The organism is Longimicrobium sp., assembly GCA_036387335.1.
GTDB lineage: Bacteria > Gemmatimonadota > Gemmatimonadetes > Longimicrobiales > Longimicrobiaceae > Longimicrobium.
Map to the genome: position 1 here is coordinate 1 of DASVTZ010000073.1, position 56,205 is coordinate 56,205.

52 protein-coding genes and 1 tRNA gene (1 of these 53 only partly in view) are annotated in these 56,205 nt (G+C 73.0%); 21 read left to right on the plus strand and 32 right to left on the minus strand.

All coding sequences use genetic code 11. From position 1 onward, the window contains the following. From VF647_06030 to VF647_06050, 5 genes are all read right to left on the minus strand, one after another. Positions 1-273: dockerin type I repeat-containing protein (locus VF647_06030; protein ID HEX8451633.1), on the minus strand; the 273-nt coding region annotated here is incomplete at its 3' end. 37 nt (positions 274-310) lie between these two features. Continuing rightward, positions 311-841: a hypothetical protein gene (locus VF647_06035; GenBank protein HEX8451634.1), complete on the minus strand. Its 531-nt coding sequence runs from the start codon at positions 839-841 to the stop codon at positions 311-313. 466 nt (positions 842-1,307) lie between these two features. After that, positions 1,308-2,540 (minus strand): aminotransferase class I/II-fold pyridoxal phosphate-dependent enzyme, encoded by a 1,233-nt coding sequence (locus VF647_06040; GenBank protein HEX8451635.1) that lies wholly within the window; start codon positions 2,538-2,540, stop codon positions 1,308-1,310. Positions 2,541-2,787: 247 nt separating this feature from the next. Beyond that, positions 2,788-4,218, minus strand: a complete 1,431-nt coding sequence (locus VF647_06045) for a pitrilysin family protein (protein ID HEX8451636.1) — start codon at positions 4,216-4,218, stop codon at positions 2,788-2,790. Then, entirely contained in the window at positions 4,218-5,561 is a 1,344-nt protein-coding gene (locus VF647_06050; protein ID HEX8451637.1) for a pitrilysin family protein, read from the minus strand. The genes VF647_06045 and VF647_06050 overlap by 1 nt, the downstream gene beginning before the upstream one ends. Before the next feature lie 373 nt (positions 5,562-5,934). On the opposite strand from VF647_06050, the gene VF647_06055 reads away from it, so the two are divergent. Beyond that, positions 5,935-6,111: a hypothetical protein gene (locus VF647_06055; GenBank protein HEX8451638.1), complete on the plus strand. Its 177-nt coding sequence runs from the start codon at positions 5,935-5,937 to the stop codon at positions 6,109-6,111. A gap of 101 nt (positions 6,112-6,212) precedes the next feature. On the opposite strand, the gene VF647_06060 is transcribed toward VF647_06055, so the two are convergent. Both VF647_06060 and VF647_06065 read right to left on the minus strand, forming a co-directional pair. After that, a complete protein-coding gene (locus VF647_06060) occupies positions 6,213-7,304 on the minus strand; it encodes an NAD(P)/FAD-dependent oxidoreductase (GenBank protein ID HEX8451639.1) in 1,092 nt (363 codons plus the stop codon). Continuing rightward, on the minus strand, positions 7,301-10,345 hold the full coding sequence (locus tag VF647_06065) for a LodA/GoxA family CTQ-dependent oxidase (protein HEX8451640.1): 3,045 nt from the start codon (positions 10,343-10,345) through the stop codon (positions 7,301-7,303). The genes VF647_06060 and VF647_06065 overlap by 4 nt, the downstream gene beginning before the upstream one ends. Before the next feature lie 325 nt (positions 10,346-10,670). Between VF647_06065 and VF647_06070 the strand changes: the two genes are divergently transcribed. Beyond that, complete coding sequence (locus VF647_06070) at positions 10,671-10,928, plus strand: hypothetical protein (GenBank protein HEX8451641.1); 258 nt, start codon at positions 10,671-10,673, stop codon at positions 10,926-10,928. A gap of 72 nt (positions 10,929-11,000) precedes the next feature. Then, positions 11,001-12,299 carry a tetratricopeptide repeat protein gene (locus VF647_06075; protein ID HEX8451642.1) on the plus strand — a complete coding sequence of 433 codons (1,299 nt, stop codon included), beginning with the start codon at positions 11,001-11,003 and terminating at the stop codon, positions 12,297-12,299. 420 nt (positions 12,300-12,719) lie between these two features. On the opposite strand, the gene VF647_06080 is transcribed toward VF647_06075, so the two are convergent. Continuing rightward, positions 12,720-13,304 carry a GNAT family N-acetyltransferase gene (locus tag VF647_06080; GenBank protein ID HEX8451643.1) on the minus strand — a complete coding sequence of 195 codons (585 nt, stop codon included), beginning with the start codon at positions 13,302-13,304 and terminating at the stop codon, positions 12,720-12,722. A 359-nt stretch (positions 13,305-13,663) separates the two neighbouring features. On the opposite strand from VF647_06080, the gene VF647_06085 reads away from it, so the two are divergent. From VF647_06085 to VF647_06155, 15 genes are all read left to right on the plus strand, one after another. Beyond that, positions 13,664-14,674 carry a sigma-54 dependent transcriptional regulator gene (locus tag VF647_06085; GenBank protein ID HEX8451644.1) on the plus strand — a complete coding sequence of 337 codons (1,011 nt, stop codon included), beginning with the start codon at positions 13,664-13,666 and terminating at the stop codon, positions 14,672-14,674. Between the two features lie 349 nt (positions 14,675-15,023). Next, entirely contained in the window at positions 15,024-15,521 is a 498-nt protein-coding gene (locus tag VF647_06090; GenBank protein HEX8451645.1) for a nuclear transport factor 2 family protein, read from the plus strand. Positions 15,522-15,531: 10 nt separating this feature from the next. Next, entirely contained in the window at positions 15,532-17,436 is a 1,905-nt protein-coding gene (locus VF647_06095) for an alkaline phosphatase family protein (protein HEX8451646.1), read from the plus strand. Next, entirely contained in the window at positions 17,433-18,824 is a 1,392-nt protein-coding gene (locus tag VF647_06100; GenBank protein ID HEX8451647.1) for a DegT/DnrJ/EryC1/StrS family aminotransferase, read from the plus strand. The genes VF647_06095 and VF647_06100 overlap by 4 nt, the downstream gene beginning before the upstream one ends. Continuing rightward, positions 18,824-19,663, plus strand: coding sequence for a 1-deoxy-D-xylulose-5-phosphate synthase N-terminal domain-containing protein (locus VF647_06105; protein HEX8451648.1), 840 nt, complete (start codon positions 18,824-18,826; stop codon positions 19,661-19,663). Before VF647_06100 ends, VF647_06105 begins: the two co-directional genes overlap by 1 nt. Further along, positions 19,656-20,612, plus strand: a complete 957-nt coding sequence (locus VF647_06110; protein HEX8451649.1) for a transketolase C-terminal domain-containing protein — start codon at positions 19,656-19,658, stop codon at positions 20,610-20,612. Before VF647_06105 ends, VF647_06110 begins: the two co-directional genes overlap by 8 nt. Continuing rightward, entirely contained in the window at positions 20,605-21,945 is a 1,341-nt protein-coding gene (locus tag VF647_06115; GenBank protein ID HEX8451650.1) for a radical SAM protein, read from the plus strand. Before VF647_06110 ends, VF647_06115 begins: the two co-directional genes overlap by 8 nt. A gap of 7 nt (positions 21,946-21,952) precedes the next feature. Next, positions 21,953-23,950 (plus strand): radical SAM protein, encoded by a 1,998-nt coding sequence (locus VF647_06120; protein ID HEX8451651.1) that lies wholly within the window; start codon positions 21,953-21,955, stop codon positions 23,948-23,950. Continuing rightward, positions 23,947-25,170, plus strand: coding sequence for an alanine racemase (locus VF647_06125; GenBank protein HEX8451652.1), 1,224 nt, complete (start codon positions 23,947-23,949; stop codon positions 25,168-25,170). Before VF647_06120 ends, VF647_06125 begins: the two co-directional genes overlap by 4 nt. Before the next feature lie 2 nt (positions 25,171-25,172). Next, entirely contained in the window at positions 25,173-26,360 is a 1,188-nt protein-coding gene (locus VF647_06130; protein HEX8451653.1) for a metallopeptidase TldD-related protein, read from the plus strand. Continuing rightward, positions 26,357-27,295 (plus strand): hypothetical protein, encoded by a 939-nt coding sequence (locus tag VF647_06135; GenBank protein ID HEX8451654.1) that lies wholly within the window; start codon positions 26,357-26,359, stop codon positions 27,293-27,295. Before VF647_06130 ends, VF647_06135 begins: the two co-directional genes overlap by 4 nt. Then, positions 27,292-27,885, plus strand: a complete 594-nt coding sequence (locus VF647_06140) for a hypothetical protein (GenBank protein HEX8451655.1) — start codon at positions 27,292-27,294, stop codon at positions 27,883-27,885. The genes VF647_06135 and VF647_06140 overlap by 4 nt, the downstream gene beginning before the upstream one ends. Beyond that, entirely contained in the window at positions 27,866-28,855 is a 990-nt protein-coding gene (locus VF647_06145) for a hypothetical protein (GenBank protein HEX8451656.1), read from the plus strand. The genes VF647_06140 and VF647_06145 overlap by 20 nt, the downstream gene beginning before the upstream one ends. 29 nt (positions 28,856-28,884) lie before the next feature. Then, positions 28,885-30,150 carry a cytochrome P450 gene (locus VF647_06150; GenBank protein ID HEX8451657.1) on the plus strand — a complete coding sequence of 422 codons (1,266 nt, stop codon included), beginning with the start codon at positions 28,885-28,887 and terminating at the stop codon, positions 30,148-30,150. Between the two features lie 4 nt (positions 30,151-30,154). Next, a complete protein-coding gene (locus tag VF647_06155; protein HEX8451658.1) occupies positions 30,155-30,751 on the plus strand; it encodes a hypothetical protein in 597 nt (198 codons plus the stop codon). Here VF647_06155 and VF647_06160 read toward each other — a convergent pair. After that, positions 30,742-31,068, minus strand: coding sequence for a hypothetical protein (locus tag VF647_06160; protein ID HEX8451659.1), 327 nt, complete (start codon positions 31,066-31,068; stop codon positions 30,742-30,744). The two genes, VF647_06155 and VF647_06160, sit on opposite strands and share 10 nt — an antisense overlap. Between VF647_06160 and VF647_06165 the strand changes: the two genes are divergently transcribed. Continuing rightward, the gene (locus VF647_06165; GenBank protein HEX8451660.1) at positions 31,067-32,527 is read left to right on the plus strand and encodes an APC family permease; all 1,461 of its coding nucleotides are present in this window, start codon (positions 31,067-31,069) and stop codon (positions 32,525-32,527) included. The genes VF647_06160 and VF647_06165 overlap by 2 nt on opposite strands. A 47-nt stretch (positions 32,528-32,574) precedes the next feature. Here VF647_06165 and VF647_06170 read toward each other — a convergent pair. From VF647_06170 to VF647_06220, 11 genes are all read right to left on the minus strand, one after another. Next, positions 32,575-32,645: transfer RNA gene (locus VF647_06170), tRNA-Gln, on the minus strand. 124 nt (positions 32,646-32,769) lie between these two features. Next, entirely contained in the window at positions 32,770-33,504 is a 735-nt protein-coding gene (locus VF647_06175) for an ABC transporter permease (protein HEX8451661.1), read from the minus strand. After that, positions 33,501-34,433, minus strand: coding sequence for an ABC transporter ATP-binding protein (locus VF647_06180; GenBank protein HEX8451662.1), 933 nt, complete (start codon positions 34,431-34,433; stop codon positions 33,501-33,503). Before VF647_06180 ends, VF647_06175 begins: the two co-directional genes overlap by 4 nt. A gap of 34 nt (positions 34,434-34,467) precedes the next feature. Beyond that, positions 34,468-35,289: a tetratricopeptide repeat protein gene (locus VF647_06185; GenBank protein ID HEX8451663.1), complete on the minus strand. Its 822-nt coding sequence runs from the start codon at positions 35,287-35,289 to the stop codon at positions 34,468-34,470. Between the two features lie 14 nt (positions 35,290-35,303). Further along, positions 35,304-37,511, minus strand: coding sequence for a carboxypeptidase-like regulatory domain-containing protein (locus VF647_06190; protein HEX8451664.1), 2,208 nt, complete (start codon positions 37,509-37,511; stop codon positions 35,304-35,306). After that, entirely contained in the window at positions 37,508-38,206 is a 699-nt protein-coding gene (locus tag VF647_06195; GenBank protein ID HEX8451665.1) for a hypothetical protein, read from the minus strand. The genes VF647_06190 and VF647_06195 overlap by 4 nt, the downstream gene beginning before the upstream one ends. 2 nt (positions 38,207-38,208) lie before the next feature. Continuing rightward, entirely contained in the window at positions 38,209-38,958 is a 750-nt protein-coding gene (locus VF647_06200) for a CPBP family intramembrane glutamic endopeptidase (GenBank protein ID HEX8451666.1), read from the minus strand. Continuing rightward, positions 38,955-39,974 carry a SagB/ThcOx family dehydrogenase gene (locus tag VF647_06205; protein HEX8451667.1) on the minus strand — a complete coding sequence of 340 codons (1,020 nt, stop codon included), beginning with the start codon at positions 39,972-39,974 and terminating at the stop codon, positions 38,955-38,957. The genes VF647_06200 and VF647_06205 overlap by 4 nt, the downstream gene beginning before the upstream one ends. A 12-nt stretch (positions 39,975-39,986) precedes the next feature. Then, positions 39,987-41,336: a YcaO-like family protein gene (locus VF647_06210; GenBank protein HEX8451668.1), complete on the minus strand. Its 1,350-nt coding sequence runs from the start codon at positions 41,334-41,336 to the stop codon at positions 39,987-39,989. Then, positions 41,305-42,369, minus strand: coding sequence for a TOMM precursor leader peptide-binding protein (locus tag VF647_06215; GenBank protein HEX8451669.1), 1,065 nt, complete (start codon positions 42,367-42,369; stop codon positions 41,305-41,307). The genes VF647_06210 and VF647_06215 overlap by 32 nt, the downstream gene beginning before the upstream one ends. Before the next feature lie 162 nt (positions 42,370-42,531). Then, positions 42,532-42,747 (minus strand): hypothetical protein, encoded by a 216-nt coding sequence (locus tag VF647_06220; protein HEX8451670.1) that lies wholly within the window; start codon positions 42,745-42,747, stop codon positions 42,532-42,534. Positions 42,748-43,188: 441 nt separating this feature from the next. Here VF647_06220 and VF647_06225 point away from each other — a divergent pair, with 441 nt between their 5' ends. Beyond that, the gene (locus VF647_06225; protein ID HEX8451671.1) at positions 43,189-45,114 is read left to right on the plus strand and encodes a primary-amine oxidase; all 1,926 of its coding nucleotides are present in this window, start codon (positions 43,189-43,191) and stop codon (positions 45,112-45,114) included. Positions 45,115-45,189: 75 nt separating this feature from the next. On the opposite strand, the gene ispE is transcribed toward VF647_06225, so the two are convergent. The 8 genes from ispE to VF647_06265 all read right to left on the minus strand — a co-directional run bounded on the left by ispE (position 45,190) and on the right by VF647_06265 (position 52,120). Next, the gene (gene ispE, locus VF647_06230; protein HEX8451672.1) at positions 45,190-46,083 is read right to left on the minus strand and encodes a 4-(cytidine 5'-diphospho)-2-C-methyl-D-erythritol kinase; all 894 of its coding nucleotides are present in this window, start codon (positions 46,081-46,083) and stop codon (positions 45,190-45,192) included. Next, positions 46,076-47,146: a lysylphosphatidylglycerol synthase transmembrane domain-containing protein gene (locus VF647_06235; GenBank protein HEX8451673.1), complete on the minus strand. Its 1,071-nt coding sequence runs from the start codon at positions 47,144-47,146 to the stop codon at positions 46,076-46,078. The genes ispE and VF647_06235 overlap by 8 nt, the downstream gene beginning before the upstream one ends. A gap of 117 nt (positions 47,147-47,263) precedes the next feature. Next, the gene (locus tag VF647_06240; protein ID HEX8451674.1) at positions 47,264-48,625 is read right to left on the minus strand and encodes an Hpt domain-containing protein; all 1,362 of its coding nucleotides are present in this window, start codon (positions 48,623-48,625) and stop codon (positions 47,264-47,266) included. 28 nt (positions 48,626-48,653) lie between these two features. Continuing rightward, positions 48,654-49,379: a pyridoxine 5'-phosphate synthase gene (locus VF647_06245; GenBank protein HEX8451675.1), complete on the minus strand. Its 726-nt coding sequence runs from the start codon at positions 49,377-49,379 to the stop codon at positions 48,654-48,656. A gap of 73 nt (positions 49,380-49,452) precedes the next feature. Further along, a complete protein-coding gene (locus VF647_06250) occupies positions 49,453-50,340 on the minus strand; it encodes a Rossmann-like and DUF2520 domain-containing protein (protein HEX8451676.1) in 888 nt (295 codons plus the stop codon). After that, a complete protein-coding gene (gene hflX / locus VF647_06255; protein ID HEX8451677.1) occupies positions 50,337-51,584 on the minus strand; it encodes a GTPase HflX in 1,248 nt (415 codons plus the stop codon). The genes VF647_06250 and hflX overlap by 4 nt, the downstream gene beginning before the upstream one ends. 125 nt (positions 51,585-51,709) lie before the next feature. After that, entirely contained in the window at positions 51,710-51,889 is a 180-nt protein-coding gene (locus tag VF647_06260) for a type II toxin-antitoxin system HicB family antitoxin (protein ID HEX8451678.1), read from the minus strand. Between the two features lie 15 nt (positions 51,890-51,904). Beyond that, entirely contained in the window at positions 51,905-52,120 is a 216-nt protein-coding gene (locus VF647_06265; protein ID HEX8451679.1) for a type II toxin-antitoxin system HicB family antitoxin, read from the minus strand. A 17-nt stretch (positions 52,121-52,137) separates the two neighbouring features. On the opposite strand from VF647_06265, the gene VF647_06270 reads away from it, so the two are divergent. Beyond that, entirely contained in the window at positions 52,138-52,332 is a 195-nt protein-coding gene (locus tag VF647_06270) for a hypothetical protein (protein HEX8451680.1), read from the plus strand. Positions 52,333-52,377: 45 nt separating this feature from the next. Here the strand turns inward: VF647_06270 and VF647_06275 are convergent, their stop codons facing one another. The 4 genes from VF647_06275 to VF647_06290 form a co-directional block, all read right to left on the minus strand. Then, a complete protein-coding gene (locus tag VF647_06275; protein ID HEX8451681.1) occupies positions 52,378-54,300 on the minus strand; it encodes an ABC-F family ATP-binding cassette domain-containing protein in 1,923 nt (640 codons plus the stop codon). Further along, complete coding sequence (locus tag VF647_06280) at positions 54,297-54,788, minus strand: LEA type 2 family protein (GenBank protein ID HEX8451682.1); 492 nt, start codon at positions 54,786-54,788, stop codon at positions 54,297-54,299. Before VF647_06280 ends, VF647_06275 begins: the two co-directional genes overlap by 4 nt. Positions 54,789-54,800: 12 nt before the next feature. Further along, positions 54,801-55,523, minus strand: a complete 723-nt coding sequence (locus tag VF647_06285; GenBank protein ID HEX8451683.1) for an ATP-binding cassette domain-containing protein — start codon at positions 55,521-55,523, stop codon at positions 54,801-54,803. 416 nt (positions 55,524-55,939) lie between these two features. Then, a protein-coding gene (locus tag VF647_06290) for a hypothetical protein (GenBank protein HEX8451684.1) crosses the window boundary here: on the minus strand, positions 55,940-56,205 show its 3' end. It continues 961 nt past the right edge of the window; 266 of the gene's 1,227 nt are visible here — the last part of the coding sequence; the start codon falls outside the window, past its right edge — the gene reads right to left on this strand; it ends in the stop codon at positions 55,940-55,942.

The window sequence follows — 56,205 nt, forward strand, 5'->3', positions numbered from 1 at the left end:
CACCGCCACGCGCATGATCAGCTCCGCGTCCGCGCGGGTGATCTGCCCGTCGCCGTCCGCGTCGCCGCGGCCCGGAACGTCGAAGCTGGCCGGGATCGGCCGCCCCGCCAGGTAGGCATAAACGGCAAGGGCGTCGGCCGATGTGATTCGGCCGTCGCCATTGACGTCACCCACCAGGCCGGGGTCACGCTGCTGGGCCAGTGCGGGGATCAGGGCGCCCAGCAGCAGCACCCCGGCCAGCACGGCCGCCTTGAGTGAAAAGCGACGCATCATCGTTCTATATCCTGTCGAAAGAAACCGGCGGAGGGATTTACCGGGCGGGGTAGGCGGAAACGATCAGCGGCGCACCGGCCGCGACCATGGGAGCGAGGTCGCTGAAGTCGTTGGCGCCCACCAGCTCCTGGAAGTCCAGGCTGAAGGTGCGCTGCCCCGCCGGCTTCCTGGACGCGAAGCGGAGCGTGGCCATCGTCACGTCGTCCAGCCCGCCCGCGGCGGCGCCGGCGAAGCGCACCTGCCCGGGCGAAACCTCGTGCCAGGCGCCGTCCACCCCGGCGGGGAAGTCGGCCCCGAGCACGGAGAGCTGCGCCGTGTCGTAGGCGAGCTGGGCCTGGAAGCTGGCGATGGAGGCGCTGGTCTGCACGCGGCGGAGGCGGACCTCCGCGTACGTGGTGACGGGGCCGGCCTCGGTCACCACCAGCACCGGGTGCAGCCCCGCCTTGAGCCCCGCGAACGGATCGCCGGGATTTGCCTGCTTGGGCTGCACCACGTCCTGGCAAGCGGCCACCAGGGCGAGCGCGGCCAGGGCGAATGCCGGACGGATGCGGAAGAGGTTCAGCTTCATGGGGGTACTCCGGTGGGGGTCGCGCGACGGGAACGGGATAATTCCACGGAGGGGACCACGACGGCCGCGAAGGGGCAGCCGGGGCGCGTGGTTCCGGGGAAACGAGAGTTTTGGAGAATACTGTGCTGGAGCCCGGCGCTTGGTGGGACTGGGCGCGCCCGGGGGTCGGCGCTCTAGTGTAGTGGCTGCACCACGTTTGCGCAACTGTGCAGGCGGCAAAAGTACGGATTTGCCGGATGCACGCAAACGTTGCCGCCGTACACGTTTGCCGGTTTCCGCTCCGCAGCGGTCATAGCGCGCGGAGGGGGCTCACTTCCGGGGCTTCCCGCGGTACGAACGCGCTCCGGCTCCTGGCTCAGAGGAGGACGACAGCAACTGCAGGGCTCACGCGGAGGCGCGGAGGACGCAGAGGTGAGGCGCGGAGTTCTCTTCCGCGTCTCTGCGTCTCCGCGTGAGATTATGGGGATTATGGTCCCTTCTGGAGCGCGCGGCCAACGCGCTCGCCGGCTTCGCGCAGGCGGTCCTCGTCGGCGATCAGGGCGAAGCGGACGTGGCCCTCGCCCTCCGCGCCGAAGCCGAGGCCGGGGGAGACGACGACGCCTGCCTCGCGCAGGAGGAAGCGCGCGAACTCGATGGAGCCCATCGCCACGAACGGGCCGGGGATCGGCGCCCACACGAACATGGTGGCCTGCGGGGGCGGCACGGGCCAGCCGCCGGCGTTCAGCGCCCCGGTCAGCGCCTCCGCGCGGCGGCGGTAGGTGTCGCGGAGCTCGGACACACACTCCTGCTGCGAGCGGAGCGCGTGCGCCGCGGCGATCTGGATCGGCTGAAAGATCCCGTAGTCCAGGTAGCTCTTGATCTTGGTGAGCGCGCCCACCATCGCACGGTTCCCCACGCAGAAGCCGACGCGCCACCCCGCCATGCCGTACGACTTCGACATCGAAAAGAACTCCACCGCGATCTCCTTTGCGCCCGGCACCTGCAGGATGCTCGGCGGGCTGCCGGTGAAGGAGAAGTCGGCGTAGGCGAAGTCGTGGATCAGCAGGAGCCGCTCGCGCCGGCACACCTCCACCGCGCGCTCGAAGAACGCGGGGTCCGCGGAGAGCGTGGTGGGGTTGTTGGGAAACGAGAGGAGGAGCGCCTTGGGCCGGGGCCAGGTGGATGCGCACGCCTGCTCCACGGCGGCCAGGAGCGCGCCGCCCTCCACCTTCCCCTCGTCGTCGCCCACCAGCGGGATGCTGTGCACGCGGCCGCCCGCGAAGACGACGGAGTAGCTGTGGATGGGGTACGCCGGCGAGGGGACGATCACCGTGTCGCCCGCCTCCAGGATGGCGAGCATCAGGTGCGCGATCCCCTCCTTGGCGCCGATGGTGACCACCACCTCGCTCTCCGAGTCCAACTCCACGTCGTAGCGGCGGGCGTAGTGTTCGGCCATGGCGTCGCGCAGTCCGTAGATGCCGCGCGAGGCGCTGTATCGGTGGTGCTTGTGGTCGGCGGCGTGCGCCACCATCTCGTCCACGATGTGCCGCGGCGTGCCGATGTCGGGGTTCCCCATCCCCAGGTCGATCACGTCCTCGCCGGCGGCGATGCGCTCCATCTTCTCCGCGTTGATCTGCGCGAAGACGTACGCGGGAAGGCTGGCGAGGCGCGGGAACTCCGCCGCGCTTCGCGGGGGCCAGGCGGGTGCGTCTGTGCTCATCGATGCTCCGTGAGGGTCTCGTGCGTGGAGCGTCGCTGGGATGCAGGAGCCGGGCCCCGAACAGCGGCCTCACGCGGAGACGCGGAGACGCAGAGAGGAAAACAGAAAAGGGGCGCTCGTGTGCCTCTCTTTTCTCCGTTGTTCTCTTCCGCGTCTCCGCGCCTCCGCGTGAGGACATTACGATGCAAGTAGAGAGGGGCCCGGGCTTGCCGGGCCCCTCCATGTCACTCCACCGGAAAGAGCGAGCTTACTTCGTGAACTCCGTCACGTCGCGGATCTCGATGGGCGCGACGTTGACGGCGCGGAGGCCGGCCTCCACCACCGACCGGTCGCCGACGACGACGATCACGGCGTTGCCCGGCCGCACGTACTGGTTGGCCACGCGGCGCACGTCATCGGCCGTGACGGCCATCATGCGCTGCACGTAGGTGCTCAGGAACGACGGCTCGATGCCGTACGTCACCAGGTTGGCGAGCTGCCCGGCCACCTGCGGGTTCGTCTCCACCGTCTGCGGGAAGCCGAGCGCCAGGTAGCGCTTCGCCTTGTCCAGCTCCTCGGCGCTCACCGCCTCGGTGCGGATGCGGCCCAGCTCGCGCATGAACTCCACCACCGCGCTGTCCGTCTTGGCCGTCACCACCGCCGCCTGCGCGGTGAAGGGGCCCGCCGCCTGGCGCATCTGGTAGCCGGACCGAGCGCCGTACGACCAGCCGTGCGTCTCGCGCAGGTTCTGGTTGAGGCGGCTGGTGAAGGCGCCGCCCACGATGGTGTTCAGCACCTGCAGCGCGTAGTAGTCCGGGCTGTTGCGCGACACGCCCGGGTGGCCGATGCGGATCTCGGACTGCGCGGCGCCCGGCTTGTCCACCAGGTACACCACCGAGCGGGCGATGGTCGGAGTCGGCAGCGCCGCCGCCGGGGCCGACGCCGCGCCCGATGCGCGCCAGGCGCCCAGCGCGCTCTGCACCACCGGCTGCAGCGCGTCGGGGTTCACGTCGCCCACCAGGATCAGCGTGGAGTTCTCGGGGCGGTAGCGGCCGCCGTGGAAGCCCTGCACCCGCGCGCGGTCCAGCCGGCGGGTGGCCTCGGTGGTGGCGAAGCGGCCGTACGGGTGCTGCGCGCCGTACACCAGCGCCGGGAACGCGTTGTTGGCGATGGCGCCCGCCTCGTCGCGGTTGCGCGAGAGCGCCACCAGACGCTCCTCGCGCAGGCGGCCCACCTCGCGCTCCGGGAAGTCGGGGCGGGCCACGATGTCGCCCATCAGCCGCAGCGCCTGCGGAAAGTTGTCGCGCAGGGCGTACAGGTTCACCTGCGTCGCGTCCCACCCGGACGACGCGTTCAGGCTGGCGCCCAGCGTCTCCAGCGCGTCGGCGAGCTGCAGGGCGTTGCGGCCGGCGGCGCCTTCGTCCAGCATAGCCGCGGTGAAGGAGGCGAGGCCGGGAAGGTCCGCCGGGTCGTCCGTGTTGCCTGCGCCGCGCACCACCAGGGTGGCGTTGACGGCCGGCACCTCGGTGCGCCGCACGTACATCACGGTGAGCCCGTTGGCCAGCTTGCGCACCACCGGCGTGGGGGGCGCGAGCGCGGCCACGGGGCCGGGACGCGGCGGCGTGGTGGGGAACGGCGTCTGCGCCGCGGCGGGAAGGGCGGCGACGAGAGCCGCTACGAGGGCTGCGGTGCGTCTCATCAGTCGGTCTCCTTGGCGGCAAGCTCCGTCTTCCCGGTGGGGACGAAGCTGATCACGATCCGGTTCTTCCCCGTGAGGTACTGCCGCGTCACGCGCTGCACGTCGGCCGGGGTGACGGCGCGGTAGCGGGCGAGGTCGCGGCCCACGTAGCCCGGATCGCCGAAGTAGTACTGGTAGCTGTTGAGCTGGTCCGCCTTCCCCGCCACCGTCTCCAGCGACGACACGAAGCCGGTGACGATCTGGTTCACCACGCGCTGCACCTCGTCGGCCGCGGGCGGGGCCTGCGCCAGGCGGTTGACCTCCTCCGTGACCGCCGCCTCCATCGAGTCCAGCTGCGTCCCCTGCTTGCCGCGCACGGTGACCCAGAAGTCGCCGGAGAGGAGGTTGGCGTTGTTGAAGGAGCTGGTCTGCGACGCCACCTGCTGGTCGTACACCAGGCGCTTGTACAGCCGCGCGCTCTTGCCGTCCGTCAGCAGCGCGGCGGCCACGTCCAGCGCCGCCTCGTCCGCGTGGCCGCGGGGCACGCCGCGCCAGATGACGCTCACCTGCGGAAGCGTGACGCGGTCTTCTTTGGTGATGTAGCGCGTCTGCGCGATCTGCGGCACCGGGATGCGCGGGCGCTCCACGGCCGGCCCGCGCGCGATCCCGCCGAAGAGCCGCTCCACCATGGGGCGGATCTGCGCCGTGCTCACGTCGCCCGCGATGGTGAGCGTGGCGTTGTTGGGCGCGTAGTACGTCCGAAAGAACTGCGAAACGTCCTCCACCGAGGCGGAGTCCAGGTCGGCCATGGAGCCGATGGTGGACCACGAGTACGGGTGCCCCGCCGGGTAGAGCGCGGACGCCGCCGTCTCCCACAGCAGGCCGTACGGCTGGTTCTCGTACGACTGGCGGCGCTCGTTCTTCACCACGTCGCGCTGGCCGGTCAGCTTCTGCGCGTTGAACGCGTCCAGCAGCCCGCCCATGCGGTCCGCCTCCAGCCAGAGCGCCAGCTCCACGGCGTTGGAGGGGACGATCTCGTAGTAGTTGGTGCGGTCCGTGTTGGTGCTGCCGTTGTTCTGCCCGCCCGCCGCTTCCAGGAAGTTGTCGAAGTCCCCTTCCTTGACGTTGCGGCTCCCCTCGAACATCACGTGCTCAAAGAGGTGGGCGAAGCCGGTGCGGCCCGGCTTCTCGTAGCCGGATCCCACGTGGTACCACACGTTTACGGCCGCCACCGGGGTGGAGTGGTCTTCCGCCACGATCACCCGCAGCCCGTTGGGGAGCGTAAAGGTGGTGTGGGGGATGCTGACTTCCTGCGCCAGGGCGGGGGCCGCGGCGAGGCTCAGCAGGAGCGCGAGGCGTTTCATCGAGCTGCCTTTCTGCTGGATGGGTGGTGCGAAGGAGGTGCGTGTGGAGCATACTCCGGCGCCGGGCGCGGCGCCAGACGGTGCTTCAACACCAGGGGTCTGGAGGGGTTCCAAACTGCTGGCCTCACGCGGAGGCGCGGAGGCCGCAGAGGAACTGCAACTGATTGGATCACACAGAGACACGGAGACACAGAGGAAGAACGGCAGGAGGGGGCAGTATGAGTAATGCTCAGTTGGGAAACAGATGGGACTTGCGCAATGGGGCACGAGGGGTGATTACTAAGAGGACCACAACATTTTTTTCTGGGCGTCGTGCGGGAGGGCCCCTCTTTCCGCGCCAACGCCGCGCACGCTTTCCCCGCGTGGAGGTCTGATGCCGTTCATCACACATGGGCCCGTTCTCAGGACCCTGCCGCCGGATCAGATCGTCCTCTGCCTCCTCGCGCTCGCCGTGGTCGTGGCGGTCGGGACGGGGCTGGCGTACGCGCGCTGCCGACGCCAGGAGTGCGAGTTCGATCGCATCCTGCGAGTGGTGCTGCGGCGCGGGTAGAGCGTTATAGGTAACGGTTTTCCGTTACATGTGACGCGGTTTGAGGGCGAAAGAGGCACGGAGAACGGTCGTTCTCCGTGCCTCTTGCCGTATCTGGACCGTCAGGCGAGGGCGGCGGCGGGGGCTCTGCGCCGCCAGAACGGGCGGTCTTCCCAGCGCCGCTCGTCGCCGTAGTAGGCGGCGCGGTGGTGATGGTAGGCGCGGTGGACCTCGGCCACGCGGGCTTCGTAATCGGCCAGCGCGCCGCCGTCGCCGGTGAGGGCGCGGTGGATCGCCTCGCCCGCGCGCTTGCCGGTGTAGAGGGCGTTCAGGATTCCCTGCGAGGAGAGCGGGTCCAGCGCGAGCGCGGCATCGCCGATGGCGGCCCAGCCGGGGCCCGTGAAGCGGTCCAGCCGCGCGCTCGCGGCGTCGGCGCCGCGCACACGGCCGGTGGGCGCGTAGCCGTGCGAGCGCAGCATCTCGCGGACGTGCGTGCTCTCCGCCAGGCGCGCGGCGAAGCCGTCGTGGGCCAGGAGCTCGGCGCGGGGGGCGAGGTCCGCGTCGGTCATGAAGGCGACGATGCGCTCGCCGCCCGGCAGGAGGGCCGTGTACCACCAGCCGTCCGGGCCCGACTCCACCAGCGTGCGGGTGTCGCGGTCCGGCGCCTCCGCGCGGTAGCGGGCGTAGAAGGCCACCAGCGCGTCCTCGCGGACCAGCGAGGCGCCCAGCCGGCGCGCCAGCGAGCAGCGCCGGCCCGTGGCGTCCACCAGCCAGCCGCACTCCACCTCCTCGCCGCCGAGCCGCACCCGCCAGCGGGCGCCGGCGCGCTCCACGCCGCGAACGCGCACGCCGGTGCGCAGCTCGGCGCCGGCGTCGCGGGCGGCATCGCGCAGGAACGCGTCGAAGCGGGCGCGGTCCAGGTGCCAGCCGTGGCCGTGCGGGGTGCGCACGAAGTCGGTGGCGTGCACTTCCCCGCCGCCCCACGCGGACAGGTTGCCGTGGCAGGGGAGGTGCCCGTCCGCCAGGAAGCGGTCCAGCACCCCCAGGTCGCGCAGGAGGGGGCGCGCCCACGGCGGGAGCGCCTCCCCCACGCGGAACTCGCCCGCGGAGTCGTCCACCAGCAGCACGCGGCGGCCCGCGCGCGTCAGCGCCAGGGCCGCCGCCGCTCCGGCCGCGCCGCCCCCGGCGACGACGACCGGATCGTGCGTGCTCACTCCTCGTCCGGCGGGCGCACCGGGCGCGGGGCCTGCGCGCGGAGCTCCTCCGAGCCCCATCCCGCCTCTTCCAGCTCGCTCGGCGTGCCGGACTCAGCGACCGACGCGTCCAGCATCGCCGCCGGCACCGCGGACTTGAAGAGCGTGTGCTCCTCGGGCGCCTTGCCGGTGGACGCCACCCACATCACGGCGGGGAGCTCGGGGTCGTTCTCCAGCCCCGGATGCGCCTCCAGCAGCCCCATCTCGCCAAAGATCTTCACCATGTCCAGCATCGCGTCGGTGGTGCTCTTCTGGGCGAAGGGCTGCACCCACGCCTGGCGCCGCGAGAAGGCGGCGAGGCGCTTCCTGGGGTCCGCTGTGGGGTCGATGGCCGCCCGGTACGCCTCCTCGGTGAGGACGTGGTTGGGGACGCGCGCGGGCCAGAAGGTGGGGATGAAGGGGTCGTACTCCCGGTCGTACCCCGAGCGGCAGAACGCCGTGTCCGCCTGCCAGGGGAGCCCCATCCAGCGCGTCAGGTCGCCGGGCCCCTGCTCGTGGAGCGGCCCCCGCGGCCCCAGCGCCACGGCCGGCGTGAGCTCGTCGCCGTAGTCGCGGCCGCGCTTGCCAGGTGCGCGGTGCTTGATGCGGAAGGGGCTGCTGTACAGCGAGAGGTGCCGCATCGGCCACGTCACCTCGCACCCCGGGTGGAAGGCGTCCGCCAGGCAGTGCTCCAGCGCCGCACGGTCCAGCATCGCCGGCTGCTGCGCGAGCGGCAGGGTCAGGATGTCGCGCGGCACCGCCGCCTTGGGGTTCCAGTCCGACACGAACTTCCCCGCCACCCACGACTGCAGCACGCGGTACTGCGTAATGGAGATGGCCGCGTTCTGGCGCGGCGAATCGGCCAGCGGGTACACGTCCATGGCGTCGCCGTACAGCCAGGGCCAGGTGGACTGGTTGTTGTCCGTCCCCTCCGGGTCGCGGAAGGAGTGCATCACCTGGCGGCGCAGCTCCTGGTACACGTCCGCCTCGCCCGGCGGAGGCTGGTAGGCGAGCTTGGCGATGTACGCGGGATCCTCGAACGGGTTGGGCCCCGTGAGCCCGAACTGCGCCATGAACCCCTTGTTGACCCACTGCAGCCCGCTGAGCCGCTGCAGGATGGGGTACACGTCGTCGCGAAAGGAGACCGGGTCCGGAAACGGCATCGCCAGGCCGCGCACGTACAGGTCGTGCAGCAGGTCGTACAGGGTGCGCACCCCCAGCGTCCCCGGCGCGTAGTTGGGCGGCCCGGTCACCACCCACGCCGGCTCCACGGGGATGGGCCTTCCGCCGATCGTCACCTCCGCCGTCACCGGCCCGTCGGAGGTGTCGTCGTACCACCCGTCCGCGTTGATGAAGCTGTTCTCGTCGTCTTCGTTGTAGATCGGCTTGTTCTCGGGCGACGCGGAGACGCCGAGCCCGCCCAGGAAGAGGAGGCGCCCGTCCGCGTCGGTGCGCAGCTCGCCCAGGTACACGGGGGTGCCCTGGAAGGCGCCGTCGAAACGGTACTCGTCGCCCTGGGTGCCGCGCCCCTCGATGGTGCGCGGCCCGCCGTCGATCACCAGCGCGTCGCGGTCATCCTTTACGCCGGCGTTGCGCCGCGGCAGCTTGTGCTTGGCCGCTTCGGGGATGTCGAGCGCCATCTGCCACTGGTACCATGCGGCCTTGCTGTTGGCCACGTGCACCGTCCAGCGGATCTCCGCCGTGTCCGGCGTCAGCTCGCGCACCACCTGCCCGCTGGCGTCGTAGCCGAAGATGCGGAAGCGCGCCGCCTGCCGCTTCAGCGCCCCCGCGGCGTCGCGGTAGAAGCCGGGCTTCTCCGGCAGCGGGCTCACCACCTCAGGCCCGATGAAGTACTCCTTCTCGCTGTTCCCCACGCGCGCCACGCCGATGGCCGGATGGATGGCCGCGCGGACGATGCGGTCCTTCCCCACCGGGTAGGGCACGTCCTCCTTCCACTCCCTCGGACGCGGCTCCACCGGCTCGCCCACCGGCAGCCCGTTGACGTTGCGGCGCGCCTCGGCCGATGCGCGGTACACCACCTGGCGCGCTTCCGCGATGCTCCCCACCGGGCGGTGCTCGGGAAGGGCGTGCCAGCTGTTGAAGGCCAGGTTCTCGCCATACGCGGACTGCCCGCGCGTCCGCAGCTCCTGCCGCCGGATCACGAGCGTGGCCACGTGCACGGGCGGGCTCGCCTCCTCGCTCCAGCGCACGGTGGCGCGGTCCAGCGGCATCGCCTCGTCGTCCGTCTGGAACTGCACCATGAAGCGGAAGCGCGACTCCCCCGCCGCCAGTCGCCGGTTGAGGTCGGCGGCCAGGTAGAAGGGATCGTCGTACTCGGCGGGGCTCCCGTCGCCGGGGGGCACCACCTCCGGCTCCAGCTTGTACTTCACGAAGCGCCCCGCGCCGAAGCTGGACGGCAGCACGCTCCAGTACGGCGTGTCGAGCACGGTGTCCACCACCTTTTCCATCTCCTCCAGCACGCGCGCGGTCACGGGGTGCTCCGCCTCGTAGTCGGCCCCCTTGCCGTTGAGCGACATGCAGGTGAACTCGCACATGTCGCGGGCGGTGTCCACGAAGAAGACGTCGTGGTTCTGGAGGATGAAGTCGTGCGTGGTGGCGTCCTGGTCCGGCGCCATCACCTTCTCCCCCTCCACGCCGAAGAGCTTGATCCCGATCCCCACCGTCCCCTTGAGGTCGGGCCGCCCCGGCTGCACGTCGCTGGAGAAGCGCACCCACACCGGGTACTCCGTCTTCTGCCTGAATACCCCCACCCGCAGCTCCTCCGGCAGATCGGCGTTCACCCGGAAGCTGCCGTGCGCCACCCCGTGCAGCCGCAGGAATACGGGCCGCGTGGCCGGGTCGCGCCCCGCCGCGATGGAGCGCCCCTGCGCGTAGTCCACGAACAGGCGCTTGAGTCCATCGATGGGATCTTCCTGGCACCCGCACGGAATGGGGGGCAGCGTGGGCGTGCCGTCGGCGGCCTTCAGCGGCGCGGCGCGCGGGGACTGGACGAGGCTGCGCATGGTCTGGGAGTAGGCTGGGATGGGCTTCGAACAACGGAGGGAGACCAGATTATAGAGCCGCTTTCACGGTCGCAAGTAGAGGCGCGTTCGGGTTGAGGTAAAGGTGGGGCGGCGCAGCAGGCGGAGAGCCGAAACCGCGCGTGCAGGGTCCCCAAATCCCGCGGAACGGCGGCCAGAGGCAGGCGCACCGGCTCCAGAGTACACGTGCGCGGATGAAGCACGCAGCACGGGCGGGATCGCTGCCGGTGGCCAGAACGGGTCCCTCGAGCTTCGCACGCACGGCGGGCAGAGAGCGGTTGCGCGTGCCATCGGCGTCGGCCGGTCGGTGATCCGGAAGCTGCTGGAGATGCGGGCGGAGCCTCGCCCGGAGCACATGGCGTTGATCCGCGAGTGGGCCGAGGACCGCCCGGAGGTCCGCGTTCCTCTAGGGGCACTCTGTCTCGCAACCCTCGTCGCGGAGCTGGACTCGCCCCTCCGGTACGATGCTCGCCTTCGGATTGCCGAGACCCTTGCGCAGGTATACGCCGGGTCGGGCACCGACCTGCCGGCCTGGCTCGCGGACGAGCTCGGCGACCGGCAGTGACCCGGCCGCCGTGCCGATTGCCCCCGCAGCGACAGGTTCATGGGAGAGCACCGAAAACCACGCTACCGGACGATGCCGCCCACCCCGTCCGAGCTGCCTGCGTACGACTTCCTGGAGGACGTGGACGATCCGCTGGCGCGCGTTCTGTGGCGCGCGCTGAGGGAGATGCGCTCATGGGCCGAGGCGCCGCGCACGGCACGCACCCGCCCGGCGGCACGTCCCTTTGGTGAGGAGGTCGGCTACACGGCGTCGCACCACCCGGAGCTCGAGGAGGCTCTGGGCACCTTTGCCCTGCTCGGCTCCACGCCCCGGCTGGCATCAGTCGGCGCGCTGGTCGCGGCCTCGCAGCAGGTCCACGATTGGGCAGACGCGCGCGGCCTGGGTCGTACCGCCCTGCTGTTCGCCGAGGCCGCCGCGGTGCTGGACCCCGACAATCCCATCCTCGCCTCACAGGCGGGCCGCACGGCCCGACGCGCGGCCGAGACGCACCGCGCCGACACCTGGTACGACCGCGCATGCATCCTGGCGGCTCGCAAAAAGAACAGGAGGGAGCTCATCCGCGCGCTGATCGGTCGCGGAGGGCTTCTGCGCGAGACGGGACGGTATTCCGAGGCACGGCAGCTCTTCGGCCGCGCCGCCCGGCTCGCGTCGTCCACGCGCCGCCACCGCCAGGCCGCCGAGGTCCAGCACGAGCTCCTGACCATCGCCGCGGAAGAAGGCCAGTACACCGAGGCGGAGGTCTACATGAGAGCCGCGCTGCGCGAGTATCCCGTGCATCACCGCGCGGTGCCGTGGCTCGCGCACGACTGGAGCTTCCTGCTCGTCCGCCTGGGGTTCTACAGGGAGGCCCGCGTGCTGCTGGAGGCGGTCGTTCCCCACATCGCGCGGCGCGAGCTGCAGGTCGTGGTGTGGGGCACGCTGGGCCGCGCATCCGCGGGCGCGGGGATGCGCGGCGGGTACGAGGAAGCACGTACGCGCGTACTCTCGCTCATCGGGCTGCACGAGGAGTACGCCGCGGCCGCGCTCGCGCACCTGGCGGTGGGGGCCCAGTTCTTCGCGGATTGGGCCGAGGCGGAGAGCATGGCCGGTCGTGCCGTCGAGATCGCGCGCGCCCGCCAGCAGGCCGACGTGGAGAATGGGGCGCTGGAGATCCTGGATGCCATCAGCACGCGCACCCCTCCCCCGCCGCAAGCGGAGCTACCGCCGCGGAGCCGCATCCCCACGATTCAGCAGCGGATGCTGCGCCGGCTGGAGGAACGCTCGAAGCCGGTGCGACGCGAGGTACTGCGCGACCCGGAGGCCGGCGGACGTCCCGCGCACCCGCCGGTCGTGGGCCAGCCTACGGGGCCTCACATGGATCCGGGCCAGTGACGCCTGAGCCAATGGTCCACCCACCGGCGAACTCCGCGGCGCATTCTTCAGTGCTCGCAGTCGCTCCATCCTGATTCGAGGTGGTGTCGGAGGTCACGCCGCCCGAGCCGATCGTCCATCCTCCGCCGCCGCTTTGGCGCGGCTTCAAGGCTTCGCCAGCGGACGGAGCGGTAGCGCTTTCGGTACAGGCAGCGGCTGCGAACAAGGCGAATGCGGAGACGATCCGCGCGGCGCGACGCGTCATGGAAGATCCTGTGGCGGATTGAGGAATGTTGCGGGCATGACAACATACATAATCCGCCAGCACTGCCCCTCAAACATAATCCGCCACCACCCTCCGCACGTGATCCGCACTGCTTTGCAGCGTCGTTCACCGATCTCCGCGAATGGCACGCCGCGCGCGACCACGCTCGAGGCGCACTAGCCGGCGGGATTCCGGACGATGTACCGCATGATCGGGCGGGTGTCGGAGCGGCGCGCCACTTCCTTGAAGCCGGCGCGCTTGAACGCCGAGGCGAAGCCGGTCCAGGCGAAGGCTTCGGGGACGTGGTCCTTGCGGGGCTCGATGGGGTATCCCTCCAGGATCCGGCCGCCGCGCGCCCGCGCGTGCTCCACCGCCGCGCGGAGGAGCCGGGTGGTGACTCCACGCTTCCTGAATCCCCGCGCGACGAAGAAGCAGGTCACCGACCAGACCGCCTGGTCGTCGACCGGCTTGAGCGTGCGCGAGCGGCCGAGGACCGGGTACGCCTCGCGCGGCTGCACGGCGCACCAGCCGACGGGCTCGCCATCCGCGTAGGCGAGGATCCCCGGCTCCGCGCCGGAGTGGACGATCTCGTGGAAGGCGCGCCGGTTCGGCTCCCCCTTGCGCGCGTCGAACTCCGAGCGGCGCAGGCGCCACCACATGCACCAGCATCCGCCGCAGGCGCCGCGAGCCCCGAAGAGCCGCTCCAGGTCGCTCCAGCGGTCGGGGGTCAGCGGGTGGAATGCCAGCGCCAGGGCGCCCATCGCGATCGCTCCGTAGAAAAGTGTTGATCCGCTCGAGCTTCTGATGCATACTGGCGATCCGCCCGGAGGGCAAGGCCGGAGCCGCGCCCTCCTGGTACACTCTTGGAGCCACATTTATCAGCGGCTGTTTTCTGGATGGCGCGTGGATCGGCCGGCGCGCCGGCTCGGCCGGAACGCGCGGGAATACGGTCGTTTTCGGCCGCCGCACGTACATCGTTCGAGTGTACGCCGCTTCAGGGCGAGAGGCTCCGGGAGCGCCGGATCAGACACTGGCCAGCACATTTGTGCGCTGGAGGGTGGGCGGTCCCGGGCCGACGTCCATTCATCGAAGCACCCCGCATCGAACACGGCGGCGATCCATGGAGATCGGACTCACTGCACCCGCCCGCGACACTCCCGACGCCTACGGGATCATCGGCGATTCGCCCGGGATCCGCGCGGTGATCGCCCAGATCGAGGCGATCGCCCGCCACCGCCGTACCACTCTGATCGTGGGGCCCACCGGCACGGGGAAGGAAGTGGTCGCCCGCGCCCTGCACGAGCGGGGGCAGCCACCCGGCGTTCCCTTCGTGGTGGTGCACTGCGGCGCGCTGCCGGACACGCTGGCGGAGGACGAGCTGTTCGGCCACACGCGGGGGGCGTTCACCGGGGCCCGCGACGCGCGCAGCGGCCTCATCCGCGCCGCCAACGGGGGCACGCTCTTTCTGGACGAGGTGGATTCGCTCTCGCCGCGGGTGCAGGCGATGCTGCTGCGCTTCCTGGAGAGCAACGAGTACCGCAGCGTGGGGTCGGACCGGGTGGAGCGCGTGAGTGCGTGGGTGATCGCGGCGACGAACCGTGACCTGACCGAGGCGGCGCGGCTGGGCGAGTTCCGCCTGGACCTGCTCTACCGGCTGGAGGTGATGCTGATCTCCCTGCCGCCGCTGCACGCGCGGGGGGACGACGTGGAGCTGCTGGCCCGCCACTTCCTCCGCGAGCTGGTGGGTCCCCGGCGCTCCTTCACTCCCGAGGCGCTCAGGGTGCTGCGGAGCTACTCCTGGCCGGGGAACGTGCGCGAGCTGAAGCACTGCATAGAGCGGGCGGCGCTGCTCACGGAGAACGAGCGGATCGGCGCCGCCGACCTGGGGCTCGCCCGCGCGCCCGCCACCCCCGCCGCCGCGGACCCGGACGGCCCTCCGCCGCGGGAGCTGGAGGATGGGCTGTGGGAGCTCGTGTCCCGCAGGGGGCTCTCCCTGGCCGAGGCCGTGACGTTCTGCGAGCGCACCATCATCGAGTCCGCGCTGCGCGCCGCCGGCGGCAACCGCACCCGCGCCGCCGAACGGCTCCACATCCACCTGCGCACCATCTTCAAGAAGCTGCAGCGCTCCTGACGCGAGCGGAACGGCGGTCCGCAATCCAGGCACGGAGAAAGCGCGTTTTCTCCGTGCCTTTTCGTGCGCCTTGGCCGTGCACGAACGGGCATGGCCGAACCGCCACGGTGCCCATCCGTTCACCCCCCGGAACGGCTCCGGCGCGGCAGCCGGAGGGCGGCGGCCAGCGACGCAACACGTTGCCGTCCAGCGGCTTCGACTCCCCCGCCCCGCTCCCTTCAGATACCCGCCGCGGATGGCATTCGGCCTGCCCCTGTGTCCCCTCCCGCCACCCCGGACCGGGGCGGCGGGCACTCTCGCCCACGGCCGCTCCCGGCGGCCGGAAACCCCCTTCCCCAAGGAGAGCTCCATGGACAGCACACAGGAACGCCGGCCGATCACCGAGGAAGAGGTGCGCGGCACACTCCAGCGGATGCTGGAGGCGTACGAAGAGGGGAGGAAGGAGTTCTTCGACTGGTTCGCCCCCGACGCCTCGCTCTTCGTGCTGAGCTCGCCCACCCGCATCGACTCGCGGGAGGTCTACCAGCAGGGCTTCGGGCAGTTCTTCTACGAGACCAAGCGCACGTCGCAGATCCTGTCGCCGGAGTACCGCATCCTGGGCGACGACGGGGCGGTGGTCAGCTTCCACAACCGCGTGCTGGTGGGCGGCGTCTCCACCAACCTGCGCGGCACCATCGTCTTCCACCGCGCCCCGGGGGGCGAGCTGAAGGTGGTGCACATGCACAACTCGCCGCTGGGGCAGCCCACGGCCCCCGGCGTGGCGCTCACGCCGCAGGAGATGGACGAGGTGACGGTGCTGGAGGAACGCGTCGCGGCGGCGTCCGCGGCGGTCGGCACGCCCAAGTAAGGGGGCGGGCGTGGCCTGGCCGGCCGACGAGGAGCGCCCGGGCGGCCGGGTCGCGCTCGTGGGGATCGACGGATTCTCCCCCGAGCGGATGGACCGCTACGTCGCCGAAGGAAAGCTCCCGGCCATCGCGGCCGTGGCGCGGGCAGGCGTGCGGGTACCGCTGGTCTCCACCCTTCCCGCGAGCACGCCGGTCGCGTGGGCCACCGTCGCCACCGGGGCGCCGCCCTCCGTGACCGGCATCGCGGGCTTCCTGGTGCACCAGCCCGGGCGCCGCCTGGACGAGCGGGTGAGCGGCTGCTACTCGCACCGCTGCCGCACCCAGCCCATCTGGGAGGCGGCCACCCGGGCGGGAAAGCGTTCGTACGTCGTCAAGTTTCCCCTCTCGTACCCCTCCGCCACCGCCACCTTCCGGCTGGACGGCGCCGCCGGGTGGGGCGGGCTGCGCTGCTTCCACGAGGCGGCCTCCTCCGCCGTATCCACGCTGGACGGCGAGGCGGGGACGGTGCGGATCGACCCCGATCCCGTGCCCTGGGCGGGGGAGGCGCCCGGCGCGCCGCCCGCGTTCCGGGGCACGTGGCGCCTTCCATCGCTGTGGAGCGACGGCGCGCTGGCGCTGCACGCCGCGGTGGTGGAGGGCGAGGGCGGCGCGCGCGTGCTGGTGGCGGACGCGCCGGACCGTGCGCGCGTGCTGGCGGAGCTGGCGGAGGGGGAGTGGAGCGCCCCCCTCACCGTGCGGGCGCCGGGGCGGCGGGGGCCGGTGGAGTGCTCGTTCCGGGTGAAGGCGCTGGCGTGCGGCGCCCGGCCGCCCCGCCTGCGCCTGCTCAACACCACCGTGCACGAGCGCACCGGGCACGCCGCGCCGGAGGAGGTGTGGCTGCGCCACCTGGACGAGGCGGGGCCCATCGAGGAGCAGACGGAGCCCTCGCTGGTCTTCCACGCCGGGCTGGACGCCGCCACGCAGATGGAGGTGTTCCGGCTCAACGCGGAGTGGCTGGAGCGCGCCTGCACGGCGCTGCTGCGCGACGAGCCGTGGGACCTGTTCATGGTGCAGATCCACCTGGTGGACTGGGCGCACCACCTTCTGCACGGAGGGGTGGACCCGCGCCACCCCGCGTTCGACCCGGCGGCCGCGCCGGCGCTGGAGGAGATGCTGCTGGAGGCGTACCGCATGGCCGACCGGCTGGTGGCGGCGGTGGCGCGCGCCGCGGGGCCGGACGCCAACCTGGTGGTGATGGGCGACCACGGGCAGGACGTGCAGCACACCACCTTTCACGTCAACGAGTGGCTCGCCGCCGAGGGGTGGCTGGCGTGGGCCGGCGAGGGCGACGCGGTGGACTGGGACCGCACCCGCGTCTACGCCACGGGCAACTACCTGCACTTCAACCGGCTGGGGCGCGAGCCCACGGGGATCGTGGACCCGGCCGGATGCGAGCGGCTGGCGGGCGAGGTGACCGCGCGCCTGCTGGCGCTCACCGATCCCCGCACGGGGGAGCGGGTGGTGCGGGTGGCGGGGGAGCGCCGCGAGTTCGAGCTGCTGGGCGCCGACGGGGCCGAGGCGGGCGACCTGGTGTTCTGCCTGTGCTCCGGCTACGGCGCCACCAACGGCCGCGGCCCCCTGCTGAAGCCCACCGTGCCGCTCAGGGAGTTCACGAGCGGGCACGACCACTTCTGGCCGCTGGACCCCCGCATCCACACCCGCCTCTTCGCCGCCGGGCCCGCGTTCAGGACCGGAGTGCGCCGCCCGCGCGCCGCGCAGCTGGTGGACGTGGCGCCCACGCTGGCCGCCGTGCTGGGGATCGACCCGCCGGCGCACTCCGAGGGGCGCGTGCTGGCCGACCTGCTGGCGCCGGGCGTGGCGCCCGGCTCTCCCGCCGCCGCCCGGCCGGCGGTCCTCGCTTCCCTGGAGGTGCTGTGAGCACGCTGATCGACACCCCGGCGCCCGTGCGCGCCCCCGAGCCGGTGTCCCGCGCCGGCGGCCGCCTGGCCGTGGACGGAGGCGACCCGGTGGTCCCGCGCGGAATCATGCTCTCGCGCTGGCCGCGGGTGAGCGAGGACGACCTGCAGGCGGTGATGCAGGCGGCGCGCGCGGGCACCCTCACCGAGATGTCCGGGCGCGACCTGGTGCGCCAGTTCGAGGCCGAGGTGGCCATGTGGCTGGGGACCCGCTACGCCCTCACCACCAACGGCGGCACGGCGGCGCTGCACTGCGCGCTGGCCGGCCTGGGTGTGCAGCCGGGCGACGAGGTGGTCGTGCCCTCGCTCAGCTACATCGCGTGCGCGGCCGCCGTCGTACACCAGGGCGCGATCCCCGTGTTCGCGGACGTGGACCCGCGCACGTACAACGTGACCGCCGCCAGCGTGGAGGCGCGGATCACCCCGCGCACGCGTGCCCTGATGGTGGTGCACATGCACGGCCTTCCCGCGCCGATGGACGAGCTCCTTGAGCTGGGGCGCCGCCACGGCATCCCGGTGCTGGAGGACTTCTCGCAGGCGGCCGGCGCGGCGTGGCGGGGCCGGCCGGTGGGGAGCATGGGCGACGCGGGCGCGGCCAGCCTGATGGCGGGGAAGAACCTTCCGGCCGCGGGCGAAGGGGGCATCGTGTGCACCTCCGCCCGCGAGGTGCGCAACCGCGCCGCCTCCCTCAAGTGCTTCGCCGAGGCGGTGGAGGCGGACGGCTCGTACACCCCGCTGCACGAGACGATGGGCTACAACTACCGCATCAACCTCCTTTCCCTGGTCTTCGCCAGCCGGCAGCTCTTTCGCCTGGACGGCTTCAACGACCGCCGGCGCGAGGGCGCGGCCCGGCTGGACGCGGTGCTGGGCGAGCTCCCCGGCTTCTCGCCCCCCGCGGCCCCCGAGGGCGCCCGGCACGTCTACCACATGTACCGCTTCCGCTTCGACCCGCGCGAGGCCGGGCTTTCGCTCACCGCGGACCAGGCGCGCGAGGGGCTGAAGGCGGTGTTCTGGGCCGAGGGGCTCCCCCTGGTGGAGTTCCAGAACGTCCCCCTCCCCGGCCACGCCCTCATGCAGGGAAAGGTCGGCTACGGGCGCGGCGCGCCGTGGAGCTGCCACGGCCGCGACGACGTGTACCGCATCGAGGACCACCCCGGCGCCCTTGACGCCATCCGCCACTCGCTGGTGGTGGGCTACCCGGCGCAGGCCCCGCTCGCCAACCCCCGCCTGGTGGAGCACTACGCGGCCGGCTTCCGCAAGGTGGGGGAGAACCTGGACGACTTCGCGCGCTTCGCGGCCGGTCTGCCCGCCGAGGCGCCGCCGTGGAGCCAGCCCGCGAGGATCTTCTGATGGCCGCCGACCACGCCGTGCTTCGCGACGAGGCCGACGCCCTGCGCCTGCTGGTGCTCAAGACGCATCGCCGCGCCGGCGCCGGGCACCTGGGGAGCGCCCTTTCGGTGGTGGAGATCCTGGCCGTCCTCTTCGGCCGCTTCTTCCGCTGGCGGGCGGAGGGGGAGCCGGCCTGGGCGGGCGACCGCTTCGTGCTCTCCAAGGGCCACGCCGCGCTGGGGCTGTACGCCGCGCTGGCCCGCGCGGGGCGCATACCCCCGGAGCGGCTGGCGGAGTTCGGCCGCAACGGCGCCGCGCTGGAGCCCCACCCCAGCGAGGCGGCCGAGCCGGAGCTGCACGCGTCCACCGGGTCGCTGGGCCAGGGGATCTCCATCGGGGTGGGGCTGGCGCTGGGGAGCAGGCTGCGCGGCGCCCCCGACCGCACCTTCGTGGTCATCGGCGACGGCGAGGCCAACGAGGGGCAGGTGTGGGAGGCCGCCCGCTCGGCCGCCGCGCTGGGGCTGGGCGGGCTGCTGGTGGTGCTGGACGACAACGGGATGCAGCAGGACGGCCCCACGCGCGACATCCTGCCCGTGGACGACCTGGCCCCGGCGTGGGAGGCGATGGGGTGGCGCACGGCGGAGGCGGACGGGCACGACTGCGCCGCCCTGGCCGCCGCCCTGGAGGGGCTGCTGGCGCTTCCCGGCAACGCCCCGCGGCTGCTGCGCGCGCGCACCGTGAAGGGGCGCGGCGTGGAGTTCCTGGAGGGGCGCACCGGGAGCCACTACCCGCCGCCGCTGACCGGCGAAGAGATGGTGCTGGCCACCTACACCGCCGCGGCACGGAGGGCCCATGCGTGAGACGGAGGGCGGGTACGAGCAGATCCTGCTGGAGGTGGGGGGCGCCGACCCCGGCGTGCTGGTGCTGGACGCGGGGCTCGCCACCTCCATGCGCACGCACCTCTTCGCCCGGGCCTTTCCGGAGCGGTACTTCAACCTGGGGATCGCCGAGCAGAACGCCGTGGGAGTGGCCGGCGGGCTGGCACGGCGCGGATGGATCCCCCTGCTGCACACCTTTTCCAACTTCGTAACCCGCCGCGCGCACGACCAGCTGGCGCTCTCGGTGGCGTGGCCGGGGTGCGCGGTGGGAGTGGTGGGCGGGTCGTGCGGGGTGTTCGACGGGCGCAACGGGCCCTCGCACATGGCGGTGGACGACCTGTCCGCCGTATCCGCGCTCCCGGGGATGTGGGTGGCCGAGCCTGGCGACCTGCGGCAGACGCGCGAGCTGCTGGGGCGCCTGGTGCGGCTGGGCGGCCCCGGCTACCTGCGCGTGCGCCGCTTCGGCGCTCCGCACGACCTGCTGGGCGCGCCCCTCCCCCCCGGCGGCACGGTGGTGGCGCGCCCGCGCCCGGACGCCCGCTGCACCCTGGTGTCGTGCGGCACCCTGCTGGGCGAGGTGCTGCGCGCCGCCGAGCTGCTGGAGGCGCGGGGCGTCGCCGCCGAGGTGGTGCACGCGGCGGTGCTCAAGCCGCTGGACGCCGCGCCGATCCTGGAGTCGGCGGCGCGCACCGGGATGCTGGCGACGGTGGAGAACCACGTGGCGGCGGGCGGGTGGGGCGACGCGGTGGCCCGCCACGCCGGGCCGCGCGGCATCCCCCACCTGCGGCTGGCGATCCCCGACGCGTACGTGCCCGCGGGCGACCCGGCGTGGCAGCTGGCGTGGTGCGGGCTGGACGCGGAGAGCGTGGCCGCGCGCGTGGCGGCGGCCCTGGAGACCCACCCGGCGGCGGAGATGATCATCCATGCTTAAGCACATGGCGCCCTACCGGGCGGAGCTGGTCCCCACCCTTCCCGCCCGCTGCAGGCCGCTGGTGCGCTACCGGCGCGAGTCGTTCGGCTGGCTGGCGGCGTTCCCGGAGGGGCGGGTGGGGATGTTCGGCCCCCAGGCGGAGCCGCTGCTGGCGGCGGGCGCGTCGTACGACGAGTGCGCCCCCCACCTGCTGCCGCGGCTGCGCATCGCCCCCGACTTCCACTTCAGCGCGCCGCTGATCGGCTGGGTGGAGATCACCCGCCGCTGCAACCTGCGCTGCCCGCACTGCTTCGTGAACGCGGGGGCGGCGCGCAACGGCGAGATGTCCACAGAGCGCATCCTCTCCCTGCTGGACGAGTGGGCGGAGATGGGGGTCTTCACCGTGGTGGTGACGGGGGGCGAGCCCACCATCCACCGCGACTTCGTGGAGATCGTGAACCACGCCCACGCCCTGGGCTTCTGCGTGGGGATCGCCACCAACGGGATGACGCTGGGCGAGAAGCTGCTGTCGCGCCTTCCGCAGGACGACGTGCTGATCAGCGTGAGCATCGACGAGGCGCACGGGCAGGGGCGGGGCAAGGAGAGCGACTTCGACTACGTGACGCGCAGGCTGCGCATGGTGCGCGACGCCGGCTTCAACACCAGCATCATGACCACCACCACCCGCGACAACGTCCACGGGCTGGACCGGGTGATCTCGTGGGCGGTGGAGAACGACATCAGCCTGCGCAGCGTCCCCTTTTCCCCCATGGGGCGCGGCTCGCTGTACCGCGAGATGCAGAACACCACCGCCGACGTGGAGGCCGCCGCCCGCTTCTGGCTGGCCGAGGAGGAGTGGGAGCGGGTGCGCGACCAGAAGCTGGGGCTGTGCACCGGCAAGGTGTTCAACTTCCTCCTCACCATGGTCTACGCCACCCGGCGCTGCATGAGCGGCCGCGGGGTGTGCTACGTGGACTCGTCGGGCGACGTGTACCCCTGCACCACCTGCTCCGGCGCACGCGTGCTGTGCGGCGGCAACGTGCAGATGCGCTCCTTCGCCAGGCTCTGGGAAGACGAGTGGGAGATCCGCGGGATCACCTGGGACTCGTTTCGCGACGCGTGCAAGGGGTGCCCGCTGGACGAGGAGAAGTACTTCTGCACGGGCCGCTGCCCGGGGAGCAGCAGCGTGCACAACGGCACCCTGCACCAGTGCGGGATGTCGGAGTTCCAGAAGCTCAGCGTGCTCCGGCGCGAGGAGCTGTTCCGCGAGCGGATCCGCGCCGAGCCGCGCGTGGAGGTCGTTCCCGTCGCCGAGGCCAGGGTGGCCGCCGGCTCCGCTCCCACTCCCGCCTGAGGCGCCCATGCGAGTATCCCTCTCCACCAGCCTGCACCTGGACCACGGCTCCACCCCGCTCGACGCCGAGCCGGGCGACCCGCCGCGCATGCAGTCGTTCGTGCCCGTGGGGCTGCTGTCGCTGAAGGCGGCGGCCGACCACGCCGGCACCGGCGCCGACGTGCGCGTGGTGGAGGTGAACGGCCTGCTGAACGACGGGCGCATCCCCAACGACGACCGGCTGTACGAGCACCTGGCGCTGGCCGCGCTGGAGGCGGGCGACGACTTCGTCGGGCTGATGACGGACGCCGACTCGCTGCCGCACACCGTGCTCACGGCGCGCGCGGTGAAGCGCCTCTCCCCGCGTACGCCGGTGTGCCTGGGCGGACCCGGCTCGTCGCCCATCGCCGGGCCGCTGCTGGAGCGCTTCCCCTTCCTGAGCATGGTGGCGCGCGGCGAGGGGGAGGAGACCTTCGTGGAGCTCCTCCGTGCGCTGAAGGCGGGGCGGCGGCTGGACGGCACGGCGGGGCTGGTGTGGCGCGACGGCGAGACGGTGGTGCACGGGGGCGAGCGCCCCGTGGCCCCCGAGCTGGACACGCTCCCCGTGCCCGACTTCGCGGCGTACGACATGGACGCCGGCGCGCCACTCTACCTGGACGTGGGCCGCGGCTGCCCGTTCCGCTGCAGCTTCTGCGCGACCGCGCCCTTCTGGCGCCGCCGCTTCCGCATGAAGTCCATCGACCGCATCGTGCACGAGATGCGGCTGGTGCGCGAGCGGTGGGGGCGCACGCACGTGAACTTCTCCCACGACATCTTCACCTGCGACAAGCGCTGGACGCTGGAGTTCTGCGAGCGGTTGCGGGCGGAGGCGCTGGACGTCACCTGGGCGTGCAGCACGCGTACGGACATCATCGACCCGCCCACGCTGGAGGCGATGGCCCGCGCCGGCTGCGTGGAGATGTACTTCGGCATCGAGGCCGGCTCGCACCAGGGGCAGGCGGAGATCCAGAAGGGGCTGGACCTGGAGTGGTCGCGCACCGTGGTGGCGGCCGCGGCGGGGGCCGGCATCCGCCCCATCACGGGCTTCATCGTGGGGCAGCCCTCCGAGACGCCGGCCACGCTGGGCGCCACCCTGGAGCGCTTCTTCGACTTCCTGCGGGTGGGCGGCTTCCGGGCGCACCTCTTCACCCTGTGCCCCTTCCACGAGGCGCCCATGTTCGCCACTCACGCCGCTTCCATCGACCGGCGCGCGCAGTACATCGAGCTGCCGCTGGCCGCCGGGCCCGCGCGCGAGCACGGGCGGATGCGCGACGAGAACCGCGACCTCTTCGCCAGCCAGTTCCGCTACGCCACGCCCGGGGTGCCGGAGCGGTGGGTGGACGCCAGCGAGGAGCTCTCCAGCCACGTGGTGGTGCTCAAGGCGCTCTGGCCCCTCCTTCTGCCGCACTACGAGTCCGCGCTGGACTGGTACGGCCGCTGGGTGGACTGGATCGAGGCCGCCAACGCGCGGCGGCGCCCCGGCTCACGCCTGCGCCACCAGGGCGACGCGTACGACCTGCTGGACTTCGTGGACCGCGAGATCGTGCGGCTGGGGCTGGCGGACTCGGGCGTGGCGGAGCTGGCGGCGTACGAGCGCGCCAAGCTGGAGGCGCGCGAGCTCCCCGACCCCGCGCCCGCCGGCGTGGACGGCGGCGACGGCGACGGCGCGGTGGTGGCGCGGCGGGGGGGCTACGTGGCGCGCAGGATCCGCTACGACCTGGCCTCGCTGCTGGGCGGCGGCGCGGGGGAGCGGCTGCAGGAGGGGCGGGAGCGCTGGGTGGTGGTCACCAAGACGGAGCCCGGCTTCATGGCCACCCTGCAGGTGGGCCCCGCGGGGCTGCGCCTGCTGGACCTGGCGGAGCGCCCTCGCCCCGCGGGCGAGCTGCTGGACGCGCTGGAGGCGGACGGACGGGTGGAGCGCACCGAGGCGGCGGAGCTGCTGCGCCGCTTCCGGGACCGCGGCGTGCTGGCGGAGGTGGCCCGATGAGCGCCCTGGACCCGCGCGTGCGCCGCGCCGGGATTTCCGCGCCCGGCCCGGCGTACGTCTACGACCTGGACCGGCTGCGCCGCCGAGCCCTGCGGCTGGCCTCGCTCCCCATCGCGCGGCGGCGGCTGTTCTTCGCCACCATGGCCAACGACCACCCGGCGGTGCTGGCGTGCGTCCGCGACGCCGGGGTGGGGGTCTTCGTCAACTCCCCCGCCCACCTGCGGCGCGTGCTGCGGGTGGGGTTCGAGCCAGGGCAGGTGGTGTACGCCGCCAGCAACATGCTGCAGCGCGAGATGCGGGAGTGCGTGGAGCTGGGCGTCAACCTGGTGCTCGACTCGGTGGGCCAGGTGCGGGCGCTGGCCGATGCGGGCGCCGCCGGGGCCGAGATCGGGGTGCGGATGAACGTGGGGAGCGCGCTGGACCGGGGCGCGCTGCGCTTCGACCCCGGCTACCGCTTCGGCCTCCTTCCCTCCGAGCTGCCGGAGGCCGTCCTGGCCGCGCGGCGGGGCGGGGTGCGCATCATAGGCGCGCACTCGTACTTCGGCACCGGCGTCATGCGGCCGCGGACGCTGCTCGACGGGCTGGAGCGGCTGGGGGAGGCCGCGTCCGCGCTCCCCGACCTCCGCTACCTGGACGTGGGCGGCGGCTTCGGCGTGCCCGACGCGCTGGACGACGACGAGTTCGACCTGGAGGGGTGGGCTGCCGGCGCCGACGAGGCGGTGCGGCGGCTGGAGCGGCGCTTGGGGCGCGAGCTTCACCTGTACGTGGAGCCGGGGCGCTGGCTGGCGGCCGACTGCGGCTACTTCTTCGTCAAGGTGGTGGACCGCAAGGTGCGCGGCGACCGCGCCTTCGTGGGCACCGACGGATCGGTGGCGCAGTTTCCCCGTCCCCTGCTGTACCCCGGCCAGGCGGTGCACCCCTGCGAGATCGCGGACGGGGCCGCGGGGCGCTCCCCGCACCCGCAACCGGTGTGGGTGTGCGGCAACTCCACCTACTCGCAGGACTTCCTGGCGCGCGGCATCGCCCTTCCCCTTCCCGAGCCGGGCGAGACGCTGGTCTTCCACTACGCCGGCGCGTACGGGCGCTCCATGGCCACGCGCTTCCTGGGCAAGGGACCGCCGCGCGAGCTGTTCGTCCGCACTCGCCCGGGCGTGCCGCGGGCGGAGGAGCTTTCCGCGAGCGCGCCGGACGGGGTTCTTGTGGCCTCGGCCGGGGATTGACCGTGGCGCCGCGCCGCCCGGGGGAGGCCGGCTGGTTCGAGCGGGGCCGGTGCCGCACCGTCCTCGCGCGGGCCGGTGCCCCGGCGCGCGCACTGGAGTGCGTGGTGGAGCGGGGGCGCGTGCGCGGCCGCGACGGTGCGTCCAGCCGCTTCGGCGGGGCGCCGCCGGCCGGGTGGGGCGCGCGGCTGCCGCTCCCCTCCGCGCGTACGCCGCTGCGGGCGGTGGCCGGCGCGCTGGAGGCACTCGCGGCTCCGTGGGGCGGGCGGGTGCGCCTCACCTACTCCGCCGCGCTCTTCAACCGCCGCACGGCGGGCGACGGGCCCGATCTCCCGCTCCGCGCCTCGGCCGCCTGGGCGGTCACCGGGAGCGTGGAAGGGCCCGGCGGGACCACCTGGCCGCTGGGGTGGAGCGGGGGCGGCGACGGCGCGGGGTGGCTGGCGGAGGAGGCGCCCGGCGAGCTGCGCGCCCTGGTGGAGGCGCTGGACCGCGCGCGACCGCTGGAGGCGGGGTCGTACGCGGCCGTGCTGGGCCCCGACGCGGCGGCGGTGCTGGTGCACGAGACGGTGGGGCACCTGGCCGAGGCGGCGCCGGGCGCGCGGCCGGCGCTGGGGCTGCGCCTGGCGTCGGAGGCGCTCTCCGCGGCGGACGATCCGCGCGCTCCCGGCGGTCCGGCCCGCTACGAGTACGACGACGACGGCGTCCGCTCGCTGGCCGCCACCCCGCTGCTGCGTGAGGGGGTGCTCGTGGGCGAGCTCCACACCGCGTCCACCGCGCGCGCCGCCGGCGCCCTCCCCACCGCCAACGCCCGCGCCGCCAGCGCATGGCACCCGCCCCTTCCCCGCATGTCGAACCTGGTGTGCGCCGCCGGCACGGCGCCCGAAGACGCGCTGGTGGCGCGCACGGGGCGCGGGGTGTACCTGCGGCGGCTGGGCGAGGCGGGGCTCAGCCGGGCCGGCGTATCCGCGCGGGTGGTGCTGGCGGAGCGCATCCAGGACGGCGCGCTCACCGGCGAGCTGCTGGCGGGCGGATGGGTGCAGGAGGAGCACGGCGTTCTGCGCCGCGTGGCCGAGGCGGGGGACGCGCCGCGCTTTCGCGCCAACGCCATGTGCGGGCGCGCCGGGCAGCTGCTGTTCGACGTGGGGAGCTGCGCCCCCGCGCTCCGCATCCCCTCGCTGAGGATCGTGCGGTGAGCGCCCACCGGGTCTTCGCCGTCCGCATGGCGGGCGGGGCGCGGGCCGAAACCCGCTACGCGCTGGCCGCGCGGGGCGGAGCCGCCGGGGCGCGTGCGCGGCTGGACGGCTGGACTCCGCGCGGTGCGCGCGAGGGCACGGCCGCGGAGCGGGTCTACGCGGCGCTGGACGGCGCTCTCCCCCCGTGCCGGCGCGGCTCGCTGGAGGTGGAGGCGGGCGTCGTGGAGCAGCGCACCGGCCCCGGACGCGCGGTGCGGCGCAGGCGCTACCTGCTGGCCGTCGCCGGCGGGCGCCTGGTTCACCTGGCACCGGCGGCGCGCCCCGCCCCGGCCAGCCCGTGGAGCGGCGAGCTGCACGCGGACTCCCTCTCCCCCGATCTCCCGGTGCTGCTGGGCCCCTCCGCCGTCCTCGCGCTGGTGGAGCTCCTGCTGGAGGCCGGGGAGCCCGTTCCGCCGCCGCTGCGGGCCGTCCGTGGCACGGGGTCGCCGTACCCGCCGCACGACGCGGCGTCCGGCCCCGATGCCGGGGACTCGCCCTTTCCGGAGCTGATGGCGCGCCCCGACCTCTGGGGCACCCCGTTCGGCGCGCTGCCCGTGGACGAGCTGGGGACGCTGGCGATCGCGGGACCCGCGCCGGCCGCCCCACCGGACGCGGCGGTGGTGGTGGACTCCCTCCTCCCCCTCTCCGGCGACGTGCGCTCCGGCGCCTGGGAGGCGTCGCTCACCGCCACCCGCGGCGGTGTTGCGATGGCTGTCTTCCCCGCCAGCGTGGTGCTGCGGATCGACGCCGCGCGCCTGCTCGCCTCGGTGGAAGGCACCAGCGGCGCGCCCGAGCCCGCGCTGCGCCGCGAGCCCTTTCGCGGCGACCGCTACGGAACGGCCCCGCCCCTGGCGACGCGGACGCGGTTCGGCGCCCTGCGCGGGGAGGGGCGATGAGGGCGCACACCCCCGTGCCCCTGGACGCCCTGCGCAACGCGCGCGCGGCCACGCGCGACGACGAGCGGCACCGGGGCGGCGTGAACGCCTGGGGAAACTCCTACCCGGCGGAGGAGCTCCCCTTCGGCGGCACGCTGCGGGTGGCGGGCGTACCCTTCGCGCTGCCCCCGGCCGGCGCGGAGCACGACCACGTGGAGACGCTGGGGCAGACGCTCGCCCTTCCCGCCGCGGAACCGTGCACCGGCGTGGCGCTGCTCTGCTTCGGCGAGATGGGCGACCAGGCGCTCCCCGTGGACCTGTTCGCCGAGCCGGACGGGCACATGGCGCTGCTGGCGCTGGCGAAGGGATGGCTGCTCCCGCCCGGCGCGCCGGATCCGCCGGACGGGTGGGTCTGCTCGCACCTGCACTACCCCGGCGGCTACGAGCTGGACCAGCTTCGCCCCGTGCTCTGGTGCAACTCCTTCGGGTGGGAGGCGCCGCGGGTCCCCACCCGGCTGGGGCTGGGGACGAACCCCCTCTTCCACCTGGTCGCCGTGACCCTGCTGCACGGCGCCGTCAGGGGTCCGGACGGTGCCGCGCACGGCCGGTAGCCTGCTGGCCAGCCTTGAGCAGCTGGCGCGCGAGCTCGCGGGAGCGGAGGGCGCCGCCCTGCTCGGCGCGCGGTGGACGTTCGCGCTTCCCCGCCCCGAGCTGCGCGACGCGCTCACCGAGTACAGCCTTCCCGCCGGTCCCGAGCCCTTCTCCGCGCTGCTGGCGGCGCGCACGGGGCTCCGCATCGTGGAGGGCGCCGCCGGGGAGCTGGCGGGGCACCTGGCGGCGGGGCGGGCAGCGGTGGTGGCCGTGGACGTCTTCCACCTCCCCTACCGCCCCGCCTACGGCCGGGTGCACAGCAGCCGCACGGTGCGCGTGCGCGCGGGGCCGGCGCCCGGCCAGCTCTGGGTGGACGACGACTGGCCTCCGGCGCGCCACGGCCCGGTGGACGAGCGGGTGCTGGAGCGCGCGCGCCACTCCCCCGTCCCGCGCGACGAGCTGCGCGAGCCGCTCTACGCCGGGCGGCCGGTGCGGGGCGAGTGGTGGGCGGTGGAGCTGGACGAGGAGCGGTTAGCGGGCCTGCGCACGGAGGCGGAGGCGCTGCTGGACGCCCTGCGGCGCGAGGCGCTGGAGGACCGCGAGGACGCCGCGGGGCGCTACGGGCCGGGGGCGCTGGACGCCTTTCGCCGCGAGCTGGAGGAGGGATGGGCGGCGGGCGCGCCCCCACGGGCCCTCCTGCGCACCGCCAGCCTCCTGCTGCGCGCGGAGCTGGGGAGCCGCGTGTACCTCTGCGCCCTCCTCAGCGCGGTGGGCCGGTGGACGGGATGCCAGCGGCTCACGGGAGAGGCCGCCGTCTACCACCGCAGCCTGCGCGAGATGGAGGTGGCGCGCGACGTCCTGGCCAAGGCGCTGGCGGGGTTCCGCCCGGAGTACGCCCGCTTCCTGGGCGGGTGCCTGGCCCGCGCCGCCGCCGCCGAAGAGCGGCTCGCCGCATTCCTCGCCCGCCGCGCCGCGGCGGGCGCCCTGTAGCAGACGAACCCCGTCAGACGGAGGACGCGATGCGCGGGATCTCATCGGCCAGAATCGTGACCGCCCGCCAGACGGGCGCCCGCGACCCGTACGGGCTCGTGTCGGGAGACGTCTTCAACAACCCGCACCCGCTCTATCACGTGCTGCGCTACGCGGAGCCGGTGCACTGGAGCGAGGTGCTGAACGCCTGGGTGCTCACCCGCTACGACGACGTGGTGGCGGCGCTCAAGGACCCGCGCCTTTCCAGCGCCATGCGCCGCGCCGTGGCCAGCTCGCAGCTCCCGCCGGAGGTGCGGGCGAAGATGGAGCCCATCGACCGCTTCCTGGCGCTGTGGGTGCTCAACCTGGACGACGACGAGCACCTGCGCCTCCGCCGGATGCTGAGCCGCGCCTTCTCGCCCCGGGCCATCGCGCGGATGAAGCCGCTCATCGAGCAGACCGCCTCGGAGCTGCTGGACGCGGTACAGGCGCGCGGCGAGATGGACTTCGTTCCCCAGTACGCGCAGCCGCTCCCCGTGCGCGCCGTGGCCGAGATGCTGGGCGTGCCGCTGGAAGACCGGCCGCGGCTCGCCGCCTGGTCGCGCGACATCGGGACCTTTTTCGCCCTGGGGCCGTCGCGGATGGAGGTGCTGGACGCCATGGTCCGCGCCTTCACGGAGATGACGGACTACCTGCGCGGCATCGTCGCGGGGCTGCGCACCACCGGCAGCGACACGGTGCTGGGCTCGCTGGCTCGGGAGGAAGAGGAGGAGGGGGGCCACGCCCTCTCCGAAGACCAGCTCCTGGCCACGGGCGTCATGCTCCTCTTCGCCGGGCACGACTCCACCGTGAACCTGATCGGCAACGGGATGCTCTGCCTCTTTCAGCACCCCGAGCAGCGGGCGCGGCTGAAGGCGGACCCGGCACTGATCGCCACCGCCGTCGACGAGTTCCTGCGCTACGAGAGCCCGGTGATGCGCCACGACCGCGTGGCGCGCGAGGACTTCGAGCTGCACGGCCACACCATCCGGGCCCGGCAACGGGTGATCATGGTGCTGGGTGCCGCCAACCGCGACCCCGCCCGCTGGGAGAACCCCGACCGGCTGGACGTGGGGCGCGCCGACGCCCGCCAGCACACCACGTTCGGCGGCGGGCCGCACGCCTGCCTGGGCGCGTCACTGGCCGTGGCGCAGGCGCAGACGGCGCTCTCCATGGCGCTGGAGCGGCTCCCGCGGCTCCGGCTGGCGGGGGAGTACCGCTGGCGCGAGCACTTCAACTTCCGGGGGCTGCAGACGCTCCCCGTGAGCTGGGGCTGAGGCGATGGACGCCCCCGTCGCGCGCCCCTGGATCACGGTGGTCACCGGCGTGCCGCGCTCCGGCACCTCCATGATGATGCAGATGCTGCGCGCCGGCGGCATGCCCGTGGCCACCGACGGCGTGCGCGCGCCGGACGAAGACAACCCCCGCGGCTACCTGGAGCTGGAAGCGGTCAAGGAGCTGCGCGAAAGCGACCCCGGGGCACTCTTCGCCGGGCTGGCGGGTCACGCGGTCAAGGTGGTGCACCCGCTCGTGTACCGCCTGCCCGCCGGCCGCCCCTGCCGCGTGCTGGCCATGCGGCGCGACCTGGACGAGGTGCTCGGCTCGCAGGAGGTGATGCTGGCGCGGCGCGGCCACTCCGCCGCGCGGGCCGGCGGAGAGCTGCGCGGGGCGCTGGAGCGCGAGGCCGGGCGGCTGCAGGCGTGGCTGGCGGAGCGCGGGCTCCCCGTCCTCACCCTGCGCTACGACGAGGTGGTCGCGGACCCGGAGGCGCACGCGCGGGCGGTGGATGCATTCCTGGGCGGCGGGCTGGACGTGGAGCGGATGGCCGCGGCGGTGGACCCCGCCCTGCACCGCCGCCGCGCCCCCGCCTACAGGTAGCCCAGCCCCCGCAGCCGCTCCAGCAGCAGCGCCTCGTCGCGCTCCGCCTGCGCGTCCGCGGCCGGGAGCAGGCCCTCCGCCTCAAGCAGCGACACCAGCCGGTCCGCGGCCGCCTCCGCGTCGCCCTCCACCGCCTCAACTGTCGGGCCGCGCGTGAAGGGCGGGGCGCCGCAGGAGACGAGCGTGCCGCCGCCGTCATCCTCCTGGCGGACGGCGGACCCGCGGCGCCCCAGGCGGGCGGCGAGCGCATCGGCAAGGCGGCGGCGGGCATCCGGCGCGCCCGAGATCCAGAGCGAGAAACCCGGAGAGAGATCCATGTCGGTATCCATGCAGGCAGCGGTTTCCCCCCACTCCGGCGGCACCCCCCCGGCGGGTGAGGCGCGCCTTCCCCGGCGGCTGCGCACCTCCGACCTCACGATGCTGCTGCTGGTGGCCGTCGTCAACGTAAACCTGGTGCCGGCGGTGGCGGGCGCGCCGGGCGGGATGGCGCTGTGGGCCGCCGCGCTCCTCTGCTTCTTCGTCCCGCAGGCCGTCGCCGTCCTGGAGCTCTCGGCGCGCGACCCGTCGGAGGGGGGTGTGTACGTGTGGACGCGCGGGGCGTTCGGGCCCGCGCACGCCCTGGTGTGCGGGTGGTGCTACTGGGTGAACAACCTCTTCTACGTGCCCACCGTCATCCTGTACCTGGTGGGGATCGTGCTGCACGCGGCGGGGGGGAGCGCGCTGGAGTCCGACCCCCGGGTCATGGTGCCGGCGGTGCTCGCGGTGCTCTGGGCGCTCACCGGTTTGAACGTGCTGGGCTTCGGGGTGAGCCGCTGGCTGCAGAACGCGGGCGCCGTGTGCACCCTGCTGGCCACCGCCGCCGTCGCCGGGCTCTCGGCCGCCATCCTGGCATCGCGCGCGGGCCCGCCGCAAGCCGCCTCGTCCTCCGCCGTGGCGTGGGGGAGCATCCCCTTCTTCGGGATCACCTGCCTGGCGCTCGTGGGGCTGGAGCTGGGCTCGGTGGTGGGCGGAGAGGTGCGCCAGCCGCGTCGGGCGATCCCGCGCGCCGTGGTGGGCGCGGGCGCCGCCTGCGCGGCCGTGTACCTGCTGTCGACGGTGGCGCTCGCGGCCGCGGTGCCCCACGCGGAGATCGGCGCGCTGAGCGGCTGGCTGCAGGCCGCCGAGCGTCTGGCCGGCGCCGCGGGAGCCGCCATGCTCACCCTGCCGCTGGCCGCCGTGCTGGCGGTGTCCGCCGCGGCGGCCGCGTGCGTGTGGATGGCGGGCGCGGCGCGGATGCCGTTCGTCATGGGGCTGGACCGCCTCCTGCCCGCCCCGCTCGCCCGCACGCACCACCGCTGGGGAACGCCCGCGACGGCGCTGGTGGTGCAGGGCGCCGCATCGTCCGTACTCGTCCTGTTCAGCGCGTCGGGGTCCAGCATCCGCGAAGCGTACCTGCTTCTGCTGAACGCCACGGCCGTCATCCAGCTGATCGTCTTCCTCTACCTCTTCGCCATCGTGGTCCGCGCGCCCGCCGGCCGCGTGCACGGTTTCTTCACCCGCCCGGGCGTGTACCGGATCGCGGGGGGCGTCGGGCTCGCGGCCACCGCCGCCGCCATCGTCTCCGCGCTCGTCCCCCCGGACGGCGTCCAGGCGGATGCGCGCTACGCGGCCAAGCTCCTGGGCGCCACGGCGGCATTTCTGCTCCCCGGCATCGTGCTCGCCTTCCGCCAGCGGACGCGCCTGGGAGTCACCGCGCCGGAGCCGCTGAAGCCCGGCGCGAGCCTCCCAGCCGCCTGACGCGGAAAGGCCCCGGGCCATTGCTCTCGCAACGACCCGGGGCCCAGTTGCCCCCGGAGGATTCGAACCTCCACTAGAAGTTCCAAAGACTCCTGTGCTGCCATTACACCAGGGGGCACCGACTTCCGCTTGAAAGCTAGGCCGTCTCCGGATCGGGGTCAACCCGCGGGGCAGGCACGCAAAAGGCGTGGCACGGAGAACCGGCGGCGGTTCTCCGTGCCACGCCTGCTCGCCCGCCAGGCTCAGCTGTACTTCTGCTCCTCGTTGCGCTGGTATCCGCGCGCCGCGAGGAGGGCGAAGACCACGGCGTAGACGAAGAGCACCGTCCAGTTGAGCCGCGAGCCGAAGCCGCCGTTCATGGCGCTCCGGCCCACCTCGGCCAGGTGCCGGGACGGGAGCACGGCCGAGAGCCGGGCCGCAAAGGTGGGGAGGAACTCCACCGGGATCCAGAGCCCGCCAAAGAACGCCATCGGCAGGTAGATCAGGTTGGCCACCGGCGCGGCAGCGCGGGCCGGGACCCAGTACCCCAGCGCGAAGCCCATGAAGCCGAACGGGATGACGCCCAGCAGGAGCGCGCCCGCCCACACCGGCGTGTGCTCCCAGCTGAGCGACGCGTCGGTCAGGAGCACCGCCGTCGTCACGACCACGGCCGCGGAGCCGCTGGCGAAGAGCAGCGCCGACGCGATCTGCGCCGCGAAGCGCGGCCACGCCGTGGTGGGCAGGGTGCGCAGGAAGCGCTCCCAGTCGCTCTCGCGCGCCGCGGCGGAGCCGACGCCGAACTGGAAGAACATCACGCCCATGATGGCGAAGACCACGTACGCCGTCATCGCCCCGTTGGCGCGGCCCGGCTCGTTCCCCAGCGACCCCGCGAAGAGCGCAAAGAACATGGCGGGGAGAACCATCGTGGGGAGCACGTACGCCGGGGTGCGCAGCAGCTCCAGCATCCGCGTGCGGAAATAGGCGAGCGCCAGGCTCATCGTTCCTCCTCGGCGGTGACCGCCAGGAATGCTTCCTCGAGCGTGGCGGGGCGGATCTCCAGCCCCTGGAAGGTCACGCCGTGCCGCACCAGCTCGCGCACCAGCTGGTCGGGATCGGAGGTGTAGAGGGTGTTGAGCTCACCCGAGCGCGCGGTGCGCAGCACCCCCGGCAGCTCGGGCGGCGCGTCGGCGGCGCGAAAGAGGACCTTGGTGACGCCCACCCGCGCGCGCACCGCCTCCACCGTGTCGTTGGCCACCACCTTGCCCCGGTTGAGCACCACCACCCGGCTCGCCAGCGCCTCGGCCTCGGCCAGGTAGTGGGTGGTGAGGAGCACCGTGCCGCCGCGCGCCACGAAGGCGCGCACCTCGTTCCACACCGCGCGCTGCGACACCACGTCCAGCCCGGTGGTGGGCTCGTCCAGCAGCACCAGCGAAGGGCGCCCCGCGAACGCCAGCGCCACCCCCAGCCGCCGGCGCTGGCCCCCGCTTAGCCCGCCGATCTGCCGGTTCGCCAGGTCGTCCAGCCCGAAGCCGTGCAGGACCTCGTCGATGGGTGCAGGCGCCGCGTAGTGCGCCTGTACCAGCTTCACCACGTCGCGCACGCGCAGCACGCCGGGGTAGTTCACCCCCTGCGGCGTGACGCCGAAGCGCGCGCGGGTGCGGGGCCGCTGCGGGTCGCCGCCAAAGATGCGCACCGTGCCCGCATCCGGGGACCGGAGCCCGCAGAGCAGCGAGATGGCGGTCGTCTTTCCCGCCCCGTTCGGGCCCAGGAGCGCCACCAGCTCGCCCGCCCGCAGCTCCAGGTCGACGCCGGAGAGCGCTTCGGTGCGCCCCAGGCGCTTGTGCACTCCGGCGAGGCTCGCCACCACCGGGGCTTCCGCCACGGCGGGGATGGCGATCTGCGGCTCGGCCGCCGTTTGAGTCAGCATGCGGTGCTCCGTGGCTCGTGTGTGGCCGCGCGGGTCAGCGGGCCGCCTGGGGGAGGCGGGGGAGGAGGAGGTCGCGCACCCAGCCGTAGCTGGGCTCCAGGCGCAGCGCCTCGTTGTACGCGACGCGCGCCTGCGCGTACTCGCGCTTGCGGGAGTGGACGATCCCCAGCCACGCGTACGCCTCGGCCCGGCCCCAGGTGGGGAGCGGCCCGCGCTGCGCGTCGTTGGCGAAGAGCTGCACCGACCGCTGCAGCGCCTCCAGCGCCTTGTCCTGGCCGCCGCCCCACATGGCCGGGGTGTAGAGCGCGTTGGTGCCGCGCAGCAGCCAGACGCGCGGGTTGTCGCGGTCGATGTCCATCGCCCGCTCGATCTCGGTGCCGGCGCGCATCCCGGGGCGCATGGCCCCCACGCCGCGCGCCGCGCCCGCCTGCTGCCCGTACACGGCCGCGAGCAGGGCGTGCGTCTCGGGAAGGCGGCGCAGCGCGGCCGACTTGTTCAGCGTCTGCTCGGCGCGCGTGAGCAGGTCCCTGAGCGTCTTCGCGTCCTCGGGCGAGCGGCTCTGCGCGGTGGTGGCCGAGGTCAGCAGCAGCGCCTCGCGGTAGAAGGCGTACCCCGTCTGGTGAAGGAGGAGCGCGTCGTTGGGGTGCGCGGCCAGCCCGCGCTCTCCCAGCATGCGCGCCGCCCTGACTCCCGCGCGGTCGCCGCGAAAGAACGAGGCGGTGGCGGCGCGCTGGACGGAATCGGCGATCGTAAGGTTGTCCGCGGGGCGCGCCGCGGCGGCCTGGGCCCCCAGCGAGGGCGTGAAGGCCGCGGAGCCCGCGGTGAGCAGTGCGATCAGTAGGCTGTGGCGGATCATGGTGGATCTCCCGGTTACCAGTTGTTGGTGGTGCTGATGCCGAAGTAGATGGTGCGGCGGAAGAGGCTCCCCGCCGTTACGCGTTCGCTGTAGTCCTCGCTGTAGCTGTAGCCGGAGACGTTCCGGCGGTCCAGCGCGTTGGAGACGGAGAGGTAGATGGCCGAGGTGTTCCCCCGCCAGAAGCTGTGGAGGATGTTCGCCGAGACGTCCAGCCGCTCGAAGCGGGGCAGACGCTCGCCGAAGGGGGTGCCGTACTCCGGGATGAAGCGGTCGCCGTCCCGGTGCGCGCCCAGCACGTCGGTGAACGGCGCGCCCGTGGACATGCGGTAGGTCGCGCCGAGCCGGAAGCGGCTCTTCCACTCGCGCTCCACGATGGCCACGGCGGAGTGGGTGATGTCGAACGGAGAGCGGGCCAGCAGGCCGGTGGTGGGGTCGGTGCGCCGCGCGTGGAGAAAGGTGTAGGAGAGGCGCCCGGTGACGCCCATGGGCCCCGTGCCCTTGACGAAGAAGTCCGCGCCACGCGTGGTGCCGCGCCCGCCCGTGCCCAGGTCGTAGCCGCGCCCCAGCTCCGCCAGCTCGGCGTAGCGCTTCTGGTACACCTCCACCCTGAAGAGCGCGCCCTCGCCGGCGGCGTCGCCCATCACCAGCCCGCCGATCAGGTGCTCGGCGCGCATGGAGGGGATCCCCGGCTTGCCCAGCGTGCTGTCGTAGGCCAGCGGGCCAGGCACCTGGTGGTAGCGCCCCCACGCGAACATCAGCGCGGTGCTGCCGCCGCCCAGCCGCAGCGCCGCGGCCACCCTGGGGTCCCAGGTGCGGGCATCGGTGAGGCTGGCGTGGTCCGAGCGGAGGCCCGCCGTGATCCCCAGCGAGCTCACCGGGTGCCACTCGGACTCCAGCCACGAGCCGTTGCGGATGCCGGTGACGCGCGACCCCAGGAAGCGGGTGGGCGCGCCGGGAGCGTCGTCGCCGCCGCTGGCCGGCACGTAGCCGTCGAAGCGCGAGGTGCGGCGCTCCCACTCGGCGCCCAGCCGCATCGTCACCAGGTCGGTGGTGGCCCACGCCATCTCGCCGCGCCCCTGCAGGTAGCGCTCGCGCCGGTCCAGCCTGTACGCCCGGTACGACTCGCCCTTGGTGGACTCCGACGTGGAGAGCGCAAAGGTGGGCGAGAACGCGCCCCACACGTCGCGCCCGGAGAGCACGGCCAGCCCGCTGTGCTGGTCGCTATGGAAGGCGCTGTGGAACGCCGCCGAGTCGCTCGCCCCCTGTACCAGGTCGCGCTGGCTGAGGGCGAACAGCTTCACCTGCCGCTCGCGCCGCGGGCTCCACACGATGCCGCCGCTCAGGTCCGTCCCTTCGGGCGCCACGTCGAAGCCGTCGCGCCCGTTGACCCGAAAGAGGAGGCCCGTGCTGGTGCGCGTGGCCGTGGCGCGCACCCCCAGGCTCTTGGGCAGCGCCAGCGCCACCGAGCTGGAGAGCGCCGCGATGGATGCGCTCACGCTCAGCGTGTTGCGCGCGGGGCGCCCCACCGTCTCCAGCGCCACCAATCCGGAGAGCGCGTCGCCGTAGCGCGACCCGAAGCCGCCGGACGAGAAGAAGACGCCGTTCAGCAGGAAGGGGTCGAAGGTGCCGAACGCCGCGCCGGTGGGAGTCTCCAGCCGGTACGGGGTGAGCACCACCGCCCCGTCCAGGAGGATCTTGGTCTCCGATACGTCGCCGCCGCGCACGAAGAGGCCGGCCGACTCGTTGACGGAGGTGACGCCGGGAAAGGTCTGCAGCGCGCGGTAGATGTCGCCCGCGCTCCCGGGGATGGTCACCGCCTCCACCGGGGTGATGGTCACGCCGGCGCGCGAGGGGTCGTCGCCAAAGGTGCTGGCCTGCACCCGGATCGCCTCCAGCGTCACCGCCCGCTGGGCCAGGGTCACGGCGAGCGGCGCGGACGAGGGGAGCGCCACGGCCACCCGCGTCTCGCCGAAGCCCAGCCGCTGCACCACCAGCGTGGCGGCGCCCGTCTGCGTGGTCTGCAGGGTGAAGCGCCCCGCCGAGTCCGTGGAAGTCCCGTCCAGCGAGGGGAGGACGAAGACGTTTGCCCCCTCCACACCCGCGCCGTCGGTGCCGCGCACGGTTCCGCGCAGCGCGCTCTGGGCAGCCGCGGGGCACACCGTGAACGCCGCCGCCACCAGGGCGGCCAGCGCCGTGCACCGGCCGATCGAGAGCGCGTTCATCCGCTCACCACACCCAGGTTGGGGAGAAGGACGTGCTTCACCCAGCGGTACTCGGGCGCGATGCGGAGCGCGCCGCGCAGCGCGTCCAGCGCCCGCTCCGGCTCCCCCGTCTCGCCCAGCGCCATCCCCTGGTACGCCAGCGCCTGCGCGTGCCCCCACCGCGGGCCCAGCGGCTCGGTGGAGCTCCACGTCTCGAAGCACTCCACAGCGCGGCCGAAGCCTTCCAGCGCCTGCGCCCGGTCGCCGCCGGCGTAGCGCGGCGTGGTCCAGAGCTGCAGCGCCCTCAGCAGCACCACGCGCGGGTTCTCGGGCTCCAGGTACTCGGCCTCGGCCAGTGCGCGGGTCTTGCGCTCGCCCAGCCAGGGGATGCGCAGCGGCGAGTAGCGGATCTGCATCCCGTAGCAGGTGGAGGCCAGCGCCCGGGGCTCGCCGCTCGCCGGAAGGAGGCGCGCCGAATCCCTGAGGTGCTCCACGGCGGCGGCCAGGTGCTCCGCCGCTTCCTTTTTCTCGTTCTGGCGCAGGGCGGCCAGGCGGTAGCGGGCGTAGCCGTGGTGGTAGCGCACCCACCCGGCCGTCTCCCCCTCCGCCGCGATCCCCTCCAGCAGCGTGGCGGCGTCGCGGATCATGGCGACCTGGGCCAGGGTGCTTCCCCGGTCCAGGAGCTCGCGGGCCTCCATCACGGATGCTTCGGTCATGGTCACCTTCCCACGGCGGCGGTGAACGGCGCGCCGGCGGCGGGCGCCGGGCGGGGTGCGGCCGGGTGGCGCCAGCGGTCCAGCAGAACGGCCCCGGAGTTGTACGCGGCGTGCGCCAGCACCACCGCCGAAAGGTCGCCGCGCCAGGCGAAGGCGGCCCCCAGCAGCAGCGCCGCCACGCCGGAAAAGACGACCGCCACCGGCCCCTGCCGGGCGTGCACCGCCGCGAAGGCCAGCGACGCCACGATCACCGCCGCCGTCACCCCCAGTGCCGGCGTGAGACCGGCCTGCACCAGGGCGCGCCACACCAGCTCCTCGTAGCCCGCCGCGGCCACCGCGATGGCGATGGCCAGCAGCGCAGGGTAGCGGGCCGCCGCCGCGCCCACGGAGGGCGGCGCGGGGGTGCGCCCCGACGCGCGGTAGGCCCAGCGCAGCACCAGGGCGCCCGCCCGCTGCAGCGCCGCGGAGAGTACGCCCAGCGCCAGCGCCAGGGCGGCGGCGATCCCCAGCGTGGCCCCCAGCCGCGGCCCCGCCGGCCCGGCGAAGAGCGGCCCGGCGGGGAGCCCCGCGCGACCCAGAACCCAGAGCACGGCCGGCACGCACGCGGCGTAGGCCGCCACCCGCGCGCCCGCCGCGGTGTGGACGCGCGTACCCGTGCCGCGCCCCCCTACGCCCAGGAGCAGCGCCACCAGCGCGCCGGACACCAGCAGCGGCGCGAAGGCGAGGGCCAGCCCAGCCAGCAGGAGGATCACGCAGCCCCTTCGAGCTCGTCGGCCTTCAGGGGCATACCCATGAGGAGCACGTAGGCGGAGAACTCGTCCAGGCCGTTGATCCCCAGGTAGCGGTCCACCTCGTCGTCGTAAAAGCCCGCGATGGCGCACGCGGACACGCCGAGCGCCGTGGCGGCCAGGTAGGCGTTCTGCGCCGCGTGGCCGCACTCCACCAGCAGGAGGCGGAAGCCGCGGTCGCCGTACTTGAAGGTGGCCCGCAGCGGCGTCACCGACATCACCAGCATCACCGCCACGCCCTCGTAGTTGAGCCCGGTGGTCACCATCTGCTCGAGCTGCGCGCGCACCGCCGGCGCCTCCGTGGCGCGGATCTGCTCCAGGTGGTGGTCGAAGGCGTTGTAGTGGTAGACGCCGGGAACGAGCCCCTCCACGTTCACCACCACCGCGTACAGCTCCAGCGGGTAGAGCGCGCCGCCCGAGGGCACCACGCGGCGGCGGATGTCCATCGCCTGCTGCGCCGCGGCGGCGGTGGCGCGCGCCTTCTGGTCGCCCACCAGGTCGGGGCTCTCCGGCGTGGCCCCGCTGCGGAAGGCGACGCCGTCCGCCTGCTCCACGGCCGGCGCCGGAAGGCACTCGCCGATGGGCGCCGGCGCGGTGCGGATCACCCCGTACGTGTAGTACAGCAGGTCGGACAGGTGCTCCAGCGGAACGGCATCGGCCGAGAACACCGGCCCCGTGCCCGCCAGCATCGCCGAGCGGCGCCCCAGCACCACCTGGTCGAACGGGGCGAACGGCTCCCTCGCGCGAAAGGGGTCGGGGAGCGCCAGCCGCGGCACCGTGGCGTACGTCTTGTAGCTCTGGCGGGCGCTCAGCACCTTGCGCGCGTCGCCAAAGAACCACTGGATCCGCCGCACCGCCGCCTCGATTCCCGCACGGGGGCGCAGCTTGGTGTTCTCCCAGAAGATCTCCGGGAGCGTATCGATCTCTTCCCGCTCGGTCGTCGCCTGCGACGAGACCAGGTCCACCGTTTCGATCGGCATGTTCGGCTCGCTTCAGGGATACGGGTGGAGGAAGGTGTTCAGCTCGTCTTCACGCAGCGGCGTGTCGCGCAGCCCCATGTGCACCGGCACGTCGTACAGCCGCTTGCCGCCCAGGAGCGGCGAGTCGTGCCGCGAGTTCATCACCTGGATGCCGGGGACCACCACCCGCATCACGTGCAGCCCCGCCTCGCGCACGTCCGATGGGGTGAGGTCCACCGTGATCACCTCCAGCCCGCGCGCCTTCAGCCGCTCCACGCAGATCGCCAGGTCGCGCGCCGGGTCGCCGGTGGCCACGTTCTCGATGGACGACACGGGCACGGGCTCGTTGTCGCCCCACAGGAACTCCATGTGCTTCCGCATTCCGGGAAGCATGTAGACCTTGGAGTGCTGGTTGAAGTCGATCACGTCCGTGTGGTCGTCCCTGAAGCGCTCGGGCGGCCCGTCGAACAGCTCCCGCTTCCACCCCACGATCCCCTGCGCCGACTCCAGCAGCGCCTTGATGGCGCCCTCCAGCGGGTTCAGCCGCGTCGCCGAGCCCACCAGCACGCCAGTCGGCTCGTGGATGGCGAAGGAGACGAAGGTGGGGATCCCCAGGTCGAGCGTGGCGTTCACCATCTCGAAGCGCAGCCCCGGCGAGTCGAAGCGCTCGCGGAAGATCGCCCCCAGCTCGTCGTCGCCGTCGAAGCGCACCCGCGGCAGCGACAGCCGGTTGTTCCAGGCGATGATGATCTGGTCGCGCTCCAGCACCTCGAAGAGCGCCTTGAGCGTGGCGTCGTCGCGGCTCCGCGAGCAGGCGCACCCGCTGGAGATGCTGTCGACGATGTAGTCCTCTCCCGGCCTGAAGCGGTACGGCAGGAAGACGAAGGGCCCGGGAACCAGGGTGTCGCGGCCGGTGGTGAGGTTGTGGCCGCGCACCCAGCTGGTGACCGTGTCGCGGTTGAAGGGGGCGTAGAACCCCTGTCCCAGCTCGCGCCCGGCGTACTCCTCGTACTGCCGCGGCGTGTACAGGGCGAACTCCTCCGGGGCGACCGCCTCGTCCTGCAGCTCGTTGTACGAGCAGTAGCGGTGCTCGCGGTGGTCGTACACGGCCGCGGCGTAGCGCTCCACCGCCTCGCCCACCGCCGCGCCCACGGCCCACGCGCGGGTGAAGCCGACGCCGCACCCCCACTTGCTGGACTTCACCAGCCCCGTGCGGTAGCGGGCGACGTTGGTGGACTCGGCCACGAAGCAGAAGATGCGCGGATCGGTCGGCTCGATGGGGAGCTCGAAGCAGTTGGAGACGATCCCCGTGACCGGGTCGCAGACGACGGAGTCCGCGAGCGGCTCGGCGTTACTGGAGCGAAGGGCTGGCAGGCTGAGCATTGGGCTGCATCCACGGTCGAATGGAGGGGAATCCTCGAGCGCGGACGCCGCACGCGGGACAGCGGGGGAGCTTCAGCACCGAGTGCGTGGTGCCCTTCATGGAGAGGAAGGCGTACTCCAGCGTCTTGCCGAAGAGAACCGGCTCCATCAGCGACGCGCGCGAGGCGAGGAAGCGCACCGCCTCCAGCGCAGCCAGGCCGGCGGCCAGGTCCACGATCCCGGGCACCAGGTTGTCCGAGGTGGGGACGCGGGCGCCGTCGCGCATCGCCGTGCGCATGGCCACGTGGTCGTCGTAGTACAGCATGTTCGATTCGATGCGCCGCTCGTAGCACGTCCAGCACGCCGTCTCGTACGGCAGCACGAACGGCCCCAGCCGCACCCCGAAGCCCGCCACGTACACCGGGAGCCACGCCACGTTTGCGCGGAGCGCCACGCGGTTGAACCACACCAGGAAGGCGGGGTCGAACGGGTCGGGCGCCACCAGGTAGAGGTCGGCCTGGGGGAGGTGGACGTCCACCCTGGCCGGGTCGGCGGGGCGCTCCAGCGCCACGGTCTCCGCGCTCCCCACCCCGTGGCGCGTCACGGCCGCGGCCACCGCCTCGGCCACCAGCCCGCTCCCGATCACCGCCACGCGCCCCTTCGACAGGATGGAGGCGAGGGTCGCCCCGTCGTAGCCGAGGTCGTTGAACGCGCGCATCTCGGGGGTGGGCTCCTCCGACGATTCGTGCGTCCCGTTGCCGTTCTCGCCGGCGTGGGCGGACCCGTTCATGGTCTCCACCAGCCCGAAGAGCTGGAGCGAGCGCACGGCGTCCACCACCTCGGTCTCGTTCAGGTCGCCCGCCAGCTCGGCCTGCATCTGCTCCAGGGTGCGGGTGCCGTCCAGCAGCCGCAGCACCTGCACGGCGCCGTGGCCCGCGGCCCGCACGATGCGCGTGCCCACGGCGATCCGTGCCAGCTGGCCTGCGTCGTCGGGGATAACCAGCGCCCCGGGCCTTACCCGCAGGCGGTGGGGAGTATCGGTTGGGCTGCTCATCGGTGCGGCATCCGGGCGTCGGGGGAAAGCCGGGGCGGCTGCGTGCCGGCCCCTCGTCGTTCTGCGCGTGTCGTAATCAGGGTGGCTGCCCGGACGCACCTCTAACCTGACCGTCTGCGCGAAGGATGGAAGCTACGTTTTGCTACGGTTTAAGCGTGCAGACTACATGGCCGACTGGAACTCCTGCTGCTCGAACTCACCACTCTCGCCGCCAGCGCAATCGCTGTCGCTAAACGAGAAGTTGCAGTGGCAGCAGCAGCAGCAGCAACAGTTGCCCACGACCAGCACCGGCGTGTCACCGGCGAGGCGCAGCACGCTCTCGTTCGGGTTCTCGAACAGCTCCACCAGACGGAATGCTACGTTCTTCGCAAGGCTCATTGGGACCGTGTCCTGAAGTTGGTTGTGCGAGACGGGTGAACGAGAGGTGCGCCGGGAAGCGTCGCTAACTATGGGGTCACATTTACTCAATGTCAAGTAAAAGTCGCCAACACTTGTTTCTCAATGTCCAGGCAGGCGCTTTTGCGGCCGATGGCGGCGTGCCTCCCAGGAGCGTGGAAACACCTGCTTGCCTCGCGCACCCGCCGGTGCTATCCTTCCCACAACGCCGCAAACACAAGGGCTGTACGGATTTCTCGCTTTCGTCCCCGTGCGCGCGCCGGACCCCGCGGTGGCTAGAAACCCCGGGCGCCGAGGGCCTCTCTCGCGCACGGCGAGGCGTCTGACGCGGAAAACCGGAAGGTGCAGGTTCGTGGCGCAAAACGGCAGTTTCTATTTACCGTTACATTTACTTACTTTTGCACCGGCGCTCCCGTGCCTCTCATGAACTGGACAAAGAGGACGCTCTGCGCTGCGCTGTTCACGGCGCTCGCGTCCGCCCTCGCCGCGCAGCCGGCGGCACCCGCCCACCCGCTCGACCCGCTCACCGCGGACGAGATCCGCGCCGCGGTCGAGGTGCTGCGTGTGTCCGGAAAGGTGACCGACGAGAGCGCGCTGGTGACCCTGGAGCTGCGCGAGCCGCACAAGGGCGCGCCCGCCACGGCCAGCCGCGAGGCGTTCGCCGTGGTGTACGAGCGCGCGGCCCGCGCCACCTACGAGGCCGTCGTGGACCTGCCCGCGCGGCGCGTGGTGAGCTGGCGCCTGATCGCCGGAGTGCAGCCGCCCTTTCTGGCCAGCGACTACGTCCTCCTGCGCACCGTGATCTGGGCGGACGGCGCCTGGCAGGCGGCGATGCGCGCCCGCGGCATCACCGATCTCGCCGGCGTGGTGCTGACCCCCTGGCTGGGCGGCGACTACGGCGACGCACCCCGTGGCGCGCGGCTGGTGCGCGCGACTTTCAACTACCGCGGGCGCGCGCGCAACGAGTACGCGCGCCCCATCGAGGGAGTGGCCGCGTACGTGGACCTCGACGCGCGCCGCGTGGTGAAGCTCGTGGACACGGGCGAGGTGCCGCTGGCCGAGCCGAACGACTTCCACCAGCCCGCCCCCGGCCGCGCCCCGCTGAAGCCGCTCACGGTGGAGCAGCCGGCGGGCCCCAGCTTCGTGGTGGAGGGGAACGAGGTGCGCTGGGACCGCTGGCGCTTCCGCTACGCCATCCGCCCGCGCGAGGGGCTGGTACTGTACACGGTGCGCTGGATGGACGCCGGGCGGGAGCGCTCCGTGCTGCACCGTGCGTCGCTCTCGGAGGCGGTGGTCCCCTACGGCGACCCGGGCCCGCTCTGGTTCTTTCGCAACGCCTTCGACGTAGGCGAGTACGGCATCGGCGCGGGGAACACCAGCCTGCTCGACGCCCTGGTCGACGCCCCGGCGAACGCGGTCTTCCTTCCCGCCGTGTACGCGGACGAGGTGGGGGAGCCGGTGGAGGTGCCGCGCGCCGCCGCCCTCTACGAGCGCGACGGCGGCCTGCTGTGGAAGCACGCCAGCGTGCTCGCCGAGGAGAACGACGCCCGGCGCGGGCGCGAGCTGGTGCTGGCCTACACGGCCACGGTGGGGAACTACGACTACGTCTTCCGCTGGATCTTTCGCCAGGACGGCGCCATCGAGCACCAGGTGCAGATGACCGGCGTGATGGCGGTGAAAGGGGTGGCCGACGATACCGCCCACGTCCACACGAGCACCGGCCATCGCGTGCAGCGGCGGCTCGTGGCCGTGCACCACCAGCACTTCTTCAACTACCGTCTGGACCTGGACGTGGACGGCACCACCAACCGCGTCGTGGAGATGAACACGCGCGCGCTCCCCCGCGGGCGGGAGAACCCGGAGGGCAACGCGTTCGTGATGGAGGAGACGGTGCTGGAGCGGGAGCGCGGGGCGCGGCGCCACCTGAGCCTGGAGACGAGCCGCGCGTGGAAGGTGGAGAACCCCGGCATCCGCACGGCGCTGGGCTACCACCCCGGCTACGCGCTGATCCCGGCGACGAACGCGGTTCCCTACGCGGACCCGTCGTCGTCGGTGCGGCGGCGCGCGGGGTTCCTGGACGCGCACCTGTGGGTGACGCCCTACGCGCCGCTGGAGATCAACGCGGCCGGCGCCTACGTCAACCAGAGCCGCGGCGGTGACGGGCTCCCCGCCTGGACGCGCGCGGACCGCCCCCTGGACGGCCGCGACGTGGTTCTCTGGTACACGCTGGGCACCACCCACCTCCCCCGCCCGGAGGAGTGGCCGGTGATGCCGGTGACAACGCTGGGATTCCGCCTCGTCCCCTTTGGCTTCTTCGACCGCAACCCCGCCCTCGACGTAGTCCCCTGAGGCTGGCGTGAACGCAAAAAGGGCTCACACCCGGCGCGGAGTCCCGCGCCCGGTATGAGCCATTCTGTCGCCGCTTTATGCGTCCGCCGGCTCTACCCGCGGAAGCGCTGTCAGGGTGTGCGCGGACCAGCACGCCAGCCCCAGCGCCTCCACCCGCTCGCGCGCCGCGTCCCGTGCATCGTCCGTCTCGAAGATGCCGAAGACGGAGCCGCCGCTCCCGGCCAGCAGCGCGATCCCGGCCCCCGCGTCGCGCATGGCGGCGAGCGCGCCGTGCAGCACGGGGATGCGCTCCGCCACCACCTCGCCGAAGTCGTTCATCGCCAGCCGCTCCACCGCGCCCCAGTCCGACAGGTCGGCCGCGTCCAGGGCAAACGCACGCGGCGGCGGGGTGGGGCCGCGGCGCTCCGCGATGGCGGCGAATGCTTCCGGCGTGGGCACGGCGACGCCGGGGTGCGCCACCAGCACGGGCCGCTCGGGAAGCGGGGGCAGTGCCAGGAGGCGCTCTCCCCTTCCCCACCCGAGCGCCAGCGGCGAGCCGCACAGGAAGAACGGCACGTCGCTCCCCAGCTCGATCGCCAGGCGCAGGAGCGCGGCGCGGTCGAACGGCTCGCCGTGCAGCGCGTTCAGGGCGCGGAGGGTGGCCGCCGCATCGGAGCTTCCGCCGCCCAGCCCCGCCGCGGACGGGATGCGCTTCACCAGTTGGATGGCGACGGCGGGCAACTCGCCGAGCTCATCGTAGAAGCGCTGTGCCGCGCGGACCGCCAGGTTGCGCTCGGGCGGGCCGGTCTCTACGGAGCCCTCCACCGTCAGCGCGACGCCGGAATCCGCGCGGCGCACGATGAGCAGGTCGCTCAGCGAGATGGCGCAGAAGAGCGACTCCAGCGAGTGGAAGCCGCTCGCCTCGCGGGCCAGGATCGCCAGGCGGAGGTTGACCTTGGCGGGCGCTTCGAGGGAGACGGTGTCAGGCACGCCCCAGCCCCGGCTTCGGCGGCGCGATCTCGGGGTCGGCCTCGACCTCGGCCTCCACCCGTTCCGCGCTCCCGCGCAGTTCGCTCCAGCTCAGCTTCAGCTTGGCGATGTAGTACAGCCCCACTGCCGTCACGCTCAGCCATCCGCCCACGTGGAACGAGAGCGCGAACGCGACCGACCGCGACTCGTCCACCCCCCAGAGATCGAGCCCGTACTTGCTGGCGAGCTCGAACGGCCCCCAGAAGCCCGGCGCGGAGGGGAGCGCGACCGCGATGCTGACGAACGACTGGAGGAAGAGCGCCCCCGCGAACCCGGGCTCGTCGATTCCGAACGCCATGAAGGCGAGGTAGAAGGAAATCCCGAGGAAAAGCCACTGGAAGACGACCCATGCCAGCGACTGCGCCAGGAGCCGCGGATCGCGCAGGGCGCCGAGCCCGCCGACGAAGGCGTGCAGCGCATCGAGCACGTGGCGCCGGATGCCGGCCGGCAGGATGCGCTCGGCGATCGCGTCGCCGATGCGCAGGCTGCGCTCCGGGAAGGCGGCGAGCACGATGAGCCCCGTCCCCAGCACCGCCGCGACCACCGCCACGCCGCGCGCGGCCTTCTGCGCCAGCGCCACCCCCTCCGAGCTCCCCGGAAATCCTTCGAAGGCGATCACCCCGAAGAGGAGGACGATGCACACGATGGCGTCCAGCACGCGCTCCACCACCAGCGTGCCGAAGACGCTGCCCACCTTGATCCGCCCCACGCGCGCGCACACCAGCGCCCGCGCGAACTCGCCGACGCGGGCGGGGAGCAGGTTGTTGAGCGCGAACCCCGCCGCCGTCCCCGCGATGCGCGGCTCAAAGGGGATGTCCGGGCGGATGGGGGCCAGCAGCGCCTTCCAGCGCATGGCTCGCACGTGCAGCCCGAGCGTGGACACCACGATGGCGGCCAGGAGGAGCGGGAGGTTGGCGGAGCGGACGTGCACCCAAACCTCGCCCCACGCCACGTCGCGCAACGCCAGCCAAAGAAAAAAGGCGGTCGCCGCGACCCCGACGATCACCCTGACATAAGATTTCATACGCTTCCAATTTCATCGTGCAAGGCTTAACCGCATCTCACGCAGAGGCGCAGAGACGCAGGAAGAGAACTCCGCGCTCCCTCCTGCGTCTCTGCGCCTCTGCGTGAGGCCCTTTTCCTACGCCGTGCGCTCGCCGACCCCGACTTCCAGCAGCCCGAACAGCTCGTCCATCACTTCGCCCAGCGGCGACCCGGCCGGCGCGAGCGCGACGGCGCGGTCGCGGAGGGCGAACGCGGCCCGCAACGCATCCTCGGGCGAGTACAGGAGCGACTCGATGGGAACGACGCCCGGCTCCTCCTCGGGCTCCGCGGGCGAGCCGCCGGGGAGCGCGGCGCGCAGGCTGCGCAGGGCGGCGCGCGCCTCCTCCACGGACGTAGCCGTGCGCAGGGCCGACGATGCCGCGTGCGCCGCGCCCGCGATGGCGCTCTTCGCGTACGTCCCCGCCAGCTCGGCCACGTGCGAGGCCAGGGAGGCGAGCTGCCGCGCCACACGGCCGAAGCGGCGGCGTGCCTGCGGTGCACCCGCGATCAGCGCCTCCGCGCGGTCCAGGAAGCCCGTCGCCTCCATGCGGAGGAAGGCGTCCACGTCGTCCTGCAGCCCGTTCCCCTCCGCGTCCACCACGGGTGCGGTAGGGGAGGAGACGATGTGCGGCCCCGCGTCCGCGAAGAAGAGCTGGCTGATGGGGATGACCCCGGCGTCGCTCTCGTCCTCCGCTCCCTCGGCGCGGTCGCGGATCTCGCGGAAGCGGTCCAGCTCCAGCATGGTGTCCAGCGCGGCGCCGGCGCCCAGCAGGTCGGTGGCGGCGCGCAGGGCGTCGCGGGCGGCGGTCAGGAGCTCCTGCGCCTCGCCGCCCAGCGGGGTGGTGCGGGTGAAGGCGTCCGCGGCCGTGTCCTCGATCCCCTCCAGCACCTCCAGGACGGGCCCCAGCGCGCTCATCCCGGCCACGCCGCGCACGGGGCGCATCCGGCGCAGCACCGAACGGAGCGGCTCGCGGCCCGTCGGCGCCGCCGCAAGCTCCACCAGGGCGCGGTCCATCTCGTCCACCACGCCGCCGATCTCCCGCCGCACGAACTCCAGCATCTCCCCCTCGGGAGGCGCGCCGTCGTCCGCGCGGTGATGGGCGCCGGTGCCCTCCCAGCGCGCCTCCGCCGCGGCGGCCAGCGCCTCATCGCCAGGGCCGCCATCCGCGTGCGATGCCACGAGGCGGCGCAGGTCGGCGGCGGTGGTCTTCACCCGCTCGCCCATCGCGCCGTCCCACGCCAGCGAGCCGTCGCGGACGGAGCGCGCCGCGTCCTCAAGCCGCTCGGCCACGCGCGCCACGCCCTCCACACCGGCGATCTGCGCGCTCCCGCGAACCCCGCGCGCCAGCCGGAAGAGCCGGTTGGCGTCCGGTGTGTCGGAGGCGGCGAGGAGGGCGTCGAGCTCGTCCAGGAAGTCGCCCGCTTCCCGGGCGAAGTACTCGCTCAGCGGCTGGGACATGGGATGGGGCCGGGGTATGGGAGGTCGGTCACGTGCGTGCGCGGCGGAGGATCTCGGCCATCTCGCGCGTGGCCCGCTCGATCCCCACCAGCACCGCGCGCGACACGATGGAGTGCCCGATGTTCAGCTCTTCGATCTCGGCGATGGCGGCCACCGGCGTCACGTTCTCGGAGGTGAGCCCGTGCCCGGCGTGCACTGCCAGCCCGGCTGAGCGAGCCAGCGCCGCCGCGCTCGCCAGCCGCGCGAGCTGGCAGGCTCGCTCGGCGCCGCGGGCGTTCGCGTACTCGCCCGTGTGCAGTTCCACCGCGTCGGCGCCCAGATCCGCGCTTGTACGTACGGCGTCTTCGTCTGGATCGATGAAGAGCGAGGTGCGCGACCCGGCGTTTCTCAGCCGGTCGAGCGCGGCGCCGATCTCGCGGCGCGCCTCCTCCGTGCCCAGCGCGAGCCCGCCCTCGGTGGTGATCTCCTGGCGTCGCTCGGGGACCAGCGTGATCTGCATCGGCCGCCACTCCTCCGCCAGCGCGAGCACGTCCGACGCCGCCGCGAGCTCCAGGTTCACGCCCGTGCGCGACGTCTCCAGCAGCAGGCGGACGTCGCGGTCCTGGATGTGGCGCCGGTCTTCGCGCAGGTGCACGGTGATGCCGTCCGCGCCGCCCAGCTCGCACAGGACCGCGGCTCGCACCGGGTCCGGTTCGTCGGTGCCACGCGCCTGGCGCACGGTGGCGATGTGGTCGACGTTGACGTACAGCCTCATGCGGGGAGGGGTGCGGGAGTGCGTGAGTGCGTGAGTGCGTTGAACTGAGTGCCCAGTGCCGAGTGCCAAGTGCTCAGTCGTGAGCCCGCCCGGCGTCGTCCAGCAGCGCGGCGACGCGGGCGGCGGCCTCGGGCGGGAGGCCGGCGTCCTGTGCGAGCGACAGGGCCTCGCGGGCGAGGAGGGAATATAGCGGCCGGTCCGCGCCGGACAACCGCGACAGGTGCAGCCGCACCGTCTCCGCGTCGCCGCGCGCTACGGGGCCGGTGAGCGCGGCGGACGGGCCGCATGAAGCCACGTTCTCGATCGCGCCCCCGGCGAGGGCGGCAAGCGCGGTCCGCGCCTCCTCCGGCGGGACTCCGGCCTCCGCCATCAGGCGCTCCGCCACGCCCAGCAGCACCACGGCGTAGTTGGCCGCGAAGACCGCCGCCGCGTGGTAGAGCGGCTTGCCATCGGAGGGCACGATCAGCACGCGCCCGCCGCACGCGAGCACGATGCGCTCGGCCAGCCCACGCGCGTCGCCCTCCCCCTCCACGCCAAAGGTGGCGCCGCGCAGGCGGTCCGCTCCCGCCACCGGATCTGCGATCGCCGCCAGCGCGTGCATCCCGCCTACAGGGTGCCCCCGCTCGGCCAGCGGCGCCAGCGCATCCACCGACAATGCGCCGCTCGCGTGCAGCACGGGGACAGTCCGCGCCAACGAAAGATCCGCCAGCGCCGCGGCGACATCGGGAATCGACGCATCGGGAACGGCCAGCAAGATCCCAGCGAGATCGCCAGGCGGAACCTCCAGCCCCGCGCGGTACGACGCGGGCGGCGGATCGCAGTCGAACAACGGATGCGGCGGCGGATCGGCGCGGCGCCCGGAGTAGGCCAACGACGCAAAGGCGCCGGAACGGTGCAGGACGAGCCCGAGGGCCAGCCCCAACCGTCCGGCGCCGACGATCCAGAGCCGTTCTGCGCTCAACCGTCGCCGTACACGCGCACGCCGCGGCTGCGCAGCCGCCCCAGCGTGGCGACTGGCACGCGGGCGCGGAGGCGGACCTCGGTGCCCTTGTCCTCGCGCTCCAGCACCTCGCCCTCGCGGTACACCTCCGCCAGCAGCCCGCCCTGCGACGACGGCAGGGTGAGCCACACGTCCGGGCGCAGCCGCTTCACCTCGTCGTTGAGTAGCTTGGAGAGCGGCTCGAGCTTCCCTTCCTCCACCGTCGAGACGAAGATGGCCGGCGGCGCGTCGGGGCCCTGCACGCGCGCGCGGAGTCCTTCCTCCTCGTCGTGCGTCAGCCGGTCCACCTTGTTGAAGACGAGCACCGTCGGGTGGTCGGCCAGGCCGAGGCTCGCGAGCACCTCTTCCACCACGATGCGCTGCTCCTCCCACGCGTGGTGCGACGAATCGATGACGTGCAGCAGCACGTCCGACTCACGCGCCTCCTCCAGCGTGGCGCGGAACGACGCGACCAGGTGGTGCGGCAGCTTGCGGATGAAGCCGACCGTGTCCGTCACCAGCGCCACCGCCCCCTCGCCCGCGTCCACGGTGCGCGTGGTGGGGTCGAGCGTGGCGAAGAGGCGGTCCTCCACGAACACCTCCGTCCCGGACAGCTTGCGCAGGATCGACGACTTGCCTGCGTTGGTATAGCCGACCAGCGCGGCGCGGAGCTGCCCCGTGCGCCCTTTGCGCTGCGTGGCGCGGGTGCGGGCCACGCGCTCCAGCTCGTCCTTGAGGCGGACGATGCGGTGGTCGATCATCCGGCGGTCCGTCTCCAGCTGCGTTTCGCCGGGCCCGCGCATGCCCACGCCGCCGCGCACGCGCGAAAGGTGGCTCCACATCCGCGTGAGGCGCGGGCGCAGGTACTGGAGCTGCGCCAGCTCCACCTGCGCGCGAGCTTCGGCGCTGCGGGCGCGCGTGGCGAAGATGTCCAGGATCAGCTCCGCGCGGTCCATCAGGCGCGTCCCCACCAGCTTCTCCAGGTTGCGCCCCTGCGCCGGCGAGAGCTCGTCGTCGAAGATGATCAGCGTGGCGCCCTCCGCCTCCACCTGCATCTTCAGCTCCTCCGCCTTCCCCTCGCCGATGTAGAACTTGGGGTGGGGCGAGTCCAGCCGCTGGATCATCGACCCGACCACGTCCACCCCCGCCGTGTCCGACAGGCGCTCCAATTCCTCCAGGTGCTCCTCGGTAACCTGCGCCGTCTCGGACTTCGACGGCGCCCCCACGAGGATCGCCCGCTCCCGCGGGACTGCCAGCTCGATCAGCTTGTTAGAGATGGTTGCGTCTCCATGTGTGTCTTTCGCGGCGTAGGCCGAAGTGCCTCATTAGCCGCATACTGCGCGCCGCCCCGTCACTCCACGCAGGCTACGGGGTCGGCGTCCTCCATGAGCATCGCGACGACCTCCTCGATGTTCCGGCGAAGCTCCTCCACCGTTCCGCCCTGCGCGTGCGCTCCGGCGAACCCCGGAATGTAGCCGACGTACAGGCCGGTCACGGCGCACCGCTCGATCACCAGATTAGAAGCATCCATCGATCCACCGCCTGTTCACGCGAACATCAGCCGGCGGCCCTTCGGCTCCGGGATGGGGTCGCCGAACTCCTTGGCCGTGTCGAGCCACAGGTCGATGGCCTCCTCCGCGTTGCTCAGAGCCTCCGCGCGCGTGCCGCCGTGCGCCATGCATCCCGCCAGCTCCGGCACCTCCGCAATGAACGCGGCATCCTCGGCACCCCAGTAGATGATGACCTCATACCGACTTGTCATCCTTCTCTCCTGAGCCCGTGCTGCGCGGGTACTTGTTCGCCGTGCTCGAGCCGGTCGGCGACCACGGTCCGGGCGAGGTCCTCCACCGCTGCAACGGCTTCGTCTCGCGTAGCGCCGTACGCCATCACGCCTGGAAGGGCGGGAAAACTCGCGAGCCATCGACCGTCCGTCTCGCGTTCGATCTCATCGAGAAATCCATCGCGCCTCCATGACTTCGCGTACACTGCGCAAACGATGCCGTCCGGCGGGCACGAAGGCTACACCCCCGCCAGCTCCTCACCCATCCGCTCCCAGGCCTCGTAGGCGGCGGCGAGGCTGGATTGGGCGGCGCCGAGCTCGGCGGTGAGCTTGCGGGCGCGGTCGGGATCGCTGCCGGGGGCGTAGAGCGCGGAGTCGGCGAGGACGGCCTCGATCTCGGCGATGCGCGTCTCCAGCTTGGCGATGTCGGCTTCGAGGCGCTCCATTTCGCGCTCGCGGCGGCGCTGCTCGTTCTTGGAGAGGCCGGTCGTGGTCCGGGCGGGCGTTGAGGCGGTGGCGGAGGTGGCTGCGCGGACGGCCGGCGCGGAGTCGGCGCGGCGCTTCACGTGCTCCGTCCACTCCTCGTAGCCGCCGGCGAAGTCCTCGATGCGTCCGTCTTGGAACCCCCACACGCGCGTCGCCGTGGCGGAGAGGAAGGCGCGGTCGTGGGAGATCAGGATGACGGTGCCGTCGAAGTCCTCCAGCGACTCCTCCAGCGCTTCGCGGCTTTCCAGGTCCAGGTGGTTCGTGGGCTCGTCCAGCAGGAGGAGGTTGGCGCGCTCCAGCGTGATCTTGGCGAGCGCGACGCGGGCCTGCTCGCCGCCGGAAAGGTCGCCCACGCGCGACTCGGCGTCGTCGCCGCTGAACAGGAAGCGGCCCAGGTGGCTGCGCAGCTCCTGCGTGGTGATGCGCGGCGCGACCAGGGCCACTTCCTCGCGGATCTTGTGGTCAGGGTTCAGGTGGGTGAAGTCCTGCCGGTAGTAGCCGGTGCGCACTCCCGCGCCCAGCACCACCGACCCGCGCGCCGGCTGCGCGACCCCGGCCAGCACCCTCATCAGCGTCGACTTGCCGCACCCGTTCGGGCCGATGACGGCGATGCGCTCCGTCCGCGACACCTCGCCGGAGAAGGGGGCGAAGAGGACGCGGTCGCCATACGCGCACTGCACGCCGTCCATCCGCATCACCGTGCCGCCGCTGCGCGAGGTCTCGCCGAAGCTGAGGGCCATCGCGCGCTCGTCGCCCGACACTGCGGAGACGCGGTCCATGCGGGAGAGGAGGGTGCGGCGGCTCTTGGCCTGCTTCGTCTTCTGGCCGGCCAGGTTGCGGCGGATGAAGTCCTCGGTGCGGGCGATCTGCGCCTGCTGCCGCTCGAACTGCTTCTGCTGCACCATCCGGCGCTCCTCGCGCTGGGTGAGGAACGCGTCGAAGTTGCCCGTGTAGGCGTACGCCGTCCCCTCTTCCAGGTGGAGGATGTGGTCCGCGAGCCGCTCCAGGAATACGCGATCGTGCGAGACGACGAGCACCGTGCCCGGGTAGGCGCGCAGGTACTCCTCCAACCACTCGGTGGAGCGCAGATCCAGGTGGTTGGTGGGCTCGTCCAGGAGGAGGACGTCGGGCTCGGCCAGGAGGGTCTGCACCAGCCGCAGCCGCCCCAGCTCGCCGCCGCTCAAGGCGCGGACGGGCTTGGGCCACGTGTCCTGCGGAAAGCCGAGGCCCTCCAGCGTCGCGTCCGCCCGGGCGCGCATCTCGTAGCCGCCGCGGCGCCTGAACTCGTCCATGTGCCGGTCGTACGACTGCAGGAGCCGGTCGGCTTCCGGGGATCCCGACGGGAGGCCGGCGAGGCGCTCCATGTCGTCGTGGAGGCGGCGCTCCATCGCCACGAGGTCGGCGAAGGGGGCCATCGCCGCTTCGTGGATGTTCGCGTCGCTCTGCTCGCCGCGGTTCTGGCGCATCAGAGTGAAGCGAAGCCCCGGGTGGCGCCAGATCTCGCCCTCCGTGGCCTCGTCGTCGCCCGTCATCAAGCGGAACAGGGTGGTCTTGCCCACCCCGTTGCGCCCCACGATCCCCCAGCGCTCGCCCTGCGCGACGGTGAACGAGACGTTGCGCAGGACCCATCGGTCGCCGAACTGCTTTCCCGCGTCCTGCAGCCGCACCAGCGTCATCGCACGCCGCCGGAGAGCGTAAAGGTCCCCGTCTTACGGAACGGCACCTGCCGCCCGCCGAACGACGTGCGCACGTTCACGTTGCCCACCGCGCGGTACTGGAAGCTGCCGCGGCGGAGGAGCTGCTGCCCGGCGCTCCCGAGCTGGCTGAACGAGAACTCCACCGGGATCTGCACCGTGCGCGTGTCGCGTGCGCCGATGGTGAACCGCTCCGCGTGCACGCCCTGCGCGAAGCGTGTCCACGCGCTGTCGCCCTGCGCGTCCGAGTTGCGCAGGAACAGCTCGTACTGGAGGCTGTCCGCGCGGAAGCCGACCGGGTTGGGGTTCTCGATGCGCACGTTCACCAGCACCGTTCCACCCCCCAGCCCCAGGCTGCCGAGCTGGATCCCCTCCAACTCCACGCGCGGCTGGCGGAAGCCCGCCGTGCAGGCCGAAAGCGCCACCAGCAGCACGAGCGCGAGCGATGTCCACACTGTACGAATCTTCATGTCCTCTCCTGTTTAACGGGATGTTCCATGCAGCGAAGGTGCCCGCCGCCACGCCTCCCACTCCTCGCCCTCCAGCGCCGTCACCGGCCCGCCGCCCTGCAGCAGGAGCCCGCGCCCGCACCACTCCGCCACAAACTCCAGGTCGTGGCTGGAGACGAGGACGGCCGCTCCGGCGCGGCAGCGCGCATCCAGCTCCCCCACCAGCCGCTCCGCCGAGGTGCGGTCGAGGCCGTTGAGAGCCTCGTCGAGCAGTAGAACCTGTGGCCCGTGGAGGAGCGCGGCGATGATCGCGGTCTTGCGCCCCATTCCCTGCGACAGCTCGCGGCAGAGCGTCCCTTCGGCGCCCGCGAGGCCCAGCAGCTCCAGGAGCCGGGCCGTTTCACCCTCCGCATCGTCCATCCCGCGGGCGGCGGCCACGAAGCGGAGCATCTCGGCCACCGTGAGCTCGCCGTACAGGAACGGGTGCTCGGGGACCACGCCCATACACCGCGCCGCGCGCACGGGGTCCGAAAACGGGTCCGCGCCGCAGATGCGCACGCTCCCGCCGTCGGGCAGCCGGTCGCCGGTGAGGCAGCCGAGGAGGGTGCTCTTCCCCGCGCCGTTCGACCCCAGCAGCGCCACCGCCTCGCCCGGCCTCATCACGAACGAGACGCCGTCCAAGATGGGGCGCCTGCGGTAGGCCTTGCGCAGGTTTTCGACGGCCAGGGGGAGCGGGGTGGTGGTGGTGGTGGTCACGGATGTATGGGTGGCGCGGGGGGCCCTCACCCCCGCTCGTTACACTCGCTGCCCCCTCTCCCGATAACAGGAGAGAGCTGCGCCCTCACGTTATCGAGAGAGGGGGCGTGGGTGCGGCTTGGCGGACTTTGGTGCCGCGTGGATGGCCCCCTCCCCCCGGCCCCCTCCCCCGCCTGCGGGGGCGCAGGGCGGGTGAGGGGGAGAACTGCCGTTCGCGTCGCACAGATCTGGTAAGGGCGCCATTTATCGCGCCCGCCCTTCGCCTTACCACCGCAGCGTCTCCGGTAGGGGCAGACCTGCGTGTCTGCCCACCTTTCCCCCACCGCGATCTTCGCTGCAGGTCCCGGATCTCGTAGGGGCCGCCCCACGTGGCTGCCCGTGCCCTCCCCTGCTCCGCCGCCCGCCACACGGGCGCATCACCGGCCCGCCGCCGCCAGCGACGCACCCGCCGCCGCCAGCGCACCCACCGCCGCGCCCGCGACCCAAGGCCACGCGGGTGACGTATCCACGGCGAAGCTCCAGACGAAGGCGACGGGGATCACCACGCCCATCGACAGGCCGAAGCCGACCGCCCAGCGCCCCAGCAGCCGGTCCGCGGTACGCAGGCCGAGGGCGCGGTCGATCCAGCGGAGGCGGGAGCGCTCGGCGCGGCCCAGCGCGATGACGGCGGCGGACTGCATCA

What these genes read in the sequence shown, in the direction of transcription:
- VF647_06035 (HEX8451634.1), bottom strand. Translation starts at nt 841, where the DNA reads ATGAAGCTGAACCTCTTCCGCATCCGTCCGGCATTCGCCCTGGCCGCG.
- VF647_06040 (HEX8451635.1), bottom strand. Translation starts at nt 2,540, where the DNA reads ATGAGCACAGACGCACCCGCCTGGCCCCCGCGAAGCGCGGCGGAGTTC.
- VF647_06045 (HEX8451636.1), bottom strand. Translation starts at nt 4,218, where the DNA reads ATGAGACGCACCGCAGCCCTCGTAGCGGCTCTCGTCGCCGCCCTTCCC.
- VF647_06050 (HEX8451637.1), bottom strand. Translation starts at nt 5,561, where the DNA reads ATGAAACGCCTCGCGCTCCTGCTGAGCCTCGCCGCGGCCCCCGCCCTG.
- VF647_06055 (HEX8451638.1), top strand. Translation starts at nt 5,935, where the DNA reads ATGCCGTTCATCACACATGGGCCCGTTCTCAGGACCCTGCCGCCGGAT.
- VF647_06065 (HEX8451640.1), bottom strand. Translation starts at nt 10,345, where the DNA reads ATGCGCAGCCTCGTCCAGTCCCCGCGCGCCGCGCCGCTGAAGGCCGCC.
- VF647_06075 (HEX8451642.1), top strand. Translation starts at nt 11,001, where the DNA reads ATGCCGCCCACCCCGTCCGAGCTGCCTGCGTACGACTTCCTGGAGGAC.
- VF647_06080 (HEX8451643.1), bottom strand. Translation starts at nt 13,304, where the DNA reads ATGGGCGCCCTGGCGCTGGCATTCCACCCGCTGACCCCCGACCGCTGG.
- VF647_06085 (HEX8451644.1), top strand. Translation starts at nt 13,664, where the DNA reads ATGGAGATCGGACTCACTGCACCCGCCCGCGACACTCCCGACGCCTAC.
- VF647_06090 (HEX8451645.1), top strand. Translation starts at nt 15,024, where the DNA reads ATGGACAGCACACAGGAACGCCGGCCGATCACCGAGGAAGAGGTGCGC.
- VF647_06105 (HEX8451648.1), top strand. Translation starts at nt 18,824, where the DNA reads ATGGCCGCCGACCACGCCGTGCTTCGCGACGAGGCCGACGCCCTGCGC.
- VF647_06110 (HEX8451649.1), top strand. Translation starts at nt 19,656, where the DNA reads ATGCGTGAGACGGAGGGCGGGTACGAGCAGATCCTGCTGGAGGTGGGG.
- VF647_06115 (HEX8451650.1), top strand. Translation starts at nt 20,605, where the DNA reads ATGCTTAAGCACATGGCGCCCTACCGGGCGGAGCTGGTCCCCACCCTT.
- VF647_06120 (HEX8451651.1), top strand. Translation starts at nt 21,953, where the DNA reads ATGCGAGTATCCCTCTCCACCAGCCTGCACCTGGACCACGGCTCCACC.
- VF647_06125 (HEX8451652.1), top strand. Translation starts at nt 23,947, where the DNA reads ATGAGCGCCCTGGACCCGCGCGTGCGCCGCGCCGGGATTTCCGCGCCC.
- VF647_06140 (HEX8451655.1), top strand. Translation starts at nt 27,292, where the DNA reads ATGAGGGCGCACACCCCCGTGCCCCTGGACGCCCTGCGCAACGCGCGC.
- VF647_06150 (HEX8451657.1), top strand. Translation starts at nt 28,885, where the DNA reads ATGCGCGGGATCTCATCGGCCAGAATCGTGACCGCCCGCCAGACGGGC.
- VF647_06155 (HEX8451658.1), top strand. Translation starts at nt 30,155, where the DNA reads ATGGACGCCCCCGTCGCGCGCCCCTGGATCACGGTGGTCACCGGCGTG.
- VF647_06165 (HEX8451660.1), top strand. Translation starts at nt 31,067, where the DNA reads ATGTCGGTATCCATGCAGGCAGCGGTTTCCCCCCACTCCGGCGGCACC.
- VF647_06160 (HEX8451659.1), bottom strand. Translation starts at nt 31,068, where the DNA reads ATGGATCTCTCTCCGGGTTTCTCGCTCTGGATCTCGGGCGCGCCGGAT.
- VF647_06175 (HEX8451661.1), bottom strand. Translation starts at nt 33,504, where the DNA reads ATGAGCCTGGCGCTCGCCTATTTCCGCACGCGGATGCTGGAGCTGCTG.
- VF647_06180 (HEX8451662.1), bottom strand. Translation starts at nt 34,433, where the DNA reads ATGCTGACTCAAACGGCGGCCGAGCCGCAGATCGCCATCCCCGCCGTG.
- VF647_06185 (HEX8451663.1), bottom strand. Translation starts at nt 35,289, where the DNA reads ATGATCCGCCACAGCCTACTGATCGCACTGCTCACCGCGGGCTCCGCG.
- VF647_06190 (HEX8451664.1), bottom strand. Translation starts at nt 37,511, where the DNA reads ATGAACGCGCTCTCGATCGGCCGGTGCACGGCGCTGGCCGCCCTGGTG.
- VF647_06195 (HEX8451665.1), bottom strand. Translation starts at nt 38,206, where the DNA reads ATGACCGAAGCATCCGTGATGGAGGCCCGCGAGCTCCTGGACCGGGGA.
- VF647_06205 (HEX8451667.1), bottom strand. Translation starts at nt 39,974, where the DNA reads ATGCCGATCGAAACGGTGGACCTGGTCTCGTCGCAGGCGACGACCGAG.
- VF647_06210 (HEX8451668.1), bottom strand. Translation starts at nt 41,336, where the DNA reads ATGCTCAGCCTGCCAGCCCTTCGCTCCAGTAACGCCGAGCCGCTCGCG.
- VF647_06215 (HEX8451669.1), bottom strand. Translation starts at nt 42,369, where the DNA reads ATGAGCAGCCCAACCGATACTCCCCACCGCCTGCGGGTAAGGCCCGGG.
- VF647_06220 (HEX8451670.1), bottom strand. Translation starts at nt 42,747, where the DNA reads ATGAGCCTTGCGAAGAACGTAGCATTCCGTCTGGTGGAGCTGTTCGAG.
- VF647_06225 (HEX8451671.1), top strand. Translation starts at nt 43,189, where the DNA reads ATGAACTGGACAAAGAGGACGCTCTGCGCTGCGCTGTTCACGGCGCTC.
- VF647_06235 (HEX8451673.1), bottom strand. Translation starts at nt 47,146, where the DNA reads ATGAAATCTTATGTCAGGGTGATCGTCGGGGTCGCGGCGACCGCCTTT.
- VF647_06240 (HEX8451674.1), bottom strand. Translation starts at nt 48,625, where the DNA reads ATGTCCCAGCCGCTGAGCGAGTACTTCGCCCGGGAAGCGGGCGACTTC.
- VF647_06245 (HEX8451675.1), bottom strand. Translation starts at nt 49,379, where the DNA reads ATGAGGCTGTACGTCAACGTCGACCACATCGCCACCGTGCGCCAGGCG.
- VF647_06260 (HEX8451678.1), bottom strand. Translation starts at nt 51,889, where the DNA reads ATGGATGCTTCTAATCTGGTGATCGAGCGGTGCGCCGTGACCGGCCTG.
- VF647_06265 (HEX8451679.1), bottom strand. Translation starts at nt 52,120, where the DNA reads ATGACAAGTCGGTATGAGGTCATCATCTACTGGGGTGCCGAGGATGCC.
- VF647_06275 (HEX8451681.1), bottom strand. Translation starts at nt 54,300, where the DNA reads ATGACGCTGGTGCGGCTGCAGGACGCGGGAAAGCAGTTCGGCGACCGA.
- VF647_06280 (HEX8451682.1), bottom strand. Translation starts at nt 54,788, where the DNA reads ATGAAGATTCGTACAGTGTGGACATCGCTCGCGCTCGTGCTGCTGGTG.